Consider the following 57,193-nt stretch of genomic DNA (forward strand, 5'->3'; position numbering starts at 1 on the left):
CCGAACTGGTCCCGATGGGCTCGGCCGGCGCCAAGGCGATGGCGGTCGCGCGCGGCGCGGCGGATATCTACCTGCACAGCGGCGGCCAATATGAGTGGGACAGTTGCGCACCCGTCGCCGTCGCGCTGGCCCATGGCCTGCATTGCTCGCGCATCGACGGGACGCCGCTGCGCTACAACCAGGCCGATGTCTACATGCCCGATCTGCTGATCTGCCGCCCGGACTATGCCGACCGGGTGCTGGCCCTGGTCGGCGCGAAGGCGGGGTGACGGGCGGGGTTACCGCTTGATGATCAGCGATTCCGGGCGCTTGCGGGGCACCCATTCGCCCTTGCCGGGGAAGTTCTTCAACACTTCGCCATCCCAAAGGCGCACGGTGCGGCGATGGAACAACCAGCCCCCGTCCGCGCCCTTCACGGCATGGTCGTCATACCAGCCCGCAAAGCGCAGCAGATAGGGCGGCTCGCCCTCACATTCGGTCACGAAGGCGAAGGAGCGCATCTTCACCGATCCGTCCGGCTGCGGCATGAACTGCGTCTGGGTGACATGATGCTGCCGGCCCGGAAAGCCCGGCGCGTTGCGATAATGCTCGGCAATGCCGCGAATGCCTTCATGGCCCTCCCAGATGTCGGGATCTTCGAAGACCTCTTCCACCATGCGCGCATCGGGCGTGAAGCAGGCGACCAGCCCATCGACATCGCCGGTATCCAGCGCCCAGCTATAATTGGCGATAAGATCCTGCAGGCCGAGCCTGTCTTCAATGGGCAAAGTCATTGCGCGCCTCTCCTCTTATGTGTGCCATCCCTGCAGCGGGGCAGGGTGACATTTTAGTACAAATTGCAGGATTGAAGGCGGCGGCGGCATTTTGCAATGCGGTCTTGGCGGACAGGCCAGAAATGGACCTGTTTCGCTGTTTGCCATCCCCATCCGGTCGAGCCTCGGCTCTCCCTTGTTCTGAAGGTTCATATGCCAGCCAAACGACGCACTGCCGCCGCTCTGTTCCTGGCGACCTCTTCCTTGGCCCTGATCCCAGCAATGGGCCAGGCGCAGGAAGCGGATACCCATCTCGATGAGGGCGTGGGTACGGATATCGAGGAGATCGTGGTGAGCGGTCAGCGCGAGCGGGGCGCGGTCATCGGCAATGCCACCCCCGAGTTGCAATTGCGCCCCGCCGACATCCGCGCACTGGGGGTCAGCACGATCAGCGACCTGCTGACCGAACTCGGTCCTGAACTGCAGAGCGCGAGCGGGAAGCCACCGGTGACGTTGCTCGAAGGGCACCGCATTTCCGGCTTCCGCGAGATCGCCCGCCTGCCGGCCGAGGCCATCGCGCGGATCGACATCCTGCCGGAAGAGGTTGGCCTTCGTTATGGTTACGGCGCCGACCAGAAGGTGATGAACATCGTCCTGCGCCAGCGCTTCCGCGCGGTCACGGCCGAGGTCGACGGCCGCGTACCGACCGCTGGCAATGGCGCTTCGCTGGAGCTGGAGGGCGGGCTCTTCCTGATCCGCAACAGCCAGCGGGTGAACATCAGTGCCGAGCATGAGAGCATCGATCCGATTCTGGAGAGCGATCGCGGGCTGGACCGTGCAGAGAGCCCGGCGCGCAGTCTCCAGGCCGCGCAGGAGACGCTCACGCTCAATGCCAGCTATAGCCGTCCCCTGGGCGAACGCACCAAGGCGACACTGAGCGGCGAGCTGGTCACCAACCGGCGGGACAGTCTGGTTGGCCTCACTCTGCCGGGCGTGACGATTCCCGCCGGATCGCCTTATGTGCCGGGCACCGACGATCTGCTGTTCTACCCGCAACTGGCCGGCGCCGGCGCTCTGGGGCGCGCCTCCAAGAGCCAGACCGGCACGGTCGGCCTCACCGTCAATGCCGAGCGCAGCACGGGGCAATGGACGCTGACCGCCAATTATGCGCGCGCCGAGAGCCGCGTCATCACCGGCCGCCCGTTCGATCTGTCAGATTATGCCGACGCGCTGGCGGCCGGCGATCCGGCGGCCGACCCTAGCCTGCCGATCGATGCCGCCTTTCTCAACGCGCGCGCTGCGGACCTCACACGCAGCACCTCGGATACGGCGGACATCACCTTCATCCATAACCGGCCGCTGTTCAGGCTGCCGGCCGGTGAGGTCATGGCCACGATGAAGCTGGGCGGCGCGCTCACGCGGATCGAGAATATGCGCGAGCGCGATCTGGTCCCTTCGGTTCGCGACCTTGGGCGGGACAGCGCGACCGGGTCGCTCACCGTGGACATCCCCCTCATGCCCGCCTCCTCGGGCATCGGACGCATGTCCGCCAATGCCACGCTCGGGCTCGATCATTATTCGGATGCCGGCACGTTGCGGAACTTCGGGCTGGGTCTCAACTGGTCGCCGCTTGGCTTCCTGTCCCTCTCGGCCGGTTACAGCGATGAAGACTCCGCCGCGACGGTGGCTCAGATCGGCGACGCGCAGACCTTTACGCCCTTCGTACCGATCTTCGATTTCGCGCGCGGCGAATCCGTGCTGGTGACAACAATCACCGGCGGCAATCCCGATCTCGACAAGGCGCGGGTGAAGACGTTCCGGCTCGGGGCGGACATCTCGGTGCTACGCGAGCCGCGCCTGCGGTTCGACATATCCTACAATCACCGCGCGACCGAGGGTGGCGTGTCGGCCTTTCCGGGCGTGACGGCGGACACCATCGGCGCTTTCCCGGAGCGTTTCCTGCGCGATGAAAGCGGCCGCCTCACGCAGGTGGACCTGCGCCCGATCAACATCGCCGAGCAGACGCGGGAAGTGCTCCGCTGGGGTTTCAGCTTCAGCAAGCGCCTTCGCACACCCCAGAGCCAGATCGATGCCATGCGGGCTGCCTTCCAGCGGCGGCAGGCCGAGCGGGCAGCGCGCGGGGAGACGGGCGGTGCGGATCGGCCGGGCAGGGGCGGACAGGCCGGAGCCGAGACGCCACCCGGCGCGGATGGACCCCCTCCGGGCGATTCACCCGGTCCCCGGCCGGGCGGCTTTGGTCCCGGTGGTCCCGGTGGACGGGGCGGTGCAGGCGGTGGCGGACGTGTCGATTTCTCGATCCACCACGAGTGGGCGCTGACCAACACCACGCAGTTGGCGCCGAGCCTGCCCGTGCTCGACCTGCTGGATGGCGATACGCTGGGCGACACCAGCGGGCCGTCGCGGCATCTGATCGAGTTGCGCACCGGCGTTTCGCAGAGCGGCTATGGTCTGCGGCTGACCGGCAGCTGGCGCAGCCCCTCGCGCGTCAATGGCACCGCAGGGCTGCCGGCCAGCCAGCTTCGGTTCGGAGCGCTGGCCAAGGTGGATGTGCGGGCGTTCGTAAACTTCACGCAGATGCCCGGCCTGATCGAGAAAGCCTCGTTCCTGCGCGGCGCGCGGCTCCAGCTCGGGGTCGAGAATGTCTTCGATACACGCCAGCGCGTCACGGATGGCAATGGCGCGGTGCCCTTTGCCTATCAGCCTGCCTTCATCGATCCGCTGGGCCGCACCGTCCGGCTGAGCTTCCGCAAACTGTTCTAGTCGCTACAGATCGCGGGACCAGAACTGCATCGGGTGGCTGGTCTCGTCCGTCTGGTCGATGTCCTTCCAGCGATATTCCGCCATGATGCGCTCCAGCGGCTGATAGCCCCGCTTGCGCCAGAATGGGCCAAGGTCGCGGGCCTCAGCGGGGCGGAGCGGATGATCGGCAGAGCGAATGACGCCGCAAAAGCAGGTCGCCGTCGCGCCGGCCTCGCGTGCGGCGGCTTCGCGCGCATCGAAAAATGCGTGGCCAAGCCCATGGCCACGATAGGCACCGAGCAGCACGGACTCGCCGAAGTAGAAGAGCCGATCCACCTCGATGCCCTGCGCGCGGAATGGCGCCTGCAGCGGTTCGTCCTGCCCGCTCATGGGCGAGGCGGTGGCGGCGCCGATGATGGCGCTGCCATCCCGTGCAATGACCAAAGCCGCATCGTCGCCGTCGAGAAACGCGCTCAGATAGCGCTGCTCGTAGTCGACCGAGCCATCGTAGAGATAGGGCCATTCGCGAAAGACGGTGATGCGCAGGCGGGCGAGATCGTCGATGGCGGCATGGCGCGTCTCGCGGTCCCGCAGCGTCTCGACGGTCAGGTTGCTCACGCCGGCGCGTCTTCCCGGCTGACCTGCGCGACCCAGTCGGCGAGATTATAATAGACGGTGACACGGCGGATCAGATTATCGCGCACCTCGAAGAAGGCCGCGGCCGGCAGCACATAGCTTTGGCCATGCGCGGGAGGCAGGCCGGCCTCGCCGACGAGATATTCGCCATGGACGATGAATTCCGCCGCGGCGCGACTGCCGTCCTCATTCACCATCAGCGCGATGTCGGCGAGGCGCTCGCGATAGGCGCGGTCCATCCGGCCCAGAAAGGCGCGGAAGGCGTCCTTGCCGGATTCCCGTTCGCCCTGATTGATATCATGCACCACATCGTCGGCGAGGCAGGCCAGCATGGTCTCGGCATCGCCGACATTGAAGGCGTCATAATATCGCGCGAGGAGGGCGCGGGTCTGGCTTGCTGAGGTCATCGCAGGTCTTTCCTGATCCATGGGAGGCGGATCGCAAACCTATTCACGGTTCAACAATCGAGCGCAAGACATGGCCGAACTGGGTGCGCCTTGGCGTCAGTGGCAGTAGGTCTGCTTGAGGGTCACCCCATCGATCATCAGGCCGCCCACGATCATCACCGCGCCGCAGCAGCTGGCGTAGAGCAGATAGCCCGGAAAGCCGGGATAGATCTCAAGATAATGGGCCCCCCGCGCGGTCGCGCCCATGGCGACGCCGAAGATCGCCAGATAGGCCTCGAACTTGGTGCGAATGGTGAAGAGGCGGGCGATCTTGCGCATCTCTGGTCCTGTGCATCGCGAGTCCGAAGGGCGAGATGCAAAGGTAAGGATCGCGTTAACCATCTGCAATCGCAGGAGGCGGGTGCGTTTGACAGCTGTGTCAGGATGGGACGGTACCGGCAATCCTGCCGGCCCCAATTTTAGAGCAGGTGCGCAAATTCCTGCACGACGGCGCGATAGACCGGGCGCTTGAACGGCACGATCAGATCCACCAGCCGGTCGGACGTGACCCACTGCCACGCCATGAACTCCTGATGCTCGGTGGCAATGTCGATATCGCTATCCTCGCCCTTGAAGCGCAGCAGGAACCAGCGTTGCGTCTGGCCGCGATATTTGCCGCCCCACAGCCGGCCCATCAGCTCTTCCGGCAGATCGTAAAGATGCTCCTCCGTCGAGCGGGCGATGATGTCGACGAGATCGGCCGCAATGCCGGTTTCCTCGCCCAGTTCGCGCAGCAGTGCCTGCTCCGCCGTCTCGCCCTTGTCGATGCCGCCCTGCGGCATCTGCCAGGCGTCGCCCTCCTTGGAATCGAGTCGCTGGCCTACGAACACCTCGCCCTGACGGTTCGCCAGCATGATGCCGACGCAGGGGCGGTAGGGGAGAGAGGCGGGGTCGATCTTGGTCATGACGAGGTCGCGATTTCATCCGTTAAAAGAAGTTCACGGCCGCGATGGCAAGCCGGAGAGAAAAAGGCAATGCTCTGTCGCGCGCAGCTTTTCTACTTTGCTCGGCTGGGCTCGACGGACTAGGGGCGATGCAACCACTGCATTACTAGAGTCTGAGCATGGCATCTGCCGCACCCACATCGACCATAACTCACAGCAGCGAAGAGGCTGCGCCCGAAGCCGTTGTCGTCCGTTTTGCCGGAGACAGTGGCGATGGCATGCAGCTCACCGGCGGGCAGTTCACCCTGTCCACCGCGCTGGCAGGCAATGACCTTGCGACCTTCCCCGATTTTCCGGCGGAAATCCGGGCGCCGCAGGGCACGCTGTTCGGCGTGTCGGCGTTCCAGATCAACTTCGGCTCGTCCGAGATCACGACGGCGGGCGATGCGCCCGATATCCTGATCGCGATGAACCCGGCCGCGCTCAAGACCAATGTCGTGGATTTGAAGCCCGGCGGCCTCATCATCGCCGACACCGGCGAGTTCAACGAGCGCAATCTCGCCAAGGCGAAATATGAGAGCAATCCGCTTGAGGACGGCTCGCTGGCGCGCTGGCAGGTGCTGGCGTTCGATATCTCCGCGCTCACGTTGGAAAGCGTGAAGCCCTTCGGCCTTGGCAACAAGGAAGCGCTGCGCTCCAAGAACATGTGGACGCTCGGCTTGGCGCTGTGGATGTTCGATCGCAGCCGCCAGCCGATCATCGACTGGCTAAAGGCCAAGTTCGCAAAGGCGCCGGAGATCGCCGATGCCAACATCGCCGCGCTCAATGCCGGCCATGCCTATGGCGAGACCGCCGAGCTGGCCGCGCCGCTCAAGCAGCTCCATGTCGCCCCGGCGCCGGCCCCCGAGGGGCTGTATCGCACGGTGACGGGCGCCGAGGCGATCTCGCTCGGTCTCGTCGCGGGTGCGCAGCTGGCCAGCCTGCCGATGTTCTTCGGCGGTTACCCCATCACCCCGGCCAGCTCGATCCTGCATCATCTCTCGCGCCTCAAGGAATATGGCGTGACGACGTTCCAGGCCGAGGACGAGATCGCCGCCATCGCCAGCGCGATTGGCGCGAGCTATGCCGGGTCACTGGGCGTTACCAGCTCGTCCGGCCCCGGCATTGCGCTCAAGGGCGAGGCGATGGGCCTTGCGATCATGACCGAGCTGCCGCTGGTGATCGTGAACTCGCAGCGCGGCGGTCCCTCGACCGGCCTGCCGACCAAGACCGAACAGTCCGACCTCTATCAGGCCGTCTATGGCCGCAACGGCGATGCGCCGATGCCGGTCATTGCCGCCCGCTCGCCCGCCGATGCGTTTGATTGCGCCATCGAGGCCTGCCGGATCGCCATTGAATATATGACGCCGGTGATGCTGCTGACCGATGGCTATATCGCCAACGCCGCCGAGCCTTGGAAAGTGCCGGATATGAGCGGCTACACGCCGTTCGCCGTCAAGTTCCTCGATGCGGTGCCGGAAGGCGGGCTCAAGCCTTATGCCCGCAATGAGAAGCTGGCGCGGCCGTGGATCAAGCCGGGCACGCCCGATCTCATGCACCGCATCGGCGGCATCGAGAAGGAAGTGAACACCGGCCACATCAATTATGCGCCGGCTAATCACCAGGCGATGACCGAACTGCGCCGAGACAAGGTGCTGGGCATCGCCAAGGGCGTGCGGCAGGAGGTGTCGCTGGGCGAGGAGAGCGGCAAGCTCGTCGTCGTCGGCTGGGGCTCCACCTACGGCCCGATCCATCAGGCGGTCCGGCGCGCCCGGCGCAAGGGGCTGGATGTATCGCACATCCACATCCGCCATATCTGGCCGCTGCCGGAAAATCTGGGTGAGCTGCTCGCCGGCTACGAAAAGATTCTCGTGCCGGAGATGAACACTGGCCAGCTCAAGACCGTGCTGCGCGACCAGTATCTGCTGGATGCCCGCCCGCTCAACAAGATCTCGGGCCAGCCCTTCCGCATCGCGGAAATCGAGGCGGCCATCGAGGGGGTGCTCGCATGAACGACATGACCACATTGACCAAGCCGCGCGTCGAGACCAGCCTCAAGGACTGGGAGACCGATCAGGAGGTGCGCTGGTGCCCGGGTTGCGGTGACTACGCCATCCTCAAGGCCGTGCAGCGCACGCTGCCGCAGCTGGGCGCGGACCCCAAGAACACCGTGTTTGTCTCGGGCATCGGCTGCTCCTCACGCTTTCCTTATTATGTCGAGAGCTACGGCTTCCACACCATCCACGGCCGCGCGCCGGCGGTGGCGACGGGCGTGAAGCTGGCCAATCCGGAACTGGACGTGTGGATCGTCACCGGCGACGGCGACGGCCTTTCCATCGGCGGCAACCACACGATGCACATCCTGCGTCGCAACCTCGATTGCCAGATCCTGCTGTTCAACAACGAGATCTACGGCCTCACCAAGGGGCAATATTCGCCGACGAGCCGGGAGGGGACCAAGAGCCCGTCCACGCCGTTCGGTTCGGTCGACCATCCGGCCCGGCCCTGCGCCTTCGCGCTCGGCTCGGGCGCCCGCTTCATCGCGCGGGCCTATGACGTGTCCAAGCAGCTGCCGGACGTGCTCAAGGCCGCCTATGAGCACAAGGGCGCGGCGTTCGTGGAAATTTTCCAGAACTGCATCGTCTACAACAAGGATGTGTTCGCCGACTTCACCGAGAAGAAGAATGCCGATGTCGGCCAGCTCTGGGTGGAGCATGGCAAGCCGCTGCTCTTCGATAAGGGCGCTAAGGGCATCGCGCTCGACCGCGAGGCGCTGACGCTCAAGGTCGTGGACGTGGTCGATGGCGACTGGCAGGCAGCCGGCGTGATCGTCCATGACGTCACCAACCGCGCCGTTGCGCACATGCTGGTGGAAATGCCCTTCGGCCTGTTCCCGATGGCGCTGGGCGTGCTCTACGATGCCCCCAAGGCGAGCTTCGAGCAGGCCGTGGTGGAGCAAAATGCCCTGCTGGCCAAGGGCAAGACGCCAGACCTGCAGAAGCTGGTGAGCCAGGGCCAGACCTGGACGGTGACGAAGGACGGCCCGGCGCTCTGAGGGCGCCGGTTCCGTTTCTTATCCGGCCAACGCCAAAGAAGGCGCAAGCCGACCTTGTCTCAGGGTGGATTGGCCCGTAATCCACTCCCGTGATTGCCAATGTCCCGTTCTTTCCGCTGATCGTGGGTGCCGTGCTGGCCGTGTGGCTGGTGCTGGCGGTTTGGGCGCTGTTCACCGGCCTCTCGATGCGGCGCAAGGCGGCGCTGGCGCGCACGCACGCCGCGCAACTGGTCGATCTGCTCAACTCTGCTCCCGCCGTCCCCCTGCTCATTCGCCCCGATGGCAAGCTGGATGCGCCGGACAGGCTGGCCGCATGGCTCGGCCGTGAGACGGCGCCCACCGACCTTGATGCGCTACTGGATGCAGATGGCGGCCTGGAGCCGGATCATGCCCGCGCGCTCGCGGCGGAGATCGCAGCAGCGCAGCAGGGCGGCCGACCCTTTACGCTACCGGTGCGGGTCAACGGGTCGGACCGGATGCTGCTCGTGCGTGGCGGTCCGGTGGGCACGCGGCTCGGCAAGGCCGGCACGGTGGTGCTTTGGGTCTTCGACACGACTGACAGCTTCGCGCAGATCCAGGAGCTGCGCGGGCAGGTCGGGCAGTATCGCCAGGCCCTCGATGCGCTATCGGGTGTGATCGAGGCGGCGCCCATGCCGGTCTGGCATCGCGGCGCCGATCATCAGATCAGCTTGGTCAACAGCGCCTATGTGAAGGCAGTGGACGGAAAGTCCGCGCAGGATGTCATCGAGCAGGGCATTGAGCTTGTCGAAGCGGTCGACGGCATTTCCCCGCGCGCATCCGCTGCCAATGCCGCCGCGCGCAAGGCCCCAACCGCCCGGATGCTGCCGGTCACCATCGATGGCAAGCGCCGGTTGATGAAGGTCGTCGATGTCCCGCTCGGCCCCTCGGGCGTTGCAGGTTACGCGATCGACATGCAGGAGCTGGAGGAGGTGCGGGCCGAACTGCGCCACCTCTCGCAGGCCAACCGGGACATGCTGGACAGGCTGTCGGCCGGCGTCGTCCAGTTCGGTGCCAATCAACTGCTGCAGTTCTGCAATCAGCCCTTCCTCAGCCTGTTCGGCCTGACGCCGGAGACAGCGGCGTTCGATACCCATTTTGACCGCGTGCTGGATGCCATGCGGGACAGCGGGCAGGTGCCCGACACACCGGATTTCCGCGCGTGGCGGCAGGAGCGCCGCAACTGGTTCCTCTCGCCCTCCGCGCATGAGGAGCAGTGGCGCCTGCGCGATGGCGTGCATCTGCGCGTCTACGCCCAGCCGCTGCCCGATGGCGGCCTGCTGGTCATCTTCGAGGACCGTACCGAGCATGTCCAGTTGGCCTCGGCGCGCGATACCCTGCTGCGGGTGCGCACGGCCACGCTCGACAATCTGTTCGAGGCGATTGCCGTGTTCGCCTCCGACGGTCGTCTGCATCTGTGGAACAGCCGCTTCACTAAGATCTGGTCGGTGCCCGACACAACCATGGCGGCGCATCCGCGCGTCGATGAACTCATGTCGGCGCTGGCGGATCGCCTGGCGCGACCCGAACAGGCAGGCCTTGTCCATCAACTCATCCGCGCGGCGACGATGGAGCGCCGCCAGCGGGGGGGACGCATCGCCTTTGCCGACGGGCGCTTCTTCGAGTTCGCGGCCATCCCGCTGCCGGACGGCAACGCGCTGTTCACCATGCTCGACACCACCGACAGCCGCCACATCGAGCAGGCCCTGCGGGACCGCAATGAGGCGCTGGAGGATGCGGACCGGGTGAAGACCGCGTTTGTCTCCAACATGAGCTACGAGTTGCGCACGCCGCTCACCTCGATCGTCGGCTTCGCCGAGATGATGGAAGCCGGCTATGCGGGCGAATTGAGCGCCCAGTCGCGCGATTATGTGAATGCCATCATGACGGCAACGACGCGGCTGACGCGGCTGATCGATAATGTGCTGGACCTGACTCAGGGTGCAGCGGGCGGCTTGCCTATCGAGAGGCGCGATATCGATGTGGCCGCGATGGTGCGGCAGGTGGTCGAGGGCCTGAGCGACAAGGCGGACTCGCGCGACGTGACGGTCGACATGTCGTTCGAGCAGGAGCCGGGCACCGTGTCGGGCGACGAGCGCCGGCTGCGGCAGGCTCTCGCCCATGTGGTGGATAATGGCGTGAGTTTCGTGAGCCGGGGCGGGCGGGTGCTTGTGCATGTGCAGCCCGCGCCGGACGTGGTGCGCATCATCGTGTCCGATGACGGCCCGGGCATCGATGCTAAGACACAGGCGCATCTGTTCGACGTTTTCGTGCGGTTCGGGCGTCACGGCGATGGGGCCAATCAGGGGCTCGGACTGCCCTTGGTGCGCCAGTTCGTGGAAGCGCATGGCGGCAGCGTCGATCTCGTCTCCGAGCCGGGGCAGGGGACCAGCGTCACGCTCACTCTGCCGCGCGGAGAATGATGGCGTGTCCGATCGTGCCCTTGCCTTCTCCTCAGCAGACGCGCTCGCCGATTTCGGGGCAGCTTTGGGCGCAAAGTTGCGGCCCGGCGATGTGATCACGCTCACCGGCGGGCTGGGCGCCGGCAAGACGACGCTCGCCCGCGGCCTGCTCAGGGGCCTTGGGCATGAAGGCGATGTGCCGAGCCCGACCTTCGCCATCCTGCAGGGCTATGAGCCGCCCGAGACGCGTCTGCCTGTGGGCCATGTCGATCTCTATCGCATCGAGGACACGGGCGATCTCAGCGAACTCGGGCTGGACGAATGGCTCGAAGATGGCGCGCTGGCGATCGAATGGCCCGACCGGCTGGCGGGGCGCTACAATGCCATTGCCCTTGCCCTGCAAATCGACATTTTGGCGGACGGCACGCGCCGCTTGACAGCGCGGGTGCCGCGCGTTTGGGAGAGCCGATGGCCAGTCACATGATCCCGCCGCCAAGCGCGCGCCCGTTTCTCGATCAAGCCGGATGGCGAGGGGCCGAGATCCTGCCGCTTGCCGGTGACGCCTCGTTCCGGCGCTATTTCCGCGTGGTCGAGGGTGACCGGCGCGCCATTTTGATGGACGCGCCGCCGCCGCATGAAGATCCGCGCCCGTTCATCAGCGTGGGCGAGTGGCTGTGTGAAAACGGATTCGCGGCGCCCGCCATATTGGCGCGGGATCTGACGCAGGGCCTCGTTCTGCTCGAGGATTTCGGCGATGCGCGGGTGCGCGAGCATCTGGACGCCGCGCCGGCCGAGGAAATGGCGATCTACACCCGCGCCGTGGACCTTCTCGTCGATCTTCATGAGCAGCCGGCCCAGAGTGGCCTCGCGCCTTATGACCGCGCCGTCTACCAGCGCGAGGCAGCGCTGTTGACCGAATGGTTCGCTCCGGCGGCAGGCCTTGCGGTCGATGCGTCGGGATACACCGCAGCGTGGGACAAGGTGTTGCCGATTGCCGAGCAGGATATCGCGCCAGTGGTAACCGTGCTGCGCGATTATCATGCCGAGAACATCATGCTGCTGCCGGACCATGCGCGCTCGCACGGGCTCGGTCTGCTGGACTTTCAGGACGCGCTGGCGGGCCACCCGGCCTATGACCTCGTCTCGCTGCTGCAAGATGCCCGGCGGGATGTGAGCCGGGCCGTAGAGCAGGCAATGCTGGCGCATTACCAGGCGCGCACGAAAGTCTCGCCGGATTTCGAGGCGGCTTATGCGGTGCTGGGTGCCCAGCGCAATGCCAAGATCATCGGCATTTTCACGCGCCTGTGGAAGCGCGACGGAAAGCCGCGCTATCTCGATTTCCTGCCGCGCATGTGGGGGCTGCTGGAGCGCGATCTTGCCCATCCCGCGCTCGCACCGGTGGCCGACTGGTTCACGCAGAATGTGCCCGCCTCGGCGCGGGGCCGGCTGGATGCGGGGCAATCCGCGCAATGAGCACCACGCTTGAGACGGCGATGCTGATGGCCGCTGGCCTCGGCAAGCGGATGCGTCCGCTCACGGCCACACGGCCCAAGCCGCTGATCCGCGTCGCTGGCCAGCCGCTCATGGATCATGCGCTGGACCGCATCGAGGACGCCGGCATTCGCCGCACGGTGGTGAACGTCCATTATCTTGCCGGGCCCATCGAGGCGCATCTGGAGTCGCGTGCCCGGCGGACGGGTGCGAGCTATCCGGTCTCCGATGAGCGCGCCCGGTTGCTGGAAACCGGCGGCGGCCTCGTCAAGGCGCTGCCGCTGCTTGGCGACAAGCCGTTCCTGTGCGCGAACAGCGACAATCTGTGGATCAACGGGCCGTTCGATTCCATCCGTGCGCTGGCCCACCGCTGGGATGATGATGCGATGGATGCGCTGCTGCTGCTCATCCCGCACGCCCGCGCCACCGGTCATCGTGGTCTTGGCGATTTCCACATGGAAGCCGATGGCCGCCTGAGCCGGCGCAAGCCCGGCCGCGTGGCGCCGTTCGTCTTCACCGGCGTGCAAATCCTCTCGCCGCGCCTGGTGCGCGATCCGCCGGGCGAGGTCTTCTCGACCAATATTTTCTGGGACCGCGCGATTGAACAGGGCCGCGCCTTTGGCCTGAGCCATGGCGGCCAATGGTTCGATGTCGGCACCCCGCAGGCGATTCCGCTGGTCGAGGCAGGGTTGGCCGATGGCTGAGCGCCGCGCGCCGGCCCTCTTTACCATCCCCGCTCACCGGGCATTTTCGGATGCGCTCGCCGCCGGGCTTCTCGCCCAGCATGGCCGGCGCGATGGCGGGCTGGCGCTCGCACGCGGCATCGTTCTGCTGCCGAACAATCGTGCGGTGCGGGCGGTGCGCGATGCGTTCGTGCGCGCGTCCGGCAACGGGCTGCTGCTGCCGAGGCTGGTGCCCATCGGCGATATCGATTTGGACGAAGCGCTGGGCAGCGCGCTCAGCCCGATCGGGGCGGAAGCGGATATTCCGCAAGCCATCGCGCCGGCCGAGCGGCTGATGATCCTGACCCGGCTGGTGATCGATCAGCGCGCGCGTCGCGGCGAGCGGCTGGAAACGGGCGAGGGCTGGCGGCTGGCGACGGCGCTGGCGGCCGCTTTCGATCAGCTCACCGTCGAGCGCAAGGCGCTGGCCGATCTCAAGGCGCTGCAGCCCGATGACCTCTCGCACCACTGGCAAGCCGCGTTCAGCGATTTCGATGCATTGGCGGCCCAGTGGCAGCAGGAACTGGCCGCGCGCGGGCTGATCGACATGGCCGAGCGGCGCAATCGCCTGCTCGATCATGTTGCGGCCCGCTGGCGCGAGATGCCGCCGGAGCGCTTCGTGGTTGCCGCGGGTGTCGTCACCAATGCGCCAGCCGTGGCGGGACTGCTCAAGACGGTCGCCGGCCTGCCGCGGGGCGCGGTGGTGCTGCCCGATCTCGACCAGAATCTCTCGGATGAGCAATGGGATGCGATTGGCCCCGTCGCGCGGCCCGAGCCGGGGCGCGATCTGCCGCCTCCCGCCAATGAATCGCACCCTCAATTTGCGCTCAAGCTGCTGCTGGAGCGGATGGATGCCCACCGCGCCGAGGTGGCGCTTTGGCGCTGGGGCAGCGAGCATGATGCCCGCGCCGCGCGGGGCAAGGCGATCAGCAACGCGCTGTTGCCGGCCTTGCTGACCGGTGGCTGGCCGGATGTGCCGACCGCGCAGCGCTCACTCAAGGATGTCCGCGCCATCGAGGCGGCGAACCCGGCCGAGGAGGCGCAGGCCATCGCCATCGCCCTGCGCGAGGCGGTGGAGACGGAAGGGCGCACGGCTGCGCTCGTGACACCCGATCGTGCGCTGGGGACGCGGGTGTCCGCGCATCTGCGCCGTTGGGGAATCGAGGCCGACGACAGCGCCGGCCGGCCGCTCTCCCAGCTTCCGCCCGGCACGCTGCTGCTGGCGCTCGTGCAGGCCGGTGCCGAACAGTTTGCGCCGGTGCCGCTACTCGCCCTGCTCAAGCATCCGCTGGTGATGGCTGGTGACGAGCGGCTGGCGTGGCTCGAATCCGTGCGCCGCCTCGATCTGGTGCTGCGCGGCCCCCGGCCGGCAGCGGGATTGACGGGTGTCACCGCCCTGCTTGCGGAGAAGGGCGGCCGGCAGCAGGTGATGAGGGAATCGCTACGGCCCTGGTGGGCGCAGGTCGTGGCACTGCTGGCGCCTTTGGAGGGCGCCTTTTCTGGAGAGCAGAGTCTGCCCGCCCTGTTCGCCGCCGTCCGCGAGGCGGCCTCGGCCCTGACGGAGGAGCGCGTCTGGGCCGGTCATCAGGGCCATGCCGCCGCGCAATGCCTGGGCGATGCGGAAGCCGCAGCACCGCAAGGGCCGGCGCGCGCGGATGGCGCCGGCTTCGTGGGGATGCTCGCGCAGATCCTCGGCGGGCAGGCCGTGCGTCCCCCGCAGGGCGGTCACCCGCGCCTGCAGATCCTGGGCTTGCTGGAAGCGCGGCTGCAGCAGGCCGATCTGATGATCCTCGCCGGCCTCAATGAAGGCGTCTGGCCCGGCCTGCCATCGCCTGACCCATGGCTCGCCCCGCGCATCCGCCGCGCGCTTGGCCTGCCGGGGCTGGATTATCGCATCGGCCTCTCCGCGCATGATTTCGCCAATGGGCTGGGCGCGCCGCAGGTGATCCTCTCCCGCGCCCGGCGGGATGCCTCCGCGCCCACGGTCGCCTCGCGCTTCTGGCTGCGGCTCAAGGCCATGACCGGCGCGCGCTGGGTCGAGGATGACAGGCTGATCGCGCTCGCGCGGGCCATCGACCGGCCTGATGCCCCCGCACCCGCCTATCGTACGCCTGCGCCACGCCCACGCGCGGACCTGCGCCCGCGCGAGATCGCCGTCACCGATGTCGATCGCCTGCGGGCCGATCCCTATGCGTTCTACGCCGCGCGCATTCTGCGTCTGGCGCCGCTGGATGTCGTGGATGCCGATCCCGGCCCGGCCTGGCGTGGTACCCGCGCGCATGATGTCCTCCAGCGCTGGATGGAAGAAGGCGGGCACGATCCCGCGCGGCTCTCTGCGTTGGCGCAGGAGATGATCGCGCAGGCGCAAGCCCATCCCCTACTCAAGACGCTCTGGCAGCCGCGTTTACTGGCCGCGCTCAACTGGGTGGCGGGTGCCGTGCGCGATCAGGCCGGGCAGGGGCGCGAGGTGCTGTTCGGCGAGAAATGGGGCCGCATCGAGCGGGCAGGCGTGACCCTGCGCGGCAAGCCCGACCGGATCGACCGGTTTGCAGACGGCACACTCGCCATTGTCGATTACAAGAGCGGCGCGACCGCCTCGGTCAAGCAGGTCAAGGCCGGCTTCTCGCTCCAGCTCGGTTTGCTGGGGCTGATCGCGCAGGCAGGCGGCTTTGCCAAGGAGGCCGGTCTCGCCGCCGGATCGGATGTGAGCGCCTTTGAATATTGGAAGCTCGGCAAGGGCACGGATGGCAATTTCGGGTTCAAGCGTCCGTTGACCGACCCCAAGGGCAGCTACAAGCGGATCGTGACGGCAGATTTCCTCGCAATGGTCGCCGGCTTCTTCGATGATGCCGTGACGCGCTGGCTGACCGGGGACGAGCCGTTCGCCGCACGCCCGCACAGCGATGCGCCGGTGTTCACCGATTATGACCAGCTCATGCGGCTCGACGAGTGGTTCGCGCGGGATCGACGGGCCGAGGCGCTGCCGGAGGTGAGCCATGGCTGAGGCAGGCGAACTCAACCGGCTGACGCAGGAGCAGGCCAGCGCCTCGGACCCCGCCGCCCATCGCTGGGTGCGCGCCTCCGCCGGCACCGGCAAGACCGCCGTGCTGTCGGCCCGCGTGCTGCGGCTGCTGCTGAGCGGTGTCGCGCCCGAGCACATCTTGTGCCTGACCTTCACCAAGGCGGGCGCGGCGGAAATGGCCGAGCGCGTCCACAGCCGGCTTGCCCGCTGGGTGCAGGGGCAGTCCGTGGACGTCGCGCGCGATCTCGTGGCGCTCGGCGAGGATCCGGGGCCGGAGGCGATCGCCCGCGCCCGCCTGCTGTTCGCGCGCGTGCTGGATGCGACCGGCGGCGGGCTGCGCATCCAGACCATCCACAGCTTCTGTCAGGCGCTGCTGGCTGCCTTCCCGCTGGAGGCCGGGCTGGTCCCCGGGTTCCGCCCGCTCGACGAGCGCGGGCAGGGCGAGCTGGCCCGGCGTGCGTTGATCGCGATGATCGAGGAGGCCGGGCAGGCGCAGGACGATCCGGTGCTGGCGGCGCTGGAGATGCTGGCCCTGCGGCTGGGCGAGGAAGGCACGCAGGCCTATCTCGCGCGCTGCGTGCCCGCGGCGCAACTGCTGGAGATGTTGCCGGAAGATCTGGCGGGCTTCCTCCTTGCCTTCCTCGACCTGCCGGATGGCGACATCGATGCGCATCTGGCGGATCGCTGCGCCGAGGGCGTGTTTCCGGTGGCCGCGTTGCAGGCCGTCGCGCGGGCCAATGGTGCATGGGGTGCCAAATCCGGCCTCGCATGCGCTGATATGATCGCGGCTTGGCTAAGCGGCTCCGAGGTCCAGCGCGCCGAGGGACTGGCGGACCTGCTCGGCGTGCTGCTCACCAAGGAAGGCGAGGTCAAGAACCGCGCCAACAAGAACCTGCTGGAAGCCGAGCCGGATTATGTCGATCTCGCCAGCGCGTGCGGCGCGGCGATCAAGGCTCTGCTCGATCTGCGCAAGCAAGCCGCCTTCGCGCGCACGGCGGCGCAGGGCCTGACGGCGGGCCGTGCTTATGCCCGCGCTTATGCCAAGGCCAAGCGGCAGGCCGGCGCGGTCGATTTCGATGATCTGATCGGCCGCGCGAGTGCGTTGCTCACCCAGCCGGGCATGGCGGACTGGATCCGCTACAAGCTCGACCAGCAGGTCGACCATATCCTCGTGGACGAGGCGCAGGACACCAACGACGCGCAGTGGGACATCGTCTGGTCCATCGTCGAGGAGTTTCTGGAGGTCGAACCAGACGAGCAGGCGCGGCTGCGCACCCTGTTCGTGGTCGGGGATACCAAGCAGGCGATTTTCGGTTTTCAGGGCACCAGTCCCGAGGCCTTTTCCAGCGCCCTGCAGCGTTTCCGCGAGGCAACCGAGCGCGTCGGCCACCCCTTCGCAGAATTGCCTTTGGCCCGCAGCTTCCGGTCCATGCCGGCCGTGCTCGATGTCGTCGACGCCGTGCTGGACGCGGTCGGGCATGACCGTCTCGGGCTGGAAGCGCCCTCCGCGCCGCATCAGGCCGCCCGCCAGCACCCCGGCGAGGTGCTGCTGCTCCCGCCGACCTCATTGCTGCCGAGCGAGAGCGATGAGGACGGCGAGGCTGACGAGACTGCCGGCGAGGGAGAGGAAGACTGGCTGGCCGATCACCAGCGCCGCCATGCCGAGAAGATCGCGCGGCTGGTCAAAGGTATGATCGGCACGCCGCTGGCTACCCAGGGCCGCCTGGCGCGTGCTGGCGACGTGCTGATCCTGCTCCGCAGCCGCAGCGCGCTCTCCCGGCTGATCGTCGCACGGCTGTATGAGGCGGGCGTGCCGGTGGCCGGTGTCGACCGGTTGCGGCTCCAGGCCCCGCTCGCCGTGCGCGATCTGCTGGCGGCCCTGCGCTTTGCGGTGCAGCCCGAGGACGATCTCAACCTCGCCAATCTGCTGGTCTCGCCGCTCATCGGCTGGACGCAGGACGAACTGCTGGCGCGCGCGGTCCCGCGCGAGGGCTCGCTGTGGAGCCACCTGCGCGCGACGTTGGCGCCGGAGCTTCAGGCCCCGCTGCGCACACTGCTGGGGCAGGCCGATTTCACGACGCCCTATCGCTATCTCGAGGCCATTCTCTCCGGCGCCATGGACGGTCGGCGCAAGTTGATCGCCCGGCTCGGCGAGGAGGCGCGCGATGCCATTGACGAATTGCTCAATGCCGCTCTGGGCTTCGAGGCTGACGATCATCCCTCGTTGCAGCGATTCATCGACTGGTTCGACCGTGGCGATGCCGACATCAAGCGCGAACTGGGCGAGGGCGGTGACATGGTTCGGGTGATGACCGTGCATGGCGCCAAGGGGCTGGAGGCGCCCATCGTCATTCTGGCCGATGCCGCCTTTGATCCCAGCCAGCGCCCGCGCGCCGACGCCGTGAGCCTGCCGGTGACCGAGGCCGCCCGCTTGCCGCTCATCCGCCCCGCCAAGGGCGAAGCCGCGCCGGCGATCGAACAAGCCATGCAGTCCGCCGAGCGGCTCGACATGGAGGAGCATTGGCGCTTGCTTTATGTGGGCCTCACGCGGGCGGAAGAGCGGCTGATCGTGACCGGATCGCTCGGCAGTCGGGCCAAGGGGGAGCCGCCCAGGGAAAGCTGGTATCAGGCCGTCGATCTGGCGATGCGAACGCTCGGGGCTGCCGAGGCGGACGTGCCCGACTGGGGCAAATCCCTGCGTTGGTCCGGTCCGGCAGGCCTCACGCCGGCCAAGGCGAAGAAGGCGCGCGAGGCAGATGGCAGCACCGCAGAACCCGCGCTGCCCGCCTGGCTGCGCGCGCCGGCGCCGCAGGAAGCACGGCCGCCGCGTCCGCTGTCTCCCTCCGCGCTGGTTGAGGATGACGTGCCCAATCCGCCGCCGGATGCTGCCATGCGCGCGGCGGCAGAGCGCGGGCGGCTGCTGCACGCGCTGTTCGAGCGTTTGCCAGATCTGCCGGCCGCCGAGCGTTCCGCCGCCGCCATGCGCTGGCTGGAACAGGCCGGCGTGGCCGATGCCGGGATGCGCACCGACCTGCTCGCGCATGTCAGCGCCGTGCTGGACGATCCCAACCATTCTGCACTGTTCGGCCCGGATGCGCTGGCAGAAGCGCCCATCGCGGCCGTCGTAGCCGGGCAGGTGATCGCGGGAACGGTGGACCGGCTGCTGGTGACGGATGATCTCGTCCATATTGTCGATTTCAAGACTGGGCGGCATGTCCCTGACCATGCAGTGGATTTGCCCGCAACCCATGTCCGCCAGATGGCGGCCTATGCGGCTGCGCTGGCCGAAATTTTCCCGGGCCGTCCGCAACGGGTCAGCCTGCTTTACACGGCGGCCCCCCGCCTCATCGATCTGCCGCAGGCCTTGCTCGCTGCGCACAAGCCCGGCTTGCTGGCACAGGAGCACAAGTTGGGCAGCACCGACCTTGAGGCGGACGCCTCGGCAACCTAGATAGACGTTCGACAGAAGGAGTTTCGACGATGGCTACCAAGGCAATTTCCGACGCCAGCTTCCATGAGGACGTGATTGCGTCCGACAAGCCCGTTCTGGTCGATTTCTGGGCGGAATGGTGCGGCCCGTGCAAGATGATCGGACCCGCTCTGGAAGAGATCAGCGAGGAACTGGGCGAGAAGGTGACCATCGCCAAGCTCAATATCGATGACCATCCCGACGCGCCGACTCGCTATGGCGTGCGCGGCATCCCGACCATGATCCTGTTCAAGAATGGCGCGCCGGCCGCCACCAAGGTCGGTGCTGCCCCCAAGAGCGCGCTCAAGGGCTGGATCGAAGGCGAGCTGTAAGGCGATCGACCACCACTGGCGGTAAGCCGAAGAAAGGGCGCCAAATGGCGCCCTTTTTGTTTTCAGTTATCGTTAAAAAACAGCATTTTGTGCTGGGTATTGATTAACCGTACAGAACCGCGGCCGCACGATCCCACAGAGCCGGAGACGCCGCCGCAAGCAGGCCGCGCCCCGGATCGGCCGCCAGCCGATAGGATGAGCCATCGGGGCGCGCGACACGGCCACCCGCTTCGTTGACGAACAGCGCGCCGGGGGCATGATCCCAAGGCAAGGTGCGCTCGAACGCAGCGAGATCATGCACGCCCAGCACGATGCGGGGATATTGCTCCCCGGCGCAGCGCGGAATGTCGGCAATGGCGAACTGGCCTTCGACGCGGTCGATCATCGCCCGCCGGTCGGCGGGGTTCAGGAACAGCACGGACAGTCCGGCAACCGGGATATCCGCGCCGCTCTCCTTGGCCTTTATCGGCTCGCCATCGATCCACGCCCCCTGTCCGAGCGAGGCCTCGCACAGGCGCCCGGTCAAGGGATCGAGAATCCAGCCCGCCTGGATCACGCCGGCATCGGCCAGCGCGACCATGATGGCAAAGGGCGGCTTTCCGGAAGCGAAATTCGCTGTCCCATCAATGGGATCGATCACCCAGTTGAGGCCGGTTTCGAGCTTTTCAGTAAGGCCGGGGTCGGTCGCGCAGGCTTCCTCGCCGACAAGGCCCGCCTCGGGCAGGATGCGGCTCAGCCCTTCATTGAGGCGCAACTCGGCTTCGCGGTCGGCAATGGTCACCAGCTCGCCGACCGTCTTTTCCTCCACCTCATGATTGGCAAGGTTCTGGTAGCGCGGCAGGACAACGTCGCGCGCGACATCACGCAGGAGCGCGCTGACGGCGCTGCTGAGGCTGTTCATGAGGCTTAGCTCCGGTAATCGGCGTTGATCGAGATGTAGCCATGGGTGAGATCGCAGGTCCACACGGTCGCGCGGCCTGTGCCCAGCCCAAGGTCGACACCGATGCGGACATCCTGCCCCTTGAGATGCGCTGCCACCGGGGCCTCGTCATAGCTGTCCACGGCAAGCCCATCCTGCGCCACCCATTTGTCGGCAAAGCGGATGGCGAGCTTGTCGCGATCCGCCGGTTCGCCGGCCTTGCCGACCGCCATGACCACGCGGCCCCAATTGGCGTCTTCACCCGCAATGGCCGTCTTCACCAGCGGGGAATTGGCGATGGAGAGTCCGATGCGCCGGGCGCTCTCGTCGCTGACGGCACCGGTCACCTCCACCTCGATGAACTTTTGCGCCCCTTCGCCATCACGCACCACCAGCTGCGCGAGCTGGGTGCAGATGTCATTGAGCGCTGCCTGAAACGCGTCGGCGCCGGCATCGTCCATGCTCGTGAGGGGGGCGTTGCCGGCCTTGCCGGTCGCGAAGAGCAGCACGGTGTCGCTGGTGGAGGTGTCGCCATCCACGGTGATGCACGAGAAGCTGCGCCGGTTGGCGGCGCTCAGCATCTGCTGGAGCAAATCGGGCGCGATGGCGGCATCGGTGAAGATATAGCCCAGCATCGTCGCCATATCAGGCGCGATCATGCCCGAGCCCTTGATGATGCCGGAGAGGCGGACGGTCTTGTCGCCGATCACCGCGCTTGTCGTCGCACCTTTCGCAAAAGTGTCGGTGGTGCCAATGGTCTCGGCGGCCTGCTCCCAGGTGCAGGGCGTAGCGGCCAGTGCCGCCTCGACGCCGGCCCGGGCCTTGTCGCTGGGCAGCGGCACGCCGATCACCCCGGTCGAGCTCACAAACACGTCGCTGGCGGCGCAGCCAAGGTGCCCGGCGACCTGATCGCGAATCTGGTCCACGGCTTCGCGCCCCCGAAAACCGGTGAAGGCGTTGCTGTTTCCGGCATTGACGATCAATGCGCGCGCCTTGCCCTGCGCGGCGCTTTCGCGGCCAAGCTCGACCTCGGTCGAGCAGCAGACATTCCGGGTGAAGACGCCGGCCACAGCGGTGCCTTCCGCCAGTTCCACATAAGTGAGGTCGCAGCGATCCCACTGCTTGTACCGGGCACGGGCGACGCGCGGCGTCACACCGGCAATATCCGGGAGGGCGGGGAAGGGGCGAGCGAGAGGCGATCGATCAGTCATGCCGCGCGATTAGCGCAAGATGCGGCAGGGGCCAATGCTTCTGGTGCGGCGATCGATATGGCCAGGGTGACCGGTTGCGCCTTGGCGGGTTGCTCGGGCATGATGCGGGAACGGAGATGGGGGCATGAACCGCAAATCACAGGATTTTATATTGGCGCTCGTCGGTGTGGCTGGGCTCGGGACCTTGCTGCTATGGGCTGGGAAGGCCGTGCAGGCCGACGTTGATTATGCAGGGCATTTTGAGCGCGCGAGGGCGGCATTCGGTGCCGTTGTGGAAGCTGTGGTCCTCGGCGTACCCGAAACCATCGAGGACGACTATGCGCATGTCGAGGTTCCGCCGCCTTATGATCCGGCAAAAGATGCCCTGAAAGCGCCAGCAACGCGGGCCAGGCTGCAGGGAGCCGTGCCAGCCGTCGACTATCCTCGCCCGGCGTAACGGCTGGGAAGGCGCGACTATCATCCATTTCACCGTGGATGAGACCGGCCAGCCTTTCGATTGCAGACTGGTGGAAAGCAGCGGCCATGATGTGCTGGACAAGGCCTCATGCGTGATGATCACGACGCGTGCGCGGTACACGCCGGCGCGCGATGCGCTGGGTCAGCCAGTGATAAGCGGCTTTAACCAGCGTATTCGCTGGCAGCTCGAGGAATGATGCGGCGCGAAGGTCCGCCATAAAAAAAAGCGCCCGGGTTTCCCCGGGCGCTCATCTCTCCGACTGGTGAGAGAGGGTTGAAACGGATCAGGCGGCGTTCTTGTCGCTTGAGAGGTCGATGACCTCGCCCTTGCCGTTAATGGCGATCTTGCGCGGCTTCATCGCGTCCGGCACCTCGCGGACCAGCTCTACGATGAGCAGGCCGTCGGCGAGGTCGGCGCGCTCGACGCGCACGAAGTCGGCCAGCTCGAACCGGCGCTCGAAGCTGCGGTTCGCGATGCCGAGGTGAAGATAATTGGCGCGCTCGCTCTCCGCGACCTCAGCCTTGCGGCCAGTGATCTGGAGCAGGTTCTGCTGCGCCGTGATGTCGATTTCCTCCGCCTTGAAACCGGCGACGGCGACCGTCACGCGATAGCGATCCTCATCGAGGCGCTCGATGTTATAGGGCGGATAATTGTCCGTCTGCTGCAGGCGCGCGCTGTTCTCGATAAGGTCGAACAGGCGATCGAAGCCGACAGTGGAGCGGCGATAGGGAGTCAAATCAAAGCCACGCATAATCAAATCCTCCATTGGAGCGTGTTTGAACTGCGATGCCAGGCCCGAAGTCGGCGCCCGGTGCATCAGCCGATCCCCATCATGGGCGACCGGACAGGGCAGAGATATGCGCGCGCCATGCCCTTTCAAGAGGGGCAGGTGTGGCGAGTGATCATGATTTTTGCACAGCCAAGCGGTGCCGCGCGCGCTGACATCATCCGGCAACAATCGGGTGCTAGGCGTGCGGGGAAGATCGCCACAAAGACTAAGCGCCCAGATCGTTGCCGATCCGGGCGCCCGTGGACGATTAATCGTCTCCCCCTTTGGCGTCGCTTCCGCTCACCTGTCCGGCCCCCTCAAGCGAGTCAGGCGGGACGCGACATCCCTGAACCACGGCCTGCTATGATTGCCTGTGTTTCGCCGCTGACGCTAGGATGGCGCACGGCGGCTGTCATCAGGCAAGTTGCGACGCTACGAAATTGTTAAGCACCCTGTGCCATATCCGCAACAGGCGCGCCATGTCCCCGGTTGGGCCGCAGGGCCTTGCCACTCCCTCCCCCGCACCATAGAGGTGCGCAGACTGTCCCCCCGCGAGGCTTCTGCCCCTGCCATGATCCTCAATCGTTACGAACGCATGATCGCCCGGCGCTACCTGCTGCCTGGCAAGGGCGAGGGATTCATCTTCCTCGTCGCCTCCATCAGCCTCGTCGCGGTGATGCTGGGCGTGGGCGCGCTGATCGTGGTGATGAGCGTGATGAACGGCTTTCGTGCCGAACTGTTCGACAAGATCGTGGGTTTGAACGGCCATGCGGTGGTGCAGGGCTATGGCGGGCGGCTGGACAATTGGGAGGAGATCGCGCGGCAGTCGCGAGCCACCCCGGGCGTTACCAGTGCAACGCCGCTGATCGAGCAGCCGCTGCTGGCGACGTTTAACGGCCGGGTGGAAGCGGCCCTGATTCGCGGCATGACGGAAGCCGATATTCACGACAATGCGTCGCTCTCCGGCAAGGTGCTGGCAGGCTCGCTCAAGGATGTGCGGGCCGGCAGTGGCAAGGTCGCGATCGGCTCCCGCCTGGCTGAGGCGCTTGGCGTGGGCGTTGGCCAGTCGATCAGCGTCATCAATCCGGCCGGGCGCTCGACGCCCTTCGGCACGGTGCCGCGCCAGCTCCCCTATGAGATCGGCGCTGTCTTCGAGATCGGCATCTACGATTATGACAAGGCGTTCGTGATCATGCCGATGCAGGATGCCCAGACGCTGCTGCTGATGGGCGACAAAGTCGGCATGGTCGAGCTGCAGACGGAAGACCCCGACCGCGTCGGCGAGATCCTGGCGCCGCTGACCAAGCAGGTGGCGACGCAAGGCCAGGTGATCGACTGGCGACAGATGAATGCCAGCCTGTTCGAGGCACTGCAGGTGGACCGCGTGGTCTCCTTCGTCATCCTCTCGCTGATCATTCTGGTCGCGGTGTTCAACATTCTCTCCTCCCTGATCATGCTGGTCCGCGCCAAGACACGCGACATCGCGATCCTGCGCACAATGGGCGCCACGCGCGCCAGCCTGTTGCGGATTTTCGTGACGGTGGGCGTGACCATCGGCACGCTCGGCACCGGCGCAGGCCTTGTCCTCGGCTCGGTGATCCTGTTCTTCCGCCAGGGCATTGTCGATGGCGTGCAGATGCTCACCGGCCAGCAACTCTGGGATCCGTCGATCCGCTTCCTGACCTCGCTGCCGTCCAAGCCCGATCCGGTCGAGATTGGCGCGATCTGCATCATGGCGGTGGGCTTCAGCTTCCTCGCCACGCTTTATCCGGCCTTCAAGGCTGCCAATACCGACCCCGTACAGGTGCTGCGCTATGAGTGAGGTGCTCTCCGTTCACAGCCTGTCGCGCAGCTTCACGCAGGGCGGCGCCAAAATCGACGTGCTGCGCGGCGTGGACCTGAACGTGCAGGCCGGCGAGATCGTGGCGCTGCTCGGCCCGTCCGGCTCCGGCAAGTCGACCATGTTGCAGGCGATCGGCCTGCTGGAGGGCGGCTTTGGCGGCTCGATCCGCCTCTGCGGCGTCGAAGTTGCAAGCGAAGGTAATGATGGCCGCACGACGCTGCGGCGCGAGAAGCTCGGCTTCGTCTACCAGTTCCATCATCTGCTGCCCGATTTCAGCGCGGTCGAGAATGTCATCCTGCCGCAGCTGATCCTGGGGAAGAGCAAGGTTGAGGCGCTGGCGCGGGCGGAAAGCCTGCTCACCAGCCTCGGTCTCGGCCACCGGCTCGAGCACAAGCCGAGCCAGCTTTCCGGCGGCGAGCAGCAGCGCGTCGCGGTGGCGCGCGCGCTTGCCAATCGCCCGGCGCTGGTGCTGGCCGATGAGCCGACCGGCAATCTGGATGAGCGCACGGCCGATGTGGTGCTGGACGAATTCATCCGGCTCGTTCGCGAGCAGGGCTCAGCCGCGCTCATCGCAACGCATAATGAGCGGCTGGCGGCGCGGATGGACCGGATCGTTCGGCTGCATGACGGGTTTCTCGATTAGCGATTTGTGCCGGCGCGCCATGGTGGCCGGCGGCACGCGACAGGAGACGACTCATGGCAACCATCGTGATCGCCGGCGCCAATCGGGGCATCGGCCTGGAACTGGCGCGGCAATATGCGCAGGACGGGCATGATGTGATCCGCGCCATGCGCGGCGAAGACCGGGCCGATCCCATCTTCGGTACCACCATGGCGCTGGATGTGGCGGATGCGCAATCGGTCAGCAAGTTCGCGGCGGCGCTCGATGGCAGGCCGGTCGACCTGCTGCTTGCCAATGCCGGGGTAATCGGCCCCGAGCGTCAGAGCAGCACGGACATGGACTTTGATGGCTTCCTGCACACGCTCGATGTTAACGTGCTCGGCCCGTTGCGGGTGATCCAGGCACTGCTGCCCAATTTGCGCAAGGCGGCTCATCCGCGCGTGGCGGTGACCTCCAGCCGCATGGGGTCGATGGCCGCGCCGCAGTCGGGCCATCTCGCTTATCGCGCCTCCAAGGCGGCGGTGAACAAGGTCGTGCAGTGCCTCGCCGCCGATCTGGCAGGCGAGGGGATTGCGGTGGCTTCCCTCCACCCCGGCTGGGTACGCACCGATATGGGTGGCCCCGGCGCGGACATCGACGTCGAGACCAGCGCGGCGGGATTGCGGCAGGTGCTGGACGGCCTGAGCATGGAGAATAGCGGCCGCTTCTGGGCCTATGATGGCGAAGTGCTGGACTGGTAATCGCCGACGCTTTCAGCCTCGCGCCTGAACCGCTCAGGCGCAGCCTATTTTTGAACGGATCGGCGCCTGATTAGCGCCTCAGGCCTTTCAGCTTGGCCATGTCGATGGCAGCGACGGCGGCCTTCAATTCGTCGATGCTGCCCGCGTCGCCCTCTGCCTCGACCATGAAGCGCTTGTCGACCGTGGTTGCGAACGATCCGTTGCCGGCGCCGCGGTCCCACCGCTCGATGACCATATTGTCGTCCACCGTCGTGGTGCGCTCGTAGCTGTCGCCATCCTCACGGTTGGATTCAACGCCCATGGCGCTCGCCATGCCGGCAATCGCGCCCATCGCCGCCATATCGGAGACCTTGAGGGTGAAGCGCTTGCCACCTGCCTCATAGCTTGCCTCGGCCTGGCTGGTGGGGCCGGCCTTGACGCTGCTGATCGCCGTGCGCTGATAGACACCGATGCTGGCAGGCAGGAGCGCCTGCAATTGCGCCGGCGCGACGGCTTCACGGGTCTGCGCGGCTTCCATGTCGCGCGCTGCCTGCTCGATCTTGCCGGTATCGATGTTGCCGACGCCGGGCAGGGTAATCGTATCGCCATCTTCGGTCGTCACCGTGCCGCCGCCCAGGCTTCCCGAGGGCGAGAAGCCGAAGGTGCGGCCCACCGTGGCGGTGATCGCGCCGATGACGATATAGATCACCAGCACGCACAGCACCGTCACGATCGTGTAGGTCAGCGCCTTCTCGGGCGGCACTTTCATCAGCGGGGCCGCGCCGACATAGAAGAGATAGAAAGAATAGAGGCCGAGAATTCCAAGGAAGCTGAGCGACGGCATGATACTGAAGATGCCGGCTAGCCAACTGGCCGTCATCGAATAGGCGACGAGCTTGAAGGCGTTGCGAGAACTGCCGACGCCGCCGAATTTGGGCGCGAGCTTGTTGGCGATGAAGCTGATGAGGAACAGGCTGACCAGCGCCAGAATGAAGCTTGTCACCGCCATGGAGAGGCCGCTGATCAGCGACGGGCGATAGCTGAAGCCGAACGCGCCGAAGCCGAAGAGCTGGCCGCCGACGAAGGCCGCGATCGGGCTGATCCCCGCCAGTGGCAGGGCGTAGTTGGTGAAGATGTCACCGCTCGGCGTCGTCTCCGCCGCAATCACCGGCCATTCCGCCTTGGGCTTGAGAATGATCGCCTTCGCGCGTTCCATGAGCGATGGCGCCCTGCCACCCGTCGGTTCGATGTCCATAATCCCGTCCCCTGTTTCTGCGACTCATTGAACCATCTTGGGTCCGGGGCGCAAGTCCTTGCAAGATCGGGCGTTCAGGGGGATTGCGGGAATGACCCAGTGCCGGCGGTCTCAGTGGTGCAAAGCCTGTGGGTAACTTGCGCGCGGCCCTTTCCAGATGGGCGCCAAGGCCCCATAACAGCGGTCATGCCGCACCAGCCCTATGTTCCGCTCCGTAACCTGTCGGCCTACACCCTGCTGGAAGGCGCGATTGCGCCCAAGCAGCTTGCCGCGCGGGCCAAGGAGCTGGGCTTTCCTGCTGCGGCGCTGACCGATCGGAACGGCCTTTATGCGGCCATGGCCTTCTCCGACGCGGCCGCCAAGGCCGGCGTGCAGCCGATCATCGGCACGACGCTCGCGGTGGCGCGCCCCGGCCGGCCGGACAATGCGCCGGTTCAGATCGATTGGCTGGTCCTCCTGGCGCAGGATGATGTCGGCTACGGCAATCTCTGCGCGCTGGCGAGCCGCGCCCATGTCGAGCGGCCGGAAATGGAGGAGGCGCATGTCTCCTTCGAGGCGCTGGAGCGCCATGCCGACGGCCTCATCTGCCTGACGGCAAGCGGCGAAGGTGCACTCGCCCGGTTGCTGGCGGAAGGCCTGCCGGAGGAAGCCGGTCGCTATCTTGGCCGGCTCTCCGCCCTCTTCGGCGATCGCCTCTATATCGAGCTGTCCCGCACCGACGATGCGATCATGGCGGCGGCGGAAGACGCGCTGATCGACCTCGCATACGCGCGCAATCTGCCGCTCGTGGCCACCAATCCGGCCTGCTATGCCGATGCCGGCTTCCATCCGGCGCATGACGTGCTGCTCTGCATCGCCAATAGCAGCTATGTGGAGAGCGACGACCGCCCGAAAAGTTCGCCGCAAAGCTGGATGAAGCCCGCCGATGCGATGCAGCAATTGTTCGCTGATCTGCCGGAAGCCATCGCCAACACCCTCGTCGTGGCGCAGCGCTGTGCGGTGATGGCGCCCAAGCGCAAGCCAATCCTGCCCAGCCTTGCCGGCGACCGCGACGGTGAGGAGGCGCAGTTGCGCGTCGATGCGACGGCGGGTCTGGTCGGGCGCCTGCGCAAGATCCACCAGCACACGCATGGCGAAGCCGCGGCCGAGCTTGATGAAGCCGCGCTGCGGGCGCGCTATCCGGATTACTTCACCCGGCTCGATTTCGAGCTGGATATCATCATCCAGATGGGCTTTCCCGGCTACTTCCTGATCGTGGCCGACTTCATCAAATGGGCCAAGGCGCAGGATATTCCGGTGGGGCCGGGGCGTGGTTCGGGCGCTGGCTCGGTCGTCGCCTGGGCGCTGACGATCACCGATCTCGATCCGCTGGCGCTGGGCCTGCTGTTCGAGCGCTTCCTCAATCCCGAGCGCGTCTCGATGCCGGACTTCGACATCGACTTCTGCGAAACCCGGCGCGGCGAAGTCATTCGCTATGTGCAGGGCAAATATGGTCATGATCAGGTGGCGCAGATCATCACCTTCGGTACGTTGAAGGCGCGCGCGGCGCTCAAGGATACCGGCCGGGTGCTGCAGATGGGCTATAATCAGGTCGACCGGCTGGCCAAGCTGGTCCCCAATCACCCGACCGACCCGTGGACGCTGGAGCGGACGATGAATGGCTCCGCCGAGTTCGTCGCCGAGTATAAGGCGGACGGGCAGATCAAGCGGCTGGTCGATCAGGCGATGATGCTGGAGGGCCTGCCGCGCAACAGCTCCACCCACGCCGCCGGCGTGGTGATCGGCGACCGTCCGTTGTCGGAGCTGATCCCGCTCTACCGTGATCCCAAGTCCGACATGCCGGTGACGCAGTTCGACATGAAATATGTCGAGAGCGCCGGGCTGGTGAAGTTCGACTTTCTGGGCCTCAAGACCCTCTCGGTGCTGCAACGCGCGGTCAAGCTGCTCGCCAAGCGCGGTGTCAGCGTCGACCTGGAAGGGCTGAGCTGGGACGACGCGAAGGTCTACGATCTGCTCAAGCGCGGCGACACGGTCGGCGTGTTCCAGCTGGAATCCGAGGGCATGCGCAAGACGCTCGCCGCCGTGAAACCGACCAATTTCGGCGACATCATCGCGCTCGTCTCGCTCTACCGGCCCGGCCCGATGGACAATATCCCGCTCTTTGGCCGCCGCAAGAATGGCGAGGAGGCGATTGAATATCCGCACGATCTGCTCGAGCCGATCCTGAACGAGACCTACGGCATCTTCGTCTATCAGGAACAGGTGATGCAGGCCGCGCAGATCCTTGCCGGCTACTCGCTCGGCGGCGCCGATCTGCTGCGCCGCGCCATGGGCAAGAAGGTGAAGGCGGAGATGGACGCGCAGCGCGCGACCTTCGTCGAAGGCTGCAAGGCGCACAACCAGATCGACAAGAAGAAGGCCAATGAGCTGTTCGACTTGATCGACAAGTTCGCCGGCTATGGCTTCAACAAGAGCCACGCGGCCGCCTACGCGTTGCTCGCCTATCAGACCGCGTGGCTCAAGGCGCATTATCCGGCCGAATTCTACGCCGCCTCCATGGCGTTCGATATCCACCAGACGGACAAGCTGACCGTGTTCGTGGATGACATGCGCCGCATGGGGCTGACTTGCCTGCCGCCCGACATCAACGTCAGCGAAGCCGATTTCTCGGTGGAACCGGACCCGGAGGACGCTAGCCGCCACGCCGTGCGTTATGCGCTCGGCGGCCTCAAGGGCGTGGGCGAGAAGGCGATGGAAACGCTGGTCGAGGAGCGGGTCCGAGGCGGCGCGTTTCGCGATCTCGATGATCTGGCCGGCCGGATCGAACCGCGCCTGCTCAATCGCCGGCAGCTTGAGAGTCTGGCGGCGGCCGGCGCCTTCGACAGCCTGGGGCTGGACCGCGCGGTGGTCCATGCCGCTGCCGAGGCGCTGCTGGCGGTTGCCGCCAAAGCCGCCGAGCAGCGCGAGAGCGGGCAGGGCGGTCTGTTCGGTGGGGAGGATGTTTCCCATGCGGACGTGCCGCTGCCGGACGTGAAATGGGCCGCCGTCGAGCGGATGGCGCAGGAGAAGGAGGCGTTCGGCTTCTATTTCTCGGCGCACCCCGTGGACCGCTATCGCATTCTCGCGCGCGGCAAAGGCGTGCGCAGCTATGCGGAGCTGTGCGGCCAGTCGGATGGCATTGGCGGCGGCGACCGCACCGGCGCGATGATGGCGGGACTGATCGAGGATATACGCTGGCGCGAGACCAAGCGCGGCGCCCGCTATGCCTCGGCGACCTTCTCGGATTCAAGCGGGCAATTCCAGGCCAGTTGCTTCGATGAGGAAAGCTGCAAGCTGCTCGCAACCCTGCATGAGAGCAACGAGTGCGCCCTGCTGACCGTGGAGCTGGATCGCCAGCCCGGTGAGGAGACCCCGCGCGTCACCGTGCGCAACGTCCAGTCCTTCGCGCGCCTGGCTGGCACGGCGCGAATGCGGATGGTCATTTCCGTCGAGGAGCCCGGCGCTATTCCTTCGCTCCGGCAGATGCTTGGCGAACGGCGCGGCGCGCGCTCGACCGTGGAGCTGGACGCGGCGCTGCCCGATGGCGGGCGGGCGCGGGTGGTCCTCGGCGAGGATTTTCAGCTCGATGCCGAGCTTGGCGAGCGGGTCGAAACGGTGCGCGGTGTGACCAAGGTGGTGCTCGCTCAGCACGGGCCACAGCTGGCGCTGGTCGCCTCCCGCTAGACCGTGCCTGACGCGCGATGTGTTGCACTGCACCGCGCCGGAGCGCGAGCTGAGGCGGCTTTCCTCGCCTCGTGAGCACAATTGAACGCAGCGCTATTGTGCGTTTGCGAAATGTTAACCATCGCAGCGGCGGGGGTGCCATCCCGTTCCATCGGGTGGCGCCGGGGGTGACTCTTAGGACTTGGGAGTTACCGATGAAAACTATGTACAAACTGCCGCTTGTCACAGCGGCGCTGATGGCCGGAGCCGCTTTGGCGGCACCATCGCAGGCCGCAATCATCAGCTTCGATGGTCTCTCCGGATCGGGTGATCCGTTCACCAGCTACACGCAGGATGGGTTTACCTTCGCCAATGTGCTGGGGTCTTCCGTGGTCGATGCCGGCTCGGGCAATAGCGCGCCCAGCGTCGGCTTTGGCGGCGGGACGGCGCTCAGCCTGTTCGATCTGACGGCGGGCGGCGCGAGCTTCACGCTGGACAGCTTCGATCTGGCGACCGTGGACAGCAACCTGCTCTACAGCGTGACCGGCTTTGCGGGTCAGGTGCCCGTGTTCAGCCTGCTCTCGACCTTCTCCGGGGATTTCTCCACCATCGCCGGCGCCAGTAATCTGGTTGACCGGGTCGTGTTCGGCTTCGTTGTCGGTGGCGCTTCGGCGAATATCGACAATATTGCCGTAAACGGAACCAATGCTCCGCCGGTGCCCGAGCCGGCTGTCTGGGCCATGCTGGTGATCGGCTTCGGCGCGGTTGGCTACACGTTGCGGGGCCGCAAGGCGACGATGCGCGTGTCGTTCAACTGATCTGACGACGAAGGGCGATCTGTTCATCGCAGCATGCTGAACAGATCGCCCTGATCGGATGGCGGCACGAACAGATCGCGCCGCAGCGCAAGGCGGCCCTTGCCGAGGCCATGGCGTGCCTGAGCGACACGGAAGCGCGTGCCGATCAGCTCCGCATAAGCCCCGGACCCGCGCATGCGCGTGCCGAAATTGGGATCATTGTCGCGCCCGCCCCGCATCGACTGAATGAGGCTCATCACCTTGGCGGCCCGGTCGGGATAATGCGCATCGAGCCAGCCCCGGAACAGCGGCGCGACCTCGAAGGGCAGACGAACCGGAATGAACGAGACCGATTGCGCGCCCGCCTCTGCGGCCGCCGCGACAAGCGCCTCGATCTCATGATCGTTGATTGCCGGGATCATCGGTGACAGGCTGGCATGGGCCGGCACCCCCGCCTGCGAGAGCCCGCGGATCGCCGCGAGCCGGCTGGCAGGCGAGGGCGCGCGCGGCTCCAGCTTGCGGTGCAGCCCGGCATCCAGTGTCGTCAGCGAAATCGCCACCGCGACCAGCCCCTGCGCCGCCATCGGCGCCAGCAGATCGAGATCCCGCAACACCCGGTTGGATTTGGTGGTGATCATCAGCGGATGGCGGCAGTCCGCCAGCACCTCGATGCACGCCCGCGTGATGCGATACCGCCCCTCGATGGGCTGATAGGGGTCGGTGTTCGTCCCCATCGCGATGGTCTTCACCACATAAGCACGCCTGGCGAGCTCCTGCCGCAGCAGCCTGGCCGCGTCCGGCTTGGCGAACAACCGGCTCTCAAAGTCCAGTCCCGGCGAGAGATCGAACCGGGCATGGCTCGGCCGCGCAAAGCAATAAATGCACCCATGTTCGCAGCCCCGATAGGCATTCACCGATTGCTCAAAGCCAATGTCAGGGGAATTGTTGCGGGTGATGATCGTGCGCGCCTGCTCCAGCGTCACGGTGGTGCGCAGGGGTGGCGCCTGGTCCTCCTCGTCCGCCAGTCGCGCATCCAGCCAGTCGCCATCCACCTCGCGCGCGGGCAGGTGGAAACGGCTCGATACCTCGTTGGCCGGAGCGCCGCGCCCCTTGATCGCAGTCATGCCTCAATAGAACATATGAAGAACATATCTGCAATAGGCTTTGCGGTGGCGATGTCTGCTTCATCGCGATAAGGCCGTGGCGGTAACGAGCAATGGGGACGACGATGAAGACGACCGCTTGGATTTCCGCTGCGGCATGTGCGTTTGTGATGATGGCGGCGCCCGCTCATGCGGCCGATGAGGAACCGTGCGGCAAGGGGCTCGTCTGCGCCAATGCGCCCGAGACGGTGGTGAAGGCGATCCAGGACGCCGGCTACAAGGCCAGCCTGAGCAAGAGTGAGTCGAGCGGCAACCCGATGATCACCAGCGCGGCGAGCGGCTACAACTTCAACATCTATTTCTACGAATGCGAGGACGGCAAGAACTGCGCCTCGCTGCACTTCTCGACCCGCTTCGTGGATGACGGCAAGAACACGCCAGAGCTCGCCAATTTGTGGAACCGCAAGAACCGGTTCAGCCAGATGGCGGTGGACGAGGATGGCTCGCTCGACCTGACCTATGACGTGACAACCTATGGTGGCCTGACCCAGCGCAATTTCGCCGATGTCGTCGACTGGTGGCAGACGATGCTCGGCGCCCTCAACAGCTTCTTCCGCGAGCAGGGCCATATCGAGTGACGGGCTTGCGCTTGTGAGGCAGGGGCGATAGGTTCTCATTTCGTTCCTGTTTTGCCGCGAGTTGCCGTGACCGTTGAAAGCCTCGTTCTTAGTCTGCTTCTTGTGCTGGTCGGGCTTGTCGCCGGCTGGCTGATGCGCGCCCGCATGGCTGCGCCGGTCGAGGCTGAGCGCAAGGCTCTCGCCGACCGACTCGCCACCCTTGAGGATATGCGCAACGCCGCGCTGCGCGACCTCGCGGTGGCGGCGAGCCGGGCGGAAGAAACGGACCTCTTGCGCGCGAAATTGGATGAGACCGATCGCGCGCGGGACGAGGCCGAACGGATGCTCGCGGCTGTGCAGGCCGATCAGAAGGCGCGGATGGAGGGCTTCGAGGCCCAAATTCGCGCGCTGGGTGAGGCGCGCGAGCAATTGTCTGCGCAGTTCAGTGAGACCGCCGGCAAGTTGCTGAACGAGGCGCAGCGCATGCTCATCGAGCGCGCCGATCAGCGCTTCCATCAGGCCCATGAGAAAAGCGAGGCCAGTCTCAAGGCGTTGCTCCAGCCGGTCGAGACGACGCTCAAGCGCTATGAGGAAGGTCTGGGCAAGGTCGAGAAGGAGCGGGTGGATAGCTACGCCGCGTTGCGCGAGGCCGTCGAGCAGGTGCGGTTGGGCAGTGCCGAGGCGCGGGTGGAGACGGCGCGACTGGTGAATGCGCTGCGCTCCAGCCCCAAGGCGCGCGGGCGCTGGGGCGAACAGCAATTGCGCAATGTGCTGGAAATGGCGGGCCTCAGCCAGTTCGCCGATTTCCGCTCGGAGGTCTCCGTCGATACCGCCGACGGCCGGCTGCGCCCGGACGTGATCGTGCGTCTGCCCGGGGGGCGGCAACTCATCATCGACGCCAAATGCTCGCTCAACGCTTATCTGGAAGCGGTCGACGCTGTGGACGAGGTGGTACGGGCCGGGCATCTCAAGGCCCATGCCGGCGCGATCCGCAACCACGCGCAGCAGCTTGGCGCGAAGGATTACTGGACGCGCTTCGGCGATGCGGCGGACTATGTCGTGATGTTCATCCCTGGCGAGCATTTCCTCGCGGCAGCGCTGGAGCAGGATGACGGCCTGTGGGAATGGGCCTTCGAGAAGCGTGTGCTGCTCGCCACGCCGACCAATCTGGTCGCCATCGCGCGGACCGTCGCGAGCGTCTGGCGGCAGGAGAAAATGGCCGAACAGACCCAGCAGATCGCGGCGCTCGGCAAGGAGATGTATGAGCGGCTGGCGGTTGCCGCCGGGCATCTTTCTTCGCTCGGCCGCAGCCTCAATGGCTCGGTCTCCAGCTACAATAAGTTCGTCTCCAGCTTCGAGAACCGCGTGCTGGTGACCGGCCGTCGCTTCAAGGATCTGAGCGTCGAAACCGGATCGCGGGAGATCGACGCGATCGAACCGGTCGAGGCGCTTGGGCGGTTACCGGCACCGGGCGAGAGCGCCGCTCAAGAGGCCGATGCCATGGCCGACGAGCGAGTCACAGGGCGCGCGGACTAGCGTTGTTCGACCAAGCGGCCCTCCGAAAGCGACGCCAGCACGATGTCGCGCACGGCATGCAGATCCTCGACGATGTGGGCGCATAGGCCCTGCATTTCCGCTGTAGGTGCCATCAGATCCGGCACCATCACCGTCATCATGCCTGCCGCGGCTGCCGAGCGCACGCCATTGTGGGAATCCTCAAGGGCAAGGCAATCGGCCGGCGAGACGCCCAGCCGATCGGCGGCGAGGAGATAGGGATCGGGCGCCGGTTTTCCCGCCTGATAATCGCCGAACGCCACGACATGCATGAACCGACCCGCCAATCCATGATGTGCCAGATGATGCCGGACCTGCTCATGGCCGGAGGATGTCGCGATTGCGCGGGGCAATCCCGCCGCGTCGAGCACATCGAGCAAGGCCACGACGCCGGGCTTTAGCGGCAAGTCCTGCGCGACGAACTGGTCGAAATGCGCCCTCACGCGATGCCGAAAATCATCGGCGGGAAAATCGCCGCCGAAATGGTCGAGCAAGTGCTGGCGCGCCGTCGGCCATGGGCATCCCAATGTGGCATTTAACAGCGCCTCGGTGATCGCGTGACCGCCCTCATCGCCGGCGGCAAACATCGCCGCGCGATAGAGCGTCTCGGTGTCGAACAGCACGCCGTCCATATCGAACACCACGGCTTTTGGAGGGCGCTCCAGCTTCATGCCCGCCTCATAGGCAGAGAGCAGGCGGGTTGGAAGCGCTTCGGCTCGCTGCCCTTCCAAGACGCGCAAAAGCGCCTATGATCGTAGCCGTCACGGGGCAGAAGGAACGGGCATGTCTTTCAATGAAGCGTCGAACGAAGCCATTGCGGCCTCCCATATAGACGCGACCATCGATGCGGCGCTGCCTGAACTGCTGGAGATCTACCGCGACCTGCACGCCAATCCGGAACTGAGCTTTCAGGAGGTGCGCACTGCGGCGACGCTGGCGGCGCGAATGCGGGCGCTTGGCTTTGCCGTTACCGAGCAGGTCGGGCAGACGGGCGTCGTGGCTGTGCTGGAGAACGGCCCCGGCCCGGTGGTGATGATCCGCGCCGACATGGATGCGCTTCCGCTCGAGGAAAAGACCGGTCTGCCCTACGCCTCAAGGGTTCGGGCGACGACGCGCGACGGCATCGAGAGCCCGGTGATGCACGCCTGCGGTCACGATACGCACATGACGGCCTGGACCGGCGCGGCGCAGGCGCTGATGGCGCTGCGGGCGCGATGGTCGGGGACGCTGGTGATGATCCTGCAGCCGGCCGAGGAGATCGGCCTGGGCGCCAAGGCCATGCTTGACGATGGGCTGTTCACGCGCTTCCCTAAGCCAAGCCATGTCCTTGCCTTCCATGACAGCGCGGAGCTTGCGGCCGGCACCATCGGCTACACGCCGGGCTGGATATTGGCGAATGTGGACAGTGTGGACCTCACAGTGCGCGGTCAGGGCGGTCACGGTGCCTATCCGCACAAGACCATCGACCCGATCGTGATCGCCGCGCGCATCGTCACCAGCCTGCAGACGCTGGTCAGCCGCGAGTGCGATCCGCAGGAGGCGGCCGTGGTCACGGTCGGCAGCTTCGTCGCCGGCGCCAAACACAATGTCATACCGGATGAGGCAAAGCTGCTGATCACCGTGCGCAGCTATTCCGATGAGACGCGCGGGCGCCTGCTGGGCGGCATCGAGCGGATCGCGCGGGGCGAGGCGATGGCGGCCGGTGTGCCGGAGGACCGGATGCCGATCATGGCGGTGGAGCAGGATTACACGCCCGCCACCTACAACACGCCGCAGTTCAGCGATCATGTCGCGGGCGTGCTGCGCGCCCATTTCGGCGCCGATCGGGTCCGACAGGTGCCCTCGGTGATGGGCGGCGAAGATTTCGGCCAATATCACCGCGCCGATAACAGCATCGAGAGCATGATCTTCTGGGTCGGCGGGGTGGACCCTGACAAGGTGGCCGCTGCGCAGCGCAGCGAGATCAGCCTGCCATCGCTCCACAGCCCGCTCTGGGCGCCTGATCCCCATGCGGTGATCGGCACGGCCGCAAAGGCGCTGACGGTGGCGGCGCTGGATATTTTTGGGAAGTCGTAGCCTGGCTTTGTGGGGGGGGGCGTGGCTTATGTTTTTCGGTTCGAAACACGTTGGTCCGAAACAGCAAAATGTGGGTCTTTAGGTCAGACATCAAAATGCTGACCAACAAGCTACTCGTCCCCCTGCTGACCATGTTCACCGCGGCTTGCTCTAACGCGCCGCCAGCCGACCAATCCACGACGGATGCGCCGTCTCACGCCGCCCAAACGCAGGCGGAAGTCGCACCTATTGGCCGCGTCAATGACTTCGCCAACATCATTCCGGACAAGCAAGAAGCGGCACTTTCAAAGCGTCTAGCGCGGTTTGAAGAGACCACCCGTCACCAAATGGTTGTGGTGACCGTCAAATCTCTAGGCGGGCGGGATGTTTCAGATTTCACCCGTGACCTTGCCAATGCCTGGGGGATCGGCCGCAAGGATTATAATGACGGCGTGGTTCTTCTTGTCGCGCCTCACGAGCGGCAGGTGCGAATCGCGGTTGGCTATGGGTTGGAACAAGCGTTGCCCAACTCACTTTGCAAAAAGATCATCGCCGAACGGATATTGCCGCGCTTCCGAGCGGGGCAGATGAGCATCGGGATTGACGCCGGTGTGAGCGCCCTGATTGACATTTTGACAACGCCGCGCTGAGCTGCCGGCCTCCCGCTTCGTCCGTCAAGATCACGCGCGCCTCAATAATGCGGCTTGCCGTCGTCGCCGCCAAAACCGGACTGCGGCGAGAAGTTTTCCGCATGGGCCGGGGGCGCCGGTGCGGGGACATCCTCGGCGACCGGCTCGGGAAGCGAGACGCGGGCGGACTCCACATCCAGCGTCGGGTTGGCATCGAAGAGGGGATCGGTCGATCCGGGCGCCTGTTCTACCACCGGCGGGGGCGGTGCCTCCGCGACCGGTTCGGACTGCGCCTGTTCCACCGACGGTTCTAGGGCCTGCCCGCCGTTTGCCGCCACCTCTACCGCCGGGTCCGAAGGGAGGACATTGCTGATGCCCATCACAAGCATCGGGCCACCGATGATGAAGGCGAGGGCGATCAGCAGATAGATGCGGTTGGGCATGAATGGCTCCGGCTCGTCCGGTCTTCGCGGACGCGTGCATGATAAGCAGACAGCCTTAGCATCCGGTAAAAATCGGCATCGCGCGCCGGCGGTCTGCGGCGTTCAGCATATTTTTGCTATTTCACCATAAGCCGGCCGGGTGTCGGATCATCTTACACTGAGCTGTAAAGCAGGATGGCGGGGCTGCGGCGTGGGCGGCGTGATCTTCACGGCCGCGCGGTCGCTTAGCTGGGGGAGATGCGCATGACTGTCTGGCTGATTGCCGGCCATCTGGGTCACGCGCTCGCGGCGATCCTGTTCGCCACGCTCGCGATCCTGAATTCGCGACAGCCCCACCGCATCGCCGCGCCGCAGTTCGTCATCGTCGCGCTGGCGCTGACTGCGCTATGGTCGCTGCGTCATGCCTTTGTCGGCTTCAGCCCACTCGGGCAATTGAGCGATGGCGTCACCGAGACCATGCGCAACGCGGCCTGGCTGGCGGCGTTAGCCAGCCTTTCGCGGGTCTGGCCGGGCGGGCGGACTGGCCCCAAGGTTGTGGTGCTGGCTCTGGCGCTTGTGCTCGCGGTTCAGCTCATTTTCGATCTGCAAATGGGCGAGGGCATTCGGGTCGATCGCCGCATCCTCGTCTATTTCGAGATGACCTGGATGTTGCGCGCTGCCTTCGCTCTGGGCGCGCTGCTGCTGCTCTTCCGCTGGAACACGGGGCGCGGTGACCCGGAATCGGCCCGTCGTGAGGGCTGGCTGGCCGCCGCGCTGGCCTGCATGTGGGCCTATGATTTCAACCATTATCTGCTGGTCTGGTTCGCCGAAGGGAGCATGACCCCGCTCGCGCCGATGCGCGGGTTCGTGATGGCGGTGCTGGCGATCATGCTCGCATTGGGCCTGCGCAGCGACGGCACGCGCGCCTTCGCGCTCTCGCGCACACTGACGACCCGGCTCGTCTCGGCGGGTCTCGCGCTGTTCTATATTTGCGTCATCCTGCTGCTGGTCGGCTTGCTGAGCGGCATGAGCGCTCCCATGGCGCGCATCGTCCAGTTCGCGCTGCTGTTCACTCTTGCCGTCGCGGTGCTGGCGTTTCTGCCGTCGGCATCGATGCGCTCCTGGCTGCGGGGCGAAATCTCAAAGCATGTGTTCGCGCATCGATATGACTATCGCAGCCTCTGGCTCCGCTTCTCCGCCACGATGGATGGCGGAGACACGGATGACACCAGCCTCGATTGCCGGATCGCGCGGGCGATTACCCAGGCGGTCGATGCGCCTGCCGGTGCGCTGTATCTGAGGCAGGATGAGCGTCTGGTCCGCGTCTGCGCCTATGCGTGGCCAGAGGCTAGCGCCCCGCCGCTGACCCTGCCACTCGCCGTCACCGACCGGATGGTTCCGGCCGGAAAGATCCTCGACATCGCACGCGAGGGACATGATCTGGGCGACCTTCTCCCGGCCTCGATGTTAGAGAGCCGTGTCGCTTGGGCACTTGCGCCGCTCATCTGCCGCGATGAGATCATCGGCGTGATGCTGCTCGCGGCACCGCCACGCTCTCGCGCGCTCGACTGGGAGGATTTTGACGTTCTGCGCGTCGTGTGCGGCGAAGCTGCCGCTCGCGTCGCGGAGGAGCGCCATCGCGAGGCTTTGGCTGAAGCGCAGCGGTTCGAAGAGTTCAACCGCCGCTTCGCCTTCATCCTGCACGATCTCAAGAATCTCGTGAGCCAGATGACGCTGCTGGCCGGCAACGCCCGCCGCCACGCGGACAATCCGGCGTTCAGGGAGGATATGATCCTGACGCTGGAAGAGACCTCGTCGCGGATGAACGACCTCATCCAGCGCCTTGGGCGCGGCGGGCAGGCGCGCCCCTCCGAGCGCGAGGAACTGCTGCTGGGGCCATGGCTCGGCGATCTCGCCCGCGCCTGGGCCGGCGGCACGCGCAATGTCGTCGTGGAGGGCGCGCTCGAACAGCAGGTGATCGTCGACGCCGATAATCTGCAGCGCGCGCTCACCCATCTGGTGCGCAACGCTATCGAGGCCAGCACGGACGGAGCCCTGGTGCGGATCGTCGTGGAGCAAGGCGATGCCTGGCTCGATCTTCACGTTATCGACCGGGGCAAGGGGATGAGCGCCGCCTTCATGCGCGACCGTCTGTTCCGCCCCTTCAGCTCCACCAAAGCCAGTGGATTTGGCCTTGGCGCGCATGAGACGCGCGCGCTGGTCGAGGCAATGGGCGGCCGGCTTCTCGTCCAGAGTGTCGAAGGAGAAGGCAGCCAGTTCACGATCCGGCTGCCAGTCACCAGCCCAAGTGAGAACGCAACAGACATGCCGATGCGGAGTGCGATGTGATGGGGGATAGTCGCCCGAAATTGCTGATCGTCGAAGATGATCCAGGTCTGCAGCGCCAGTTGCGCTGGTCCTATGACGGTTATCACATTCTTATCGCGGGGGACCGGGAGGAGGCGATGGACATCCTGCGCGCAGAAGCGCCGCCGGTGGTCACGCTCGACCTGGGGTTGCCGCCCGACCCGGATGGAATCACCGAGGGCATGGCCGCGCTGGCGCAGATCCTGGCCGAAGCCCCGGCGACCAAGGTGATTGTAGCATCCGGTCAGGGCGACCGCGCCAGTGCCCGGCGTGCAATTGCGCAGGGGGCGTGGGATTTCTACCAGAAGCCGCTCGACATCGACTCGCTAGGGCACATCGTCGCCCGCGCCTTCCACGTCCACACGCTGGAGCAGGAGAACCGGCGGCTTGCCGAGGCGGTCCCCGCCGATGCGCGGGTGCTCGGGCATATGATCACGGCATCGCCCGAAATGCTCAAGGTCGCGCGCATGATCGAACGGGTGGCGAGCGCCAGCGTGTCCGTGATGCTGCTTGGCGCCAGCGGCACTGGCAAGGAGTTGCTCGCGCGCGGCCTGCACGAAAAGAGCGACCGCGCCGCCGGGCCGTTCGTCGCGATCAACTGCGCGGCGATCCCTGAGACGCTGCTGGAGAGTGAGCTGTTCGGGCACGAGAAGGGTGCATTCACCGGTGCAGTCAAAACCACGCCCGGCAAGATCGAGCAGGCGCAGGGCGGCACGCTGTTCCTCGATGAAGTGGGCGACATTCCGCTGGCCCTGCAGGTGAAGCTGCTGCGCTTCTTGCAGGAGCGGACCATCGAGCGGATCGGCGGACGCCAGCAGATCGCGGTCGATTGCCGGATCGTTTGCGCGACCCACCAGAATCTGGAGGAGATGATCGCGCAGAGCCGCTTCCGCGAGGACCTCTATTACCGCTTGGCAGAGATCATCGTGCGCATCCCGGCTCTGGCGGAGCGAACCGGCGACGCCGTGCTGCTCGCACGCCATTTCGTCGCCCGCTTCGCTCCGGATCTGAACGCGCAGGTTCGCGGCCTGACCAGCGACGCCATCGCGGTCATCGATGCCTGGCACTGGCCGGGCAATGTTCGCGAGCTGGAAAACCGGGTGAAGCGCGCGGTCATCCTGGCGGATGGCAAGATGGTCACCGCGGCCGATCTCGATCTGGACGGTGCCGCCAGCGAGGAGGAGGGCGTCGTAGTCAATCTGCGCGCTGTTCGCGAAGCTGCCGACCAGGCAGCCATTCGACGCGCGATGGCGCGGGCGGAAGGGAATATTTCAGGCGCGGCGCGAATGCTCGGTATAAGCCGACCGACGCTCTACGATCTTATGAAAAGCTACAATTTGCAGAACTGAAGCGTGGGGGTAGGGGCCTTGCCGGAGGGCCGCATGGCCGCCCCGGCAAGGTCGAATTAAGGTCTAGCGCGGTTAGCGACACCGCGCGCTGCTGCGCTCGATTTCCCGCCCGAGCAACGCGCCACCGGCGGCGCCCAGGACGGTGCCGAGCGTGCGGTCACCGCGTGTGTCGATGGTGCGACCCAGCAGTGCACCGCCGGCTGCGCCGATGATCAGGCCCGTCGTGCCGTTCGCGCGCTTGCAATAATAGCGGCCATCATCGCCGCGCCATGTGCGCGTGTCGCGGGTGATGGGGCGGGGATCGCGATAATAGCCGCGGTCATCGTACATCCGGCTCGCGCCATGCCCGTGCCTGTGCTTGCCCTTATGAGCTTCCGCAGGGGCTGCGCTCATCATCACGCTGATCGCTGCGAGGGTGGCAAGTCCGGTCTTGATCATTGTTCGTCTCCGTTCAACCTGATGCGGCAAGTCTGCCGCGACCAACCGCAACGGCAGATGAACGAGGGATCAGACGCGATAAATTGAGCGACTGGAGCGGCAGGCCGTGATCAAGCGGTCGGCACGCGGCTCTGCTCTGCCAGCTCTTCCAGCGTGATTCCAATACGATGCATCTGGTCAGCGACGCCAGGCCAGACCGAACTGAAGAAACGCTCGCGCTCCATGGCCCGAAGACGGCGCGAGGCGCCCGGCGCGACGAACATGCCGACACCGCGGCGAACCTGCACCAGTCCCTCATCCTGAAAGCTCTGATAGGCTTTGGCGACGGTCAGCGGGTTCGCGCCCTGTTGCGCAGCAAAGGCTCGCACGGATGGCAAGACGTCGCCATCAGCGAAACGTCCCTCCAGAATGGCGGCGGCAATTTCGTCGCGCAGGCGCAGATAGACGGGCCGGCTCTCATCGATCATGCTGCATCAGTGACATAATACAGTGGATCGGTCAAGGTGCCGACCGGGCAGGGCCGGTCAGGCGCCTCGCCAGATCGATAGCACATCGTCCAGCTCGGGCCGGGGGCGCTCGTCCAGATCGCGCGAGGGCGTGCCGATGAACACGAAGCCCGCAATACGCTCCTCGCTCGTACCGAACGCATCCCGTACCGTCTCGTTGTAGGACGGCCAGCCGGTCAGCCAGCCGCCCGCAAAGCCCGCGGCATGGGCAGCGTGCAGCAGGTTCATCGCTGCCGCACCTACGGAGAGTTCCTGTTCCCAAACCGGGATCTTGGAGGATTTGGGCGAGGAGAGGATCACGATAAGCGCAGGCGCCTGATGCGCGAACTGATGCATCGCTTCGATTTCCAGCCGCCCAGCCTCGGGCTTTTCCGCGAGATAGGCGCGCTCGAGCAAGCTGGCCAGAGCCTCGCGCTGGTCGTCCGGCACGATGACGAACCGCCAGGGGGCGAGCTTGCCATGATCGGGCGTTCGCGTCGCGATCCGCACCATCTCGCGCTGCTGATCGAGCGAAGGGCCAGGCGCTGCGAGATCGCGCGGTTTGCCGGACCGGCGGGAGGCGAGATAGGCGGGAATGGAGGAGCGATCGTTGAACATGCCGCATCGCTAGACAAAACGGATCGGTCCGCCAAGCGCATTTGCGAATTGATCGCAGCCTGGCTCCCGGAGGTCCGGTTTTCCTTACGGCAAGGTCGCTCGGCCAGCGTCCGTTTCGAGTGAGCCAACGCCCCGGTCAGGCGCGGCAGAAAAAAGCGCTTTTCTCAAATGTCAGACTCTCTAAGTCTCGTGGGCATATTGTCGCGACCGGCGTCTCGCCGTTGCCCGGACCAGGAGACTTTATGGCGACCATTCCAGCCATCGCCCTCATCGCGCTCGTCGTGCTTCTTGCCGGCGGCGCGGTTGGGCTTGTGAGCAAGAAGCAGGAGTTTATCGGCCATCCCAAGGGCCTCTACATCCTGTTCTTTGCCGAGATGTGGGAGCGCTTTTCCTATTATGGCATGCGCGCCCTGCTGATTTTCTACCTCACCAAGCATTGGCTGTTCAGCGACGGGCAGGCGAACCTCGTCTACGGGGCCTATACCAGCCTCGTCTACGTCACCCCGGTGCTGGGCGGCTATCTCGCCGACCGTTATCTGGGCCAGCGCAAGGCCGTGCTGTTCGGCGCGCTGATCCTCACCGCCGGCCACTGCCTGATGGCATTTGAAGGCTCGGGCGGACAGGATGATCCCACGATCAACATCTTCTGGCTGGCGCTGAGCTGCATCGTCGTCGGCTCGGGCTTCCTCAAGGCCAATATCTCGGTGATCGTCGGCCAGCTTTACGGGCTTACCGATCCCCGCCGCGACGGCGCCTACACGATCTTCTATGTCGGCGTGAATGTGGGCGCGGCCATCGGTACCATCATGGCCGGCTGGCTCGGCGAGACCTACGGCTGGAAATATGGCTTCGGCGCGGCGGGCGTTGGCATGTTGCTGGGCGCGGCGGTGTTCGTCATCGGCAAGCCGTTCCTCATGGGCAAGGGGGAGCCGCCCAAGCCGCTCACCCTGCGCACGGAATGGTTGCTGTATGCCATCGGCGTCGCCTCCATCGGCGTGATCTGGTTCCTGGTGCAGTATCAGGATGTCATCGAGACGCTGCTGATCGTCGCGGGGGTGGCCCTGCTCGGCTATGTGCTCTACGCGGCGATGAAGCTGCATCCAGATGCGCGTGATCGCATCTTTGCGATTGTCTTCCTCGTCGCCCTCAACCCGGTGTTCTGGGGTCTGTTCGAGCAGGCCGGCGGCAGCCTCAATCTGTACACGGATCGCTATGTCGACCGTGGCGGTTTCCAGACCACCTTCTTCCAGTCGCTCAACCCCATCTACATCGTGCTGCTCGGGCCGGTCTTCGCCTGGCTCTGGCTTTGGCTGGGCAAGCGCGGCTGGGAACCGTCAGCCCCGGCCAAATTCGGTCTGGCGCTGGCACAGGTCGGCTTCTCCTTCTTGATCTTCGTGTGGGGCGCCCAGTCGGCCGGCATGGCGGCGCTGACGCCGGTGCTGTTCGTGTTCCTGGTGTATCTGTTCCAGACCACCGGTGAGCTGTGCCTCTCGCCTGTCGGGCTCTCCGCGATGAACCGCCTGGCCCCCAAGCATCTCGCCAGCCTCATCATGGGCGCGTGGTTCTACATGTCGGCGGTGGGCAATTTCGTCGCCGGCAAGATCGGCGAGGCGACCGGCGGTCATGATGGCGAGATGACCAAGGAAGCGACGCTCTCGGTCTACAACACCATCGGCTGGTGGACGATCGGCATTGCCGTCGCGGTGCTGGCGGCCTCCCCGCTGGTCAAGCGCCTGATGCATCTCGATACGCTGAAGGAAGAGGATGAACCGGTCGATGACCGCCCGGAGGAAGGCCTGCGGGACCAGACGGCGCCGGTGCGGTGAGCCTTCAAGGGGGCTGGCGTTGCTGGCCCCCGATCCGCTAAGCACCAGCGATGACCAGACGCTTCTTCGGCACGGATGGCATCCGGGGCCGCACCAACCAGTCCACGATGACGGCCGAAATGGCCATGCGGGTGGGCATGGCCGCCGGCCGCCACTTCATGCGCGGCAGTCATCGCCACCGCGTGGTGATTGGCAAGGATACGCGGCTTTCCGGCTATATGATCGAGAATGCGCTGGTCGCGGGCTTCACCAGCGTCGGCATGGATGTCGTGCAGTTCGGCCCGATCCCGACGCCTGCCGTGGCGATGCTGGCGGCATCGATGCGCGCCGATCTTGGCGTGATGATCTCGGCCAGCCACAATCCTTATTATGACAATGGCATCAAGCTGTTCGGGCCGGATGGATACAAGCTCTCCGACGCCGATGAACTGAAGATCGAGGCGCTGATCGAGGGCGGCGAGATACCGCTGGCTCCGTCCGAAGGCATCGGGCGCGCGCGGCGGGTCGAGGATGGGCGGGGGCGCTACATCCACTTCGTCAAATCGACCTTCCCGCAGCATCTGCGGCTCGATGGGCTCAAGGTCGCGCTCGATTGTGCCAATGGCGCCGCCTACAACACCGCGCCCTACACCTTCTGGGAGCTGGGTGCTGAGCTGGTCCAGATCGGCGTGACGCCCAACGGCACCAACATCAACGATGGCTGCGGCTCGACCGCGCCGCTGCTGCTGCAGGAGACGGTCGTGGCATCTGGCGCCGATATCGGCATCGCGCTCGATGGCGATGCCGACCGCCTGATCGTGGTGGATGAGACTGGCACCATCGTGGATGGCGACCAGATCATGGCGCTGATCGGCACGAGCTGGGCGCGGCAGGGCATGCTCAAGGGCGAGGGGGTCGTCGCCACGGTCATGTCCAACCTGGGGCTGGAGCGAAAGCTCGCTAGCGAGGGCATTCCCCTCATCCGCACCAAGGTCGGTGACCGTTATGTGCTGGAGGAGATGAAGGCGCGTGGCTGCAATGTCGGCGGCGAGCAGTCCGGCCACATGATCCTCTCCGATTATGCGACGACGGGCGACGGCACCATTGCCGCGCTCCAGGTACTCGCCGCGCTCGTGCAGAGCGGCAAGCCGGCCAGCGCCCTGCTGCGCCAGTTCGAGCCGGTTCCGCAATTGCTCAAGAATGTCCGCTTTGCCGGCGGCAAGCCGCTGGAGGCGCAGAGCGTCCAGGCCGTGATCGCGCAGGCGGAAGCGGAGCTGGAAGGGGTGGGGCGTCTCGTCATTCGGCCGTCCGGCACCGAGCCGGTGATCCGCGTGATGGCCGAAGGGGACGATGGCGATCAGGTCGTCCGCGTGGTCGACCGCATCTGCGATGCCGTGGCAAGCGCGGCGGCCGCCCATGCTTGAGATGCGCCCGGATTGCGAGCGCTGCGGCGCCGATCTCCCCGCCGATGCGGGTGGTGCCTTCATCTGCTCGTTCGAATGCACCTTTTGCGCCGAATGCGCCGAGGATCTGGACGATCGCTGCCCCAATTGCGGGGGCGAGCTGCTGGACCGGCCGAGCCGGACGGGCGACGCGCTCAAGCGGAACCCGGCTTCGACGGAGCGCCGCTTCAAGGGCTGAGCGCCCGCGCGACCTGTTTGATCTGGCGCATGGATTGGCGCGCATCACCGCCTAGACTGGCATCAAGCAGTCGGACGGAGAGGTGTGACCATGGACATGATGGACGCAAAAGCACGGCTTCTGGCCATGCGCGATGATCTGAAAGCCCGGCAAAAGCGGCTTGCGGTCGATCTGGACGAACCGCTGAATGCCGATTCAGCTGAACAGGCAAGCGAAGTGCAGGATGATCGCGCACTGGAGCAGCAGTTCGCGCTGGTGGCGCGCGAGATCGGCTCGGTCAATCGTGCGCTCGCGCGGATCGAGGCCGGCGCTTACGGCGCCTGCGTGCTGTGCGGCGAGCCCATCGCACCGGCGCGTCTGGCGGCGCGGCCGGAGGCATCGCTGTGCATCGCCTGCGCCCGCAAGGAACAGTGAGGCACAGCGCCAGCGGCTCGACTTCCGCGCCGGCAAGGGGCAAAAGCGCCTCATGAGCTATCCTCGAATCCTGATCATCGCCGGCTCGGACTCCGGCGGCGGCGCCGGCATCCAGGCGGACGTCAAGACCGTCACCATGCTGGGTGGCCACGCCATGACCGCGATCACCGCGATCACCGCGCAAAATACGCTGGGCGTGCAGGCCGTGCATCCCGTGCCGACGGACATGGTGCTGGCGCAGATCGACAGCGTGGTCAGCGACATCGGCGTGGACGCCGTGAAGATCGGCATGATCGGCTCCGCGGAGACGGCGCTGGCGGTCGCCGACCGACTTGAGAGCATCGGCGCGCCGGTGGTGCTCGATCCGGTGATGGTCGCGACGAGCGGCGGCGTGCTGGCGGACGCCGCCACCATCGAGAGCTTGCACGAGCTGATGGGCTGGGCGTTCGTCACGACGCCGAATCTCCCCGAACTGGAGGCGCTTGGCGGCGAGGCGGACCTGACTGCGCGGGGCGAGATGCTGCTCATCAAGGGCGGCCACGCGCCCGGCGAGATCATCACCGACCGGCTTGTCGGTTCGGAAGGCGAAATCGCCCGTTGGGAAGGGGCACGCATCCATACCGAGGATACCCATGGCACCGGCTGCACCCTGGCCAGCGCCATCGCGACCGGGCTGGGGCAGGGGCTCGATCTGCCGGAAGCGATCGCTCGGGCGCGCCTGTTCGTGCGACTGGCGTTGCGCACTGCGCCCGGCCTCGGTCGCGGGCATGGTCCGATGGCGCATGGCGCGGTGCGGCTCGATATGGGACCGAGCGGCCGGCTCAATCAGATATCCGTGCCGGTCAGCGACTATGCCGCCTCCCGCGATTTCTACGAGGATCTGGGCCTGACCCTGATCGTGGACAGCCCGGATCAGCCCTATGCCCGGTTCGAGGCGCCGGGCGGCGCGACGCTGTCTCTCCATGGCCAGCAGCATGGCGTCTATCTGGAATGCGACGATCTCGATGCCCGGGTGACCGCTTTGATCTCGGCCGGCCTCGTCTTCGATAATGAGCCGGTGGATCAGGCATGGGGCTGGCGCGAGGCCTGGCTGGTCGATCCGGCCGGCAACCGCGTCTGCCTTTATTCGGCGGGCGAGAACCGGCGCTATCCGCCCTGGCGGGTCGAGGGATGATCGCGGGGGTCGACGAGGCCGGGCGCGGGCCACTGGCCGGGCCGGTGGTCGCGGCGGCGGTGGTTCTCTGCAAGCCGCGCCCGTCCGGCTTGGATGACAGCAAGAAGCTGAGCGCCGCCAAGCGCGCGGGTCTGGAAGCGACGATCAAGCGCCGCTGCCACTGGGCGGTCGGCGTGGTGGACGTCGCCGAGATCGACCGGCTCAACATCTTCGGCGCGACGATGCTGGCGATGACGCTCGCGGTCGAGGGGCTGTGCGCCCGCCTGGGATGCGATCCGCGCGAGGTGCTGGTGGACGGCAATCTTACGCCGCATGGCCGGCGCCCCGAGTGGCGCTGGTCGGCGCGGGCGATCGTCGGGGGGGACGCATTGGAGCCCTGCATTTCCGCCGCGTCGATCATCGCCAAGGAGCATCGCGACGCGCTGATGCGGGAAGCTGCGCGGGATCATCCGCATTATGGCTGGGAGCGGAACAAGGGCTATGGCACTGCCGATCACCTTGCCGCCCTGCGCCAGCATGGCCCGAGCCCGCTTCACCGCCGCAGCTTCGCACCGGTCGCGCAACTGGCCTTTCTGTAGGGCGCCTGTTGACGGGAGACGGCCTAGCGCCTAAGGCGCTGGGGTCATCTGGGGAGTAGCCAGCTGCCGGTTTCCGGCAGGCCTGCCCGTCAACATACTCGGTCGAGAGGCCGTGGCGGCAGGGAATCCAAGCATTCCGGCGAGACCAATGACATCGAGCTTCCGTCCAGGCCGGGCGGGAGGCGCGGTGTCATTGTTTGTCTTGTTGCCCGGCTGAGGATTTTTCATGGAAGCCCTGTTTACCTCAACCGCCGTCGTCGCGCTCGCCGAAATCGGCGACAAGACGCAATTGCTGGCCATCCTGCTCGCCACCCGGTTCAAGAAGCCGGTGCCGATCATCCTCGGCATTCTCGCGGCGACGCTGGCCAACCACTTTCTGGCAGCCCTGCTCGGCGCAAGCGTGGCGTCCATCTTTCAGCAAAACTGGTTCCACTATCTGGTCGCGGGCGGCTTCCTCGCCATGGCGATCTGGACGCTGATCCCCGACAAGATCGACGATCTGGAGGACAAGCCGGCCCGCTTCGGCGCGTTCGTCACCACCACGATCGCCTTCTTCCTGGTGGAGATGGGCGACAAGACGCAGATCGCGACCGTCGCGCTTGGCGCCCAGTTCCATCAGGTGGGCCTCGTGACGATGGGCACCACTCTGGGCATGCTGATCGCCAATGTCCCGGCAGTGTTTCTCGGGCACGAACTGCTCCGCCGCGTGCCGCTCAAGGTGGTGCGCATCGTGGCGGCCAGCCTGTTCGCGGTCATCGGCCTGTGGTTGCTGATCCAGGGACCGGGCAGCCTCTGAAAATCGATAACGCCGGAGGCTCGGTTAAAATATTTTTCGGCCTATCGCGGCCCTGAGTCTTCGGCGCAACACCACAACATGTTGAGTCCTGCCTGAATCGCAGGACTCCATCCCTCGTGTGGGACTCGTTTCGTTCTCATTTTCGGCGCGGATTCTTCGCGTGACTCCAGTCCGTTACCGCTCTTGACGGTGGACTCGTCGTGACTCACACCGGGCGCACAAACGGGGGTGAGACGACATGAGCGTGATGGAAAAACTGACGAAGCGACCGGCGCGCGCAAAGGTCCTGCCGGCCAACACGCCGCCGATCCTGCCACTCGACACGCTGCTGCAGGGCGACTGCATCGCCATCATGCGCACGCTGCCGACGGCAAGCGTGGACATGATCTTCGCCGATCCGCCGTACAATCTCCAGCTCGGCGGCGATCTGTTTCGGCCCGAGGGCGGGCGCGTGGATGCCGTCGACGACGCCTGGGACCAGTTCGACAGCTATGCCGCTTATGATGCCTTCTGCCGCGAGTGGCTGGCCGAAGCGCGCCGCATCCTCAAGCCCGACGGCACGATCTGGGTAATCGGCAGCTATCACAATATCTTTCGCGTCGGCGCGCTGATGCAGGATCACGGCTTTTGGATCCTCAACGATATCGTGTGGCGCAAGGCCAACCCCATGCCCAATTTCAAGGGCACGCGCTTTACCAATGCGCATGAAACGATGATCTGGGCGAGCCAGGGCGAGAAGGCGAAATACACCTTCAATTATCGCGCGATGAAGACGCTGAACGACGAGTTGCAGATGCGCTCGGACTGGGTGCTGCCGATCTGCGCCGGGCAGGAACGCCTCAAGCGCGGCGGCACCAAGGCCCACCCCACCCAGAAGCCGGAGGCGCTGCTGTACCGCGTGCTGCTCTCCTGCACCAACAAGGGCGATGTGGTGCTCGATCCCTTCTTCGGCACCGGCACAACCGGCGCCGTGGCCCGCCGCCTGGGGCGCCGCTGGATCGGCATCGAACGTGAAGACAGTTATTGCGAGGTCGCGCGGGAGCGTATTGCTGCAGCGCTCCCGCTCGATGAGAGCGCGCTGACCATCATGCAATCCCCCAAGAGCCAGCCGCGCGTGGCGTTCGGCACACTGGTAGAGACCGGCATGATCGCACCCGGCACGGTGCTCACCGCCAGCAAGGGACGCTTCAAGGCGCATGTCCGCGCCGATGGCTCGCTGGAGTGCAAGGGCCAGACCGGCTCGATCCACAAGATGGGCGCCACGCTGCAGGGCGCGCCAAGCTGCAATGGCTGGACCTTCTGGCAGATCGAGCACGAAGGCGCCGTGAAGCCGCTCGATGCCATGCGCCAGCTTTACCTGCTCGCGACGGAGCCATAAGGCACCGTCGTTGGGGCCCGGACGGCGCGCTCCCACCGCGGGTCCGGGCTCCTGCTTCCGCTTTTCTGTCGGGCAAGCTAAGGCGCGCGGGATGCAAAAGGATATCGCCCGATGATGATGGAAACCCCGCCGCCGGACGCCCGCCTCTATCTGTGCCCGATCTGGTTCATCGACACGCCTGTCGGGCTGGACACGCATGAATTCCGCAGGCTCGCCGGTGGATTGATCTGGTTCCAGGGCCTCGAGGTCCGTTGGGCGGGCGCGGAAGGCGCCGCCGGCAAGGCCATCGTCCCCGTTGCCATGTTTGAGGACTGGCAAAGCCGCCTGAGCGATGCGCAGGCTGAGCGGATCGCAGCGCAAATGCAGGGGCTGACGGCGCCTCGCGCACCGTTGACGCTGGGCGAGCGCGTCATTCGCTTCGATACGCCGCAGGTCATGGGCATCCTCAACATGACGCCGGACAGTTTCTCGGATGGCGGCAAGCTCATCGGCGATGCCGAGCGCGCCGCCGATGCCGGCTTTGCGATGCAGCTGGTCGGCGCCTCGATCGTCGACGTCGGTGGTGAGTCCACCCGACCGGGCGCCGCGACCGTGTGGGAAGGCGACGAGATCGCCCGGACCGTGCCGGTGATCGAACGACTGGCCAGGAACGGCATCGTCGTCTCCATCGATACACGCAAGGCGGCGGTGATGGAGGCCGCGCTCGCGGCCGGCGCCGGCATCGTTAATGATGTGACCGGCCTCACCCACGATCCGCGCGGGCTTGAGGTGGTGGCGAAGGCGGGGTGCCCCGTCATCCTGATGCACAGCCCGTCCGCCGGCGACGATCCGCACGGCGGCGCGGTCAAGTACAAGGCCGGTGCCGTTGCCGGCCCGACGGTGGACATGGCCGTGTTCGACTGGCTGGAGGCGCGGGTCGCTGCCTGCCTCGATGCCGGCATCGCGCGGAGCAAGATCATCCTCGATCCCGGTGTCGGCTTCGGCAAGGCGTTGCAGGACGACACGCGAATTATCAACAATCTGGCCATGTATCAGGCGCTCGGCGTGCCGCTGCTGTTCGGCGCCAGCCGCAAGCGCATTGTCGGCGCGCTGACCGACGGTGCGCCGGTCGAGGAGCGGCTCGGCGGCTCGGTCGCCTTGGCGCAGGTCGCGATCGGGCAGGGCGCGCAGATCGTACGGGTGCATGATGTGCAGGAGAGCGTGCAGGCCGCCCGCGTGTGGCGCGGCTTGCGGGATGCCGCCTTGGTTGCTGCCTGATCGCTGGGGTAGCGTTCCGATGCAGAAACGCCCGTCATGCTGAACATGGCCATGATTGGCGGGGGCGGGCTTCTGTCCATCGGCCAGACCCACCGGATCGCGGCGGAGGCGACCGGTCAGATCAGGCTGGTTGCGGGCGTGTTTTCCTCCGACCCGGCGCGATCCCGGCAGGCGGGCCTTGCCTATGGCATCGATCCCGCCCGTGCCTATGCGGATGTCTCCGCCTTGCTGGCGGGCGAGCGGGACCGGGTGGATGGCGCCGATTTCGCGACCATCGTCACGCCCAATCATCTCCATTACCCGGCTGCCGTGGCCGCCCTTGAGGCCGGCCTTGCCGTGATGAGCGACAAGCCCATGACCGCGCGGCTCGATGAAGCCCGCAGGCTTGCCGCGCTTGTGAAGGAGACGGGCCGCCCCTTTGCGGTCAGCTATCCTTATGGTGGCTTTGCCGCCGTGCGCGCCGCCCGCGCGATGATCGCCGAGGGAGAGTTGGGCGCGATCCGCAAGGTCAGCGCGACCTATGCGCAGGGCTGGCTGGCGAGCGCAGCCAGGGATGCGCAGGCGGCCTGGCGTGTAGACCCCGCGCGCTCCGGAGTAGGCGGCTGCATCGCGGACATCGGCGTCCACGCCTTCCATCTCGCCGAGTTCGTCTCCGGCCTGCATGTAAGCCGGATCATGGCCGACCTTGGCAGCGTCGTCCCGGGGCGCACGCTGGACGATGACTGCGCCGTGCTCCTGCGGTTCGAGAACGACGCCCGCGGGACCATAATGGCCTCGCAGATCGAGGCGGGGGAGGGCAACCGGCTGCGCCTGCGCTGCGATGGGGAGGCCGCCAGTCTGGTCTGGACACTCGATGATCCGCATGCCCTTACGCTGCATCCGATCGACGGTGCCAGCCTTCGGCTCGCTTTCGGCGAGGACGAGCCTGAAATCGCCTGTCCGCCGGGCGTCCGCCATGCCGAGGGTTATATGGCGGCCTTCGCCACCCTCTATCGCGATTTCGCGGCGGTTCTTCATGGCAATGCGGCGCCTTCGCTGCCCGGCGTGCAGGAGGGGTTGCGCGGCGTGGCCTTCATCGAGACGGCCGTTGCCGCCTCTCGGGCCCAAAACGCATGGGTGGATCTGGCGCTCTAGACCCGCGCCATCACCTCAGCTGCTGCAGGTCGAAGCGGTGACGCCTTCATTATTGTAGACGCCCGTGCCGCCATTGCCATTATAGTCGCGGTCGTCGCGCACGGTCATGGCGGCAGTATCGACGATGACGGTCGTCGGCACGATGCTCGCCGAAATGAGCGGCGTATAATCATAGGCCACTTCAACGAAGATGACCGCGCCGCCATCGGGCGCCGTCACCTGCTTGCCGGTTTCGCCCATCGCCGGCAGATCGGTGTCGCCCTGCACGCCATGGGTCGAAGCCCAGCTTTTGGCGCCGAAGCAACGCTGCCAGTGAATGTGGAATTTTTTGGGTTCGGGATTGGGATTGGCGACTGGCTCCAGGCTCGAGATGATGATCCGCCCATTGGTAGCAAGATCGAGCGCGCCGGACTGCATATTGGCGCCGATCAGCAGATCGTTGATCTGCGCTTCGCTGATCTGCGGCGCGGTGAGCAGGCTGTTGGTGCCGATGCGGGAGGCATTATCGGCAACATGCAGGGCGATCTGGCTCACCTGCATCCGCGTGATCGCAAAATTGGTGAGTTCCGCGCCGGCGAGGAACATCCCAAGGATCACCGGAGCCGTGAGTGCGAATTCCACGGCGGCTACACCGCTCTGGGCGTGCCCTACACGCGCGACGTTGCCAAGCCGAACACCGCAGAGCGCGCTTTTGCGCTTGAGGAGCCTCACCGCACTCATGAGCAATACCGCACGGTCGGCGTGCCATCGGTGCCCTGGTCGCCATAGGGCTGGTTTGAGAGCACGGTCCTGGCCACGACATGCGTGGTCCCATGCCCGCCGATCAGTCTGTCGATCGGGAACAGGCGCGGATAGGAGACCGTCACCGTGAACACGACATTGTCACGCGCGCCCGCGGCGTTGATGGCATTGCCACCGTCGGCATCCCAAACGCCGTTGTTATTGTTGTCCACAAACGGCTCGCCGCCGTCACAAACGCCATTCTTGTTGGGGCCGCTGGCACTGTCCGTAAAGGGTTCGGCCTGGGCAGCGGCGGCTTGCGAAAAGCTGCGATAAAAGCGCCGCTGGACCGAAACCTCCGCGTCATTATGCAGCTGCTTGATCTGGCTTTCCACGACGGCATCGATCGCATCGCGCGAGGTGGCATTTGTGCCGGCGGATGTCTCCAGCGTGCCGTCCCGCGCGGCCTTCTGCACGGCGCCCTGCACCACGCTCTGCATGTAGAGCGTGTGCCCAACATCCAGAGCGCCCAGCAGCATGATGAGGAAACCCGGCAGAATGAGCGCGAACTCGATGATCGTCACGCCCTCCTGCGCCCGCGCGAAACGGCGCAGGACAGGCAGGGCGCGTGCGCCGAACAGATGAGGCGCGCGCCTCATCTCAGTTGGTCAGCCTCAGATCGGCGATTTCGGACGCGATCTGCTTGAAATTGCTGATCAGCGTCGGTGTATCGTCCGCCTTGAAATATTTGCCGGGCGTCGCGCAATTCTCCAGCCGTGTTTCCGTCGTGCTGTCCACGCCGCCTCCATAGGAGACCACCCACAAGGTGATGTTCCGGTTGCGGATCGCGGTACACAGCGCGACAAGCCGGCTGTTGAGAATGTTGGTGAGCTGCGTGTCATTCGGCGCATAGGTTGTCTGGCGCCGGTCCCACCAGGGAATGCCATAAGCAGTGTAGTTGGTGCGGTCAGTCATTGTCGCGCCATCAGTCATGAAAATGATGTGCCGCTGGATGGCGCCGCCGGTGGGCGTCTCTCTGTTTTCATCAGCAAAGATACCGGTGGGCGAAATAAACCGGGCACCCCAAATCATCCCGATGTCGTGATAGGTATTGCCGATGGCGCGCAAGGAGTTGACGTAGGTTTCGAAACCACCGGGCGTGTACCAGGTCTGTAGTTTTTTCGCTTCGGTCGAGCAGTAATAGGTGAAGGCATTCTTCGCGGGATTAGAAGGCGTTAGCCCCGAGGGGTCGACATTGTTTCGGGTCCAGTTATAGTCAGGGTTCGTTCCGGTGTAGCGGGCCCATGCGGCACCCGGCAGCATGGGTTTCCACTGAGTTTCCGGGTCGGACGGATCAGGTATCGCATCGATGTCCATGTCGCGAGCGCCCGCGGGAATGGTATTCCACTCATCACTGGGGTCGCCGTCACTATTTAGGACTGTGCTACGCTCTTCGATGCACCCGTCCCACCCCACCTCGGCATTTGCCGGAAAATAAAGCGGCGTGTCGCTAGTAGAGCCGGACAATTTGACTGTCGGCCCGGCGCGGGTGGTCAACGGCAGCGCCACGCTATTGTTCCAGCTTGCGCCGCCGGCCTTCAGCCCGGAGACATCGAACGAGACCTGTTTGTACCGCCAGCCAAATATGCGCTGGTAATCTGTCCAGCTGATCTGGCGTGTGCCAGTTGTCGTCCTCGACCGAGTGTAGGTGCGCGCACTGCTGCTCTGCAGGCGGCAACTGCTGTTTGACCACGCATAGCGATACGCGACGACGGTGTGATTATCATTCTGTTGGTACGTTCGCGTCTGTTGAGTGGCCGGATACGTGGGTGCTGCATAGTCTGAGACCGTGGCGGCTTGCAGGCTGCCGTTGTCCGTGTACGTTAAAATGGTGCCGTTGGTGTTAAGGTTCGTGCAGTTTGAAGAGGTCCGGTCTGTTCGATTGTTGCTGTAGGACGTACCGTTAATTGTGGTTGAGCCATTATTGCCGAGGTTAGTCCCCCAAGAATAGCTGCTGGCCGTGTTCAGATTGGTTGGCGCGCTCGACCAACTGCCCCAGCTGCCCATGGCCTCCCCGCTTGCCTGCCATGCATAGACCGTTTCCATTCGGGGTTCGCGTGACTGATAGGACCAGTTGTTGGCGATCCAGTCATTGTTCAGTAGCTTGCCCACATTCACGTTCACCGAATAGGGCATGAATCCCAAGCGGATTTGCGCCGTGCCGGTATAAGTGGTTGCGGAAGGGTCGTTCCCGCAGACCTCGGTCGTGTTTACGCGGAGCAGAGCTTCGTAAAAGCATTTGACGGCGCTCTTCAACCCAACAAGGCGGGCATTGGT

52 protein-coding genes and 1 riboswitch (2 of these 53 running past the window's edge) are annotated in these 57,193 nt (G+C 65.6%); of the genes, 34 read left to right on the forward strand and 18 right to left on the reverse strand.

Annotation, left to right across the window (positions count from 1 at the left end):
- Positions 1-269, forward strand: partial view of a 3'(2'),5'-bisphosphate nucleotidase CysQ gene (locus M2337_RS10315; protein WP_264570151.1) — the 3' end only. 466 nt of this gene lie to the left of the window's left edge; only the last 269 of its 735 coding nucleotides appear in the window; its start codon lies off the left edge, out of view; it ends in the stop codon at positions 267-269.
- Positions 270-278: 9 nt separating this feature from the next.
- Here the strand turns inward: M2337_RS10315 and M2337_RS10320 are convergent, their stop codons facing one another.
- Positions 279-773 (reverse strand): nuclear transport factor 2 family protein, encoded by a 495-nt coding sequence (locus tag M2337_RS10320; RefSeq protein WP_181559502.1) that lies wholly within the window; start codon positions 771-773, stop codon positions 279-281.
- 243 nt (positions 774-1,016) lie between these two features.
- Here M2337_RS10320 and M2337_RS10325 point away from each other — a divergent pair, with 243 nt between their 5' ends.
- Positions 1,017-3,533 (forward strand): TonB-dependent receptor, encoded by a 2,517-nt coding sequence (locus M2337_RS10325; protein ID WP_264570152.1) that lies wholly within the window; start codon positions 1,017-1,019, stop codon positions 3,531-3,533.
- A 3-nt stretch (positions 3,534-3,536) separates the two neighbouring features.
- On the opposite strand, the gene M2337_RS10330 is transcribed toward M2337_RS10325, so the two are convergent.
- From M2337_RS10330 to M2337_RS10345, 4 genes are all read right to left on the reverse strand, one after another.
- Positions 3,537-4,130 carry a GNAT family N-acetyltransferase gene (locus M2337_RS10330; RefSeq protein WP_264570153.1) on the reverse strand — a complete coding sequence of 198 codons (594 nt, stop codon included), beginning with the start codon at positions 4,128-4,130 and terminating at the stop codon, positions 3,537-3,539.
- Positions 4,127-4,555 carry a ketosteroid isomerase-related protein gene (locus M2337_RS10335; RefSeq protein ID WP_264570154.1) on the reverse strand — a complete coding sequence of 143 codons (429 nt, stop codon included), beginning with the start codon at positions 4,553-4,555 and terminating at the stop codon, positions 4,127-4,129. The genes M2337_RS10330 and M2337_RS10335 overlap by 4 nt, the downstream gene beginning before the upstream one ends.
- A 96-nt stretch (positions 4,556-4,651) precedes the next feature.
- Entirely contained in the window at positions 4,652-4,873 is a 222-nt protein-coding gene (locus M2337_RS10340) for a hypothetical protein (protein WP_264570155.1), read from the reverse strand.
- Between the two features lie 140 nt (positions 4,874-5,013).
- Positions 5,014-5,499 carry an RNA pyrophosphohydrolase gene (locus M2337_RS10345; RefSeq protein WP_181559507.1) on the reverse strand — a complete coding sequence of 162 codons (486 nt, stop codon included), beginning with the start codon at positions 5,497-5,499 and terminating at the stop codon, positions 5,014-5,016.
- 158 nt (positions 5,500-5,657) lie between these two features.
- Between M2337_RS10345 and M2337_RS10350 the strand changes: the two genes are divergently transcribed.
- The 9 genes from M2337_RS10350 (at position 5,658) to trxA (ending at position 20,028) form a co-directional block, all read left to right on the forward strand.
- Positions 5,658-7,529, forward strand: coding sequence for a 2-oxoacid:acceptor oxidoreductase subunit alpha (locus M2337_RS10350; protein ID WP_264570156.1), 1,872 nt, complete (start codon positions 5,658-5,660; stop codon positions 7,527-7,529).
- Positions 7,526-8,572, forward strand: a complete 1,047-nt coding sequence (locus M2337_RS10355; protein ID WP_264570157.1) for a 2-oxoacid:ferredoxin oxidoreductase subunit beta — start codon at positions 7,526-7,528, stop codon at positions 8,570-8,572. The genes M2337_RS10350 and M2337_RS10355 overlap by 4 nt, the downstream gene beginning before the upstream one ends.
- Before the next feature lie 92 nt (positions 8,573-8,664).
- On the forward strand, positions 8,665-11,013 hold the full coding sequence (locus M2337_RS10360) for a PAS-domain containing protein (protein WP_413716140.1): 2,349 nt from the start codon (positions 8,665-8,667) through the stop codon (positions 11,011-11,013).
- Positions 11,014-11,017: 4 nt separating this feature from the next.
- Complete coding sequence (gene tsaE, locus M2337_RS10365) at positions 11,018-11,476, forward strand: tRNA (adenosine(37)-N6)-threonylcarbamoyltransferase complex ATPase subunit type 1 TsaE (RefSeq protein ID WP_264570159.1); 459 nt, start codon at positions 11,018-11,020, stop codon at positions 11,474-11,476.
- Positions 11,473-12,465: an aminoglycoside phosphotransferase family protein gene (locus M2337_RS10370; protein WP_264572237.1), complete on the forward strand. Its 993-nt coding sequence runs from the start codon at positions 11,473-11,475 to the stop codon at positions 12,463-12,465. Before tsaE ends, M2337_RS10370 begins: the two co-directional genes overlap by 4 nt.
- The gene (locus M2337_RS10375; protein ID WP_264570160.1) at positions 12,462-13,187 is read left to right on the forward strand and encodes a nucleotidyltransferase family protein; all 726 of its coding nucleotides are present in this window, start codon (positions 12,462-12,464) and stop codon (positions 13,185-13,187) included. The genes M2337_RS10370 and M2337_RS10375 overlap by 4 nt, the downstream gene beginning before the upstream one ends.
- Positions 13,180-16,209, forward strand: a complete 3,030-nt coding sequence (gene addB / locus M2337_RS10380) for a double-strand break repair protein AddB (RefSeq protein ID WP_264570161.1) — start codon at positions 13,180-13,182, stop codon at positions 16,207-16,209. Before M2337_RS10375 ends, addB begins: the two co-directional genes overlap by 8 nt.
- Positions 16,202-19,678 carry a double-strand break repair helicase AddA gene (gene addA / locus M2337_RS10385; protein ID WP_264570162.1) on the forward strand — a complete coding sequence of 1,159 codons (3,477 nt, stop codon included), beginning with the start codon at positions 16,202-16,204 and terminating at the stop codon, positions 19,676-19,678. The genes addB and addA overlap by 8 nt, the downstream gene beginning before the upstream one ends.
- A 29-nt stretch (positions 19,679-19,707) precedes the next feature.
- Entirely contained in the window at positions 19,708-20,028 is a 321-nt protein-coding gene (trxA, locus tag M2337_RS10390; RefSeq protein WP_181559514.1) for a thioredoxin, read from the forward strand.
- Positions 20,029-20,131: 103 nt separating this feature from the next.
- Here trxA and M2337_RS10395 read toward each other — a convergent pair whose 3' ends face one another.
- Positions 20,132-20,929 (reverse strand): inositol monophosphatase family protein, encoded by a 798-nt coding sequence (locus M2337_RS10395; protein WP_264570163.1) that lies wholly within the window; start codon positions 20,927-20,929, stop codon positions 20,132-20,134.
- A 5-nt stretch (positions 20,930-20,934) separates the two neighbouring features.
- Positions 20,935-22,158, reverse strand: coding sequence for a bifunctional glutamate N-acetyltransferase/amino-acid acetyltransferase ArgJ (gene argJ, locus M2337_RS10400; protein WP_264570164.1), 1,224 nt, complete (start codon positions 22,156-22,158; stop codon positions 20,935-20,937).
- 124 nt (positions 22,159-22,282) lie between these two features.
- Here argJ and M2337_RS10405 point away from each other — a divergent pair, with 124 nt between their 5' ends.
- On the forward strand, positions 22,283-22,594 hold the full coding sequence (locus M2337_RS10405; RefSeq protein ID WP_264570165.1) for a hypothetical protein: 312 nt from the start codon (positions 22,283-22,285) through the stop codon (positions 22,592-22,594).
- A gap of 34 nt (positions 22,595-22,628) precedes the next feature.
- A complete protein-coding gene (locus tag M2337_RS10410) occupies positions 22,629-22,811 on the forward strand; it encodes an energy transducer TonB (protein WP_264570166.1) in 183 nt (60 codons plus the stop codon).
- A gap of 87 nt (positions 22,812-22,898) precedes the next feature.
- On the opposite strand, the gene M2337_RS10415 is transcribed toward M2337_RS10410, so the two are convergent.
- The gene (locus tag M2337_RS10415) at positions 22,899-23,366 is read right to left on the reverse strand and encodes an Hsp20 family protein (RefSeq protein WP_181559518.1); all 468 of its coding nucleotides are present in this window, start codon (positions 23,364-23,366) and stop codon (positions 22,899-22,901) included.
- Positions 23,367-23,955: 589 nt separating this feature from the next.
- Here M2337_RS10415 and M2337_RS10420 point away from each other — a divergent pair.
- From M2337_RS10420 to M2337_RS10430, 3 genes are read left to right on the forward strand one after another with little or no spacing between them, the layout of a single operon-like run.
- Positions 23,956-25,206, forward strand: a complete 1,251-nt coding sequence (locus M2337_RS10420) for a lipoprotein-releasing ABC transporter permease subunit (protein ID WP_264570167.1) — start codon at positions 23,956-23,958, stop codon at positions 25,204-25,206.
- Entirely contained in the window at positions 25,199-25,870 is a 672-nt protein-coding gene (locus M2337_RS10425; RefSeq protein ID WP_264570168.1) for an ABC transporter ATP-binding protein, read from the forward strand. The genes M2337_RS10420 and M2337_RS10425 overlap by 8 nt, the downstream gene beginning before the upstream one ends.
- A 53-nt stretch (positions 25,871-25,923) precedes the next feature.
- Positions 25,924-26,589 carry an SDR family oxidoreductase gene (locus tag M2337_RS10430; protein WP_264570169.1) on the forward strand — a complete coding sequence of 222 codons (666 nt, stop codon included), beginning with the start codon at positions 25,924-25,926 and terminating at the stop codon, positions 26,587-26,589.
- A gap of 70 nt (positions 26,590-26,659) precedes the next feature.
- Here M2337_RS10430 and M2337_RS10435 read toward each other — a convergent pair whose 3' ends face one another.
- A complete protein-coding gene (locus M2337_RS10435; RefSeq protein WP_264588596.1) occupies positions 26,660-27,823 on the reverse strand; it encodes a Yip1 family protein in 1,164 nt (387 codons plus the stop codon).
- Between the two features lie 186 nt (positions 27,824-28,009).
- On the opposite strand from M2337_RS10435, the gene dnaE reads away from it, so the two are divergent.
- Both dnaE and M2337_RS10445 read left to right on the forward strand, forming a co-directional pair.
- Positions 28,010-31,546 (forward strand): DNA polymerase III subunit alpha, encoded by a 3,537-nt coding sequence (dnaE, locus tag M2337_RS10440; RefSeq protein ID WP_264570171.1) that lies wholly within the window; start codon positions 28,010-28,012, stop codon positions 31,544-31,546.
- A gap of 194 nt (positions 31,547-31,740) precedes the next feature.
- The gene (locus M2337_RS10445) at positions 31,741-32,343 is read left to right on the forward strand and encodes a PEPxxWA-CTERM sorting domain-containing protein (protein ID WP_264570172.1); all 603 of its coding nucleotides are present in this window, start codon (positions 31,741-31,743) and stop codon (positions 32,341-32,343) included.
- A 23-nt stretch (positions 32,344-32,366) separates the two neighbouring features.
- On the opposite strand, the gene M2337_RS10450 is transcribed toward M2337_RS10445, so the two are convergent.
- Complete coding sequence (locus M2337_RS10450) at positions 32,367-33,446, reverse strand: PA0069 family radical SAM protein (RefSeq protein WP_264570173.1); 1,080 nt, start codon at positions 33,444-33,446, stop codon at positions 32,367-32,369.
- Between the two features lie 104 nt (positions 33,447-33,550).
- Here M2337_RS10450 and M2337_RS10455 point away from each other — a divergent pair, with 104 nt between their 5' ends.
- Together M2337_RS10455 and rmuC are read left to right on the forward strand one after the other, a co-directional pair.
- The gene (locus M2337_RS10455; protein ID WP_264570174.1) at positions 33,551-34,063 is read left to right on the forward strand and encodes a YbjN domain-containing protein; all 513 of its coding nucleotides are present in this window, start codon (positions 33,551-33,553) and stop codon (positions 34,061-34,063) included.
- 66 nt (positions 34,064-34,129) lie between these two features.
- Positions 34,130-35,578 carry a DNA recombination protein RmuC gene (rmuC, locus tag M2337_RS10460; protein WP_264570175.1) on the forward strand — a complete coding sequence of 483 codons (1,449 nt, stop codon included), beginning with the start codon at positions 34,130-34,132 and terminating at the stop codon, positions 35,576-35,578.
- On the opposite strand, the gene M2337_RS10465 is transcribed toward rmuC, so the two are convergent.
- A complete protein-coding gene (locus M2337_RS10465; protein WP_264570176.1) occupies positions 35,575-36,267 on the reverse strand; it encodes an HAD family hydrolase in 693 nt (230 codons plus the stop codon). The genes rmuC and M2337_RS10465 overlap by 4 nt on opposite strands.
- A 112-nt stretch (positions 36,268-36,379) precedes the next feature.
- Here M2337_RS10465 and M2337_RS10470 point away from each other — a divergent pair, with 112 nt between their 5' ends.
- Complete coding sequence (locus M2337_RS10470; protein ID WP_264570177.1) at positions 36,380-37,672, forward strand: amidohydrolase; 1,293 nt, start codon at positions 36,380-36,382, stop codon at positions 37,670-37,672.
- Between the two features lie 95 nt (positions 37,673-37,767).
- Positions 37,768-38,301 (forward strand): TPM domain-containing protein, encoded by a 534-nt coding sequence (locus tag M2337_RS10475; protein ID WP_264570178.1) that lies wholly within the window; start codon positions 37,768-37,770, stop codon positions 38,299-38,301.
- A 41-nt stretch (positions 38,302-38,342) separates the two neighbouring features.
- Here M2337_RS10475 and M2337_RS10480 read toward each other — a convergent pair whose 3' ends face one another.
- Positions 38,343-38,723, reverse strand: a complete 381-nt coding sequence (locus tag M2337_RS10480; RefSeq protein ID WP_264570179.1) for a hypothetical protein — start codon at positions 38,721-38,723, stop codon at positions 38,343-38,345.
- Positions 38,724-38,966: 243 nt separating this feature from the next.
- On the opposite strand from M2337_RS10480, the gene prsK reads away from it, so the two are divergent.
- Positions 38,967-41,051 (forward strand): XrtA/PEP-CTERM system histidine kinase PrsK, encoded by a 2,085-nt coding sequence (prsK, locus tag M2337_RS10485; RefSeq protein WP_264570180.1) that lies wholly within the window; start codon positions 38,967-38,969, stop codon positions 41,049-41,051.
- Entirely contained in the window at positions 41,051-42,418 is a 1,368-nt protein-coding gene (prsR, locus tag M2337_RS10490) for a PEP-CTERM-box response regulator transcription factor (protein WP_264570181.1), read from the forward strand. Before prsK ends, prsR begins: the two co-directional genes overlap by 1 nt.
- 72 nt (positions 42,419-42,490) lie before the next feature.
- On the opposite strand, the gene M2337_RS10495 is transcribed toward prsR, so the two are convergent.
- The 3 genes from M2337_RS10495 to M2337_RS10505 form a co-directional block, all read right to left on the reverse strand.
- A complete protein-coding gene (locus tag M2337_RS10495; protein WP_264570182.1) occupies positions 42,491-42,856 on the reverse strand; it encodes a glycine zipper 2TM domain-containing protein in 366 nt (121 codons plus the stop codon).
- A gap of 110 nt (positions 42,857-42,966) precedes the next feature.
- Positions 42,967-43,323 (reverse strand): GntR family transcriptional regulator, encoded by a 357-nt coding sequence (locus tag M2337_RS10500; RefSeq protein ID WP_264570183.1) that lies wholly within the window; start codon positions 43,321-43,323, stop codon positions 42,967-42,969.
- 57 nt (positions 43,324-43,380) lie between these two features.
- Positions 43,381-43,959, reverse strand: a complete 579-nt coding sequence (locus M2337_RS10505) for a nitroreductase (RefSeq protein WP_264570184.1) — start codon at positions 43,957-43,959, stop codon at positions 43,381-43,383.
- 242 nt (positions 43,960-44,201) lie between these two features.
- Here M2337_RS10505 and M2337_RS10510 point away from each other — a divergent pair, with 242 nt between their 5' ends.
- The 10 genes from M2337_RS10510 (at position 44,202) to M2337_RS10555 (ending at position 54,136) form a co-directional block, all read left to right on the forward strand.
- Entirely contained in the window at positions 44,202-45,785 is a 1,584-nt protein-coding gene (locus tag M2337_RS10510) for a peptide MFS transporter (protein ID WP_264570185.1), read from the forward strand.
- Between the two features lie 50 nt (positions 45,786-45,835).
- A complete protein-coding gene (glmM, locus tag M2337_RS10515) occupies positions 45,836-47,188 on the forward strand; it encodes a phosphoglucosamine mutase (RefSeq protein WP_181559536.1) in 1,353 nt (450 codons plus the stop codon).
- Positions 47,181-47,405: a DUF1272 domain-containing protein gene (locus M2337_RS10520; protein WP_181559537.1), complete on the forward strand. Its 225-nt coding sequence runs from the start codon at positions 47,181-47,183 to the stop codon at positions 47,403-47,405. The genes glmM and M2337_RS10520 overlap by 8 nt, the downstream gene beginning before the upstream one ends.
- A gap of 90 nt (positions 47,406-47,495) precedes the next feature.
- Positions 47,496-47,819, forward strand: coding sequence for a TraR/DksA family transcriptional regulator (locus M2337_RS10525; protein WP_264570186.1), 324 nt, complete (start codon positions 47,496-47,498; stop codon positions 47,817-47,819).
- Between the two features lie 52 nt (positions 47,820-47,871).
- On the forward strand, positions 47,872-48,993 hold the full coding sequence (gene thiD, locus M2337_RS10530; protein ID WP_264570187.1) for a bifunctional hydroxymethylpyrimidine kinase/phosphomethylpyrimidine kinase: 1,122 nt from the start codon (positions 47,872-47,874) through the stop codon (positions 48,991-48,993).
- Positions 48,990-49,571, forward strand: coding sequence for a ribonuclease HII (locus M2337_RS10535; RefSeq protein ID WP_264570188.1), 582 nt, complete (start codon positions 48,990-48,992; stop codon positions 49,569-49,571). Before thiD ends, M2337_RS10535 begins: the two co-directional genes overlap by 4 nt.
- A gap of 37 nt (positions 49,572-49,608) precedes the next feature.
- Positions 49,609-49,794: riboswitch (yybP-ykoY riboswitch) on the forward strand.
- Positions 49,795-49,797: 3 nt separating this feature from the next.
- Complete coding sequence (locus tag M2337_RS10540) at positions 49,798-50,367, forward strand: TMEM165/GDT1 family protein (RefSeq protein ID WP_264570189.1); 570 nt, start codon at positions 49,798-49,800, stop codon at positions 50,365-50,367.
- A 238-nt stretch (positions 50,368-50,605) separates the two neighbouring features.
- Positions 50,606-51,745 carry a site-specific DNA-methyltransferase gene (locus M2337_RS10545; protein ID WP_319799433.1) on the forward strand — a complete coding sequence of 380 codons (1,140 nt, stop codon included), beginning with the start codon at positions 50,606-50,608 and terminating at the stop codon, positions 51,743-51,745.
- Positions 51,746-51,859: 114 nt separating this feature from the next.
- Entirely contained in the window at positions 51,860-53,002 is a 1,143-nt protein-coding gene (folP, locus tag M2337_RS10550; protein ID WP_264572239.1) for a dihydropteroate synthase, read from the forward strand.
- Between the two features lie 36 nt (positions 53,003-53,038).
- A complete protein-coding gene (locus M2337_RS10555; protein ID WP_319799434.1) occupies positions 53,039-54,136 on the forward strand; it encodes a Gfo/Idh/MocA family oxidoreductase in 1,098 nt (365 codons plus the stop codon).
- A gap of 15 nt (positions 54,137-54,151) precedes the next feature.
- Here the strand turns inward: M2337_RS10555 and M2337_RS10560 are convergent, their stop codons facing one another.
- From M2337_RS10560 to M2337_RS10570, 3 genes are all read right to left on the reverse strand, one after another.
- On the reverse strand, positions 54,152-54,757 hold the full coding sequence (locus tag M2337_RS10560) for a TadE/TadG family type IV pilus assembly protein (protein ID WP_264570190.1): 606 nt from the start codon (positions 54,755-54,757) through the stop codon (positions 54,152-54,154).
- Positions 54,758-54,852: 95 nt separating this feature from the next.
- Complete coding sequence (locus tag M2337_RS10565) at positions 54,853-55,515, reverse strand: TadE/TadG family type IV pilus assembly protein (RefSeq protein ID WP_264570191.1); 663 nt, start codon at positions 55,513-55,515, stop codon at positions 54,853-54,855.
- Position 55,516: 1 nt separating this feature from the next.
- Positions 55,517-57,193, reverse strand: partial view of a Tad domain-containing protein gene (locus M2337_RS10570; RefSeq protein ID WP_264570192.1) — the 3' portion only. 513 nt of this gene lie beyond the right edge of the window; the window shows 1,677 of its 2,190 coding nt (coding positions 514-2,190); its start codon lies beyond the right edge, outside the window; the stop codon is at positions 55,517-55,519.

It is taken from the genome of Sphingobium sp. B2D3A (assembly GCF_025961795.1).
Classification (GTDB): Bacteria; Pseudomonadota; Alphaproteobacteria; order Sphingomonadales; family Sphingomonadaceae; genus Sphingobium.

Coding starts and splice junctions, on each gene's coding strand:
- addA (WP_264570162.1), top strand. CDS start 16,202: ATGGCTGAGGCAGGCGAACTCAACCGGCTGACGCAGGAGCAGGCCAGC.
- M2337_RS10430 (WP_264570169.1), top strand. CDS start 25,924: ATGGCAACCATCGTGATCGCCGGCGCCAATCGGGGCATCGGCCTGGAA.
- M2337_RS10370 (WP_264572237.1), top strand. CDS start 11,473: ATGATCCCGCCGCCAAGCGCGCGCCCGTTTCTCGATCAAGCCGGATGG.
- M2337_RS10555 (WP_319799434.1), top strand. CDS start 53,039: ATGCTGAACATGGCCATGATTGGCGGGGGCGGGCTTCTGTCCATCGGC.
- M2337_RS10425 (WP_264570168.1), top strand. CDS start 25,199: ATGAGTGAGGTGCTCTCCGTTCACAGCCTGTCGCGCAGCTTCACGCAG.
- dnaE (WP_264570171.1), top strand. CDS start 28,010: ATGCCGCACCAGCCCTATGTTCCGCTCCGTAACCTGTCGGCCTACACC.
- M2337_RS10345 (WP_181559507.1), bottom strand. CDS start 5,499: ATGACCAAGATCGACCCCGCCTCTCTCCCCTACCGCCCCTGCGTCGGC.
- M2337_RS10405 (WP_264570165.1), top strand. CDS start 22,283: ATGAACCGCAAATCACAGGATTTTATATTGGCGCTCGTCGGTGTGGCT.
- M2337_RS10510 (WP_264570185.1), top strand. CDS start 44,202: ATGGCGACCATTCCAGCCATCGCCCTCATCGCGCTCGTCGTGCTTCTT.
- M2337_RS10340 (WP_264570155.1), bottom strand. CDS start 4,873: ATGCGCAAGATCGCCCGCCTCTTCACCATTCGCACCAAGTTCGAGGCC.
- M2337_RS10435 (WP_264588596.1), bottom strand. CDS start 27,823: ATGGACATCGAACCGACGGGTGGCAGGGCGCCATCGCTCATGGAACGC.
- M2337_RS10540 (WP_264570189.1), top strand. CDS start 49,798: ATGGAAGCCCTGTTTACCTCAACCGCCGTCGTCGCGCTCGCCGAAATC.
- M2337_RS10415 (WP_181559518.1), bottom strand. CDS start 23,366: ATGCGTGGCTTTGATTTGACTCCCTATCGCCGCTCCACTGTCGGCTTC.
- M2337_RS10535 (WP_264570188.1), top strand. CDS start 48,990: ATGATCGCGGGGGTCGACGAGGCCGGGCGCGGGCCACTGGCCGGGCCG.
- M2337_RS10505 (WP_264570184.1), bottom strand. CDS start 43,959: ATGTTCAACGATCGCTCCTCCATTCCCGCCTATCTCGCCTCCCGCCGG.
- M2337_RS10495 (WP_264570182.1), bottom strand. CDS start 42,856: ATGATCAAGACCGGACTTGCCACCCTCGCAGCGATCAGCGTGATGATG.
- M2337_RS10350 (WP_264570156.1), top strand. CDS start 5,658: ATGGCATCTGCCGCACCCACATCGACCATAACTCACAGCAGCGAAGAG.
- M2337_RS10320 (WP_181559502.1), bottom strand. CDS start 773: ATGACTTTGCCCATTGAAGACAGGCTCGGCCTGCAGGATCTTATCGCC.
- prsK (WP_264570180.1), top strand. CDS start 38,967: ATGACTGTCTGGCTGATTGCCGGCCATCTGGGTCACGCGCTCGCGGCG.
- M2337_RS10335 (WP_264570154.1), bottom strand. CDS start 4,555: ATGACCTCAGCAAGCCAGACCCGCGCCCTCCTCGCGCGATATTATGAC.
- folP (WP_264572239.1), top strand. CDS start 51,860: ATGATGGAAACCCCGCCGCCGGACGCCCGCCTCTATCTGTGCCCGATC.
- glmM (WP_181559536.1), top strand. CDS start 45,836: ATGACCAGACGCTTCTTCGGCACGGATGGCATCCGGGGCCGCACCAAC.
- thiD (WP_264570187.1), top strand. CDS start 47,872: ATGAGCTATCCTCGAATCCTGATCATCGCCGGCTCGGACTCCGGCGGC.
- M2337_RS10445 (WP_264570172.1), top strand. CDS start 31,741: ATGAAAACTATGTACAAACTGCCGCTTGTCACAGCGGCGCTGATGGCC.
- M2337_RS10480 (WP_264570179.1), bottom strand. CDS start 38,723: ATGCCCAACCGCATCTATCTGCTGATCGCCCTCGCCTTCATCATCGGT.
- addB (WP_264570161.1), top strand. CDS start 13,180: ATGGCTGAGCGCCGCGCGCCGGCCCTCTTTACCATCCCCGCTCACCGG.
- M2337_RS10475 (WP_264570178.1), top strand. CDS start 37,768: ATGCTGACCAACAAGCTACTCGTCCCCCTGCTGACCATGTTCACCGCG.
- M2337_RS10565 (WP_264570191.1), bottom strand. CDS start 55,515: ATGAGGCGCGCGCCTCATCTGTTCGGCGCACGCGCCCTGCCTGTCCTG.
- prsR (WP_264570181.1), top strand. CDS start 41,051: ATGGGGGATAGTCGCCCGAAATTGCTGATCGTCGAAGATGATCCAGGT.
- M2337_RS10420 (WP_264570167.1), top strand. CDS start 23,956: ATGATCCTCAATCGTTACGAACGCATGATCGCCCGGCGCTACCTGCTG.
- M2337_RS10500 (WP_264570183.1), bottom strand. CDS start 43,323: ATGATCGATGAGAGCCGGCCCGTCTATCTGCGCCTGCGCGACGAAATT.
- argJ (WP_264570164.1), bottom strand. CDS start 22,158: ATGACTGATCGATCGCCTCTCGCTCGCCCCTTCCCCGCCCTCCCGGAT.
- M2337_RS10470 (WP_264570177.1), top strand. CDS start 36,380: ATGTCTTTCAATGAAGCGTCGAACGAAGCCATTGCGGCCTCCCATATA.
- M2337_RS10455 (WP_264570174.1), top strand. CDS start 33,551: ATGAAGACGACCGCTTGGATTTCCGCTGCGGCATGTGCGTTTGTGATG.
- M2337_RS10395 (WP_264570163.1), bottom strand. CDS start 20,929: ATGAACAGCCTCAGCAGCGCCGTCAGCGCGCTCCTGCGTGATGTCGCG.
- M2337_RS10355 (WP_264570157.1), top strand. CDS start 7,526: ATGAACGACATGACCACATTGACCAAGCCGCGCGTCGAGACCAGCCTC.
- M2337_RS10525 (WP_264570186.1), top strand. CDS start 47,496: ATGGACATGATGGACGCAAAAGCACGGCTTCTGGCCATGCGCGATGAT.
- M2337_RS10375 (WP_264570160.1), top strand. CDS start 12,462: ATGAGCACCACGCTTGAGACGGCGATGCTGATGGCCGCTGGCCTCGGC.
- M2337_RS10545 (WP_319799433.1), top strand. CDS start 50,606: ATGAGCGTGATGGAAAAACTGACGAAGCGACCGGCGCGCGCAAAGGTC.
- M2337_RS10520 (WP_181559537.1), top strand. CDS start 47,181: ATGCTTGAGATGCGCCCGGATTGCGAGCGCTGCGGCGCCGATCTCCCC.
- M2337_RS10465 (WP_264570176.1), bottom strand. CDS start 36,267: ATGAAGCTGGAGCGCCCTCCAAAAGCCGTGGTGTTCGATATGGACGGC.
- M2337_RS10450 (WP_264570173.1), bottom strand. CDS start 33,446: ATGACTGCGATCAAGGGGCGCGGCGCTCCGGCCAACGAGGTATCGAGC.
- trxA (WP_181559514.1), top strand. CDS start 19,708: ATGGCTACCAAGGCAATTTCCGACGCCAGCTTCCATGAGGACGTGATT.